General features: G+C 67.7%; 71 protein-coding genes and 1 tRNA gene (1 of these 72 cut by a window edge). 17 read left to right on the forward strand and 55 right to left on the reverse strand.

Features of this window, described 5'->3' with window-relative positions:
- The 3 genes from K6T50_RS00550 to K6T50_RS00560 all read right to left on the reverse strand — a co-directional run.
- Positions 1 to 333, reverse strand: the start of a protein-coding gene (locus tag K6T50_RS00550) for a monovalent cation/H+ antiporter subunit E (protein ID WP_225935343.1). Its footprint begins 717 nt before the window's first position; the window shows 333 of its 1,050 coding nt (coding positions 1-333); its start codon is at positions 331 to 333; its stop codon lies off the left edge, out of view.
- Positions 334 to 556: 223 nt separating this feature from the next.
- Entirely contained in the window at positions 557 to 1,753 is a 1,197-nt protein-coding gene (gene coaBC / locus K6T50_RS00555; RefSeq protein WP_222607515.1) for a bifunctional phosphopantothenoylcysteine decarboxylase/phosphopantothenate--cysteine ligase CoaBC, read from the reverse strand.
- Between the two features lie 363 nt (positions 1,754 to 2,116).
- Positions 2,117 to 2,953, reverse strand: coding sequence for an NAD(P)-binding protein (locus K6T50_RS00560; RefSeq protein ID WP_425601392.1), 837 nt, complete (start codon positions 2,951 to 2,953; stop codon positions 2,117 to 2,119).
- 115 nt (positions 2,954 to 3,068) lie between these two features.
- Here K6T50_RS00560 and K6T50_RS00565 point away from each other — a divergent pair, with 115 nt between their 5' ends.
- Positions 3,069 to 3,356, forward strand: coding sequence for a GYD domain-containing protein (locus K6T50_RS00565; protein WP_222607516.1), 288 nt, complete (start codon positions 3,069 to 3,071; stop codon positions 3,354 to 3,356).
- A gap of 42 nt (positions 3,357 to 3,398) precedes the next feature.
- Here K6T50_RS00565 and K6T50_RS00570 read toward each other — a convergent pair whose 3' ends face one another.
- From K6T50_RS00570 to K6T50_RS00625, 12 genes are all read right to left on the reverse strand, one after another.
- A complete protein-coding gene (locus K6T50_RS00570) occupies positions 3,399 to 5,342 on the reverse strand; it encodes an ABC transporter ATP-binding protein (protein ID WP_222607517.1) in 1,944 nt (647 codons plus the stop codon).
- A 46-nt stretch (positions 5,343 to 5,388) separates the two neighbouring features.
- A complete protein-coding gene (locus K6T50_RS00575) occupies positions 5,389 to 6,306 on the reverse strand; it encodes an AEC family transporter (RefSeq protein ID WP_222607518.1) in 918 nt (305 codons plus the stop codon).
- 82 nt (positions 6,307 to 6,388) lie between these two features.
- A complete protein-coding gene (locus K6T50_RS00580) occupies positions 6,389 to 7,321 on the reverse strand; it encodes an ABC transporter ATP-binding protein (protein WP_222607519.1) in 933 nt (310 codons plus the stop codon).
- Entirely contained in the window at positions 7,318 to 8,373 is a 1,056-nt protein-coding gene (locus K6T50_RS00585) for a FecCD family ABC transporter permease (protein ID WP_222608774.1), read from the reverse strand. The genes K6T50_RS00580 and K6T50_RS00585 overlap by 4 nt, the downstream gene beginning before the upstream one ends.
- Before the next feature lie 188 nt (positions 8,374 to 8,561).
- Positions 8,562 to 9,797, reverse strand: coding sequence for an ABC transporter substrate-binding protein (locus K6T50_RS00590; protein WP_222607520.1), 1,236 nt, complete (start codon positions 9,795 to 9,797; stop codon positions 8,562 to 8,564).
- Between the two features lie 92 nt (positions 9,798 to 9,889).
- Positions 9,890 to 11,101, reverse strand: coding sequence for an ABC transporter substrate-binding protein (locus K6T50_RS00595; RefSeq protein WP_222607521.1), 1,212 nt, complete (start codon positions 11,099 to 11,101; stop codon positions 9,890 to 9,892).
- Positions 11,102 to 11,201: 100 nt separating this feature from the next.
- On the reverse strand, positions 11,202 to 12,029 hold the full coding sequence (locus tag K6T50_RS00600; protein WP_222607522.1) for a DUF7260 family protein: 828 nt from the start codon (positions 12,027 to 12,029) through the stop codon (positions 11,202 to 11,204).
- On the reverse strand, positions 12,026 to 13,012 hold the full coding sequence (locus K6T50_RS00605) for a DUF7551 domain-containing protein (protein ID WP_222607523.1): 987 nt from the start codon (positions 13,010 to 13,012) through the stop codon (positions 12,026 to 12,028). Before K6T50_RS00605 ends, K6T50_RS00600 begins: the two co-directional genes overlap by 4 nt.
- 56 nt (positions 13,013 to 13,068) lie before the next feature.
- Positions 13,069 to 14,379, reverse strand: coding sequence for an ABC transporter substrate-binding protein (locus tag K6T50_RS00610; protein WP_222607524.1), 1,311 nt, complete (start codon positions 14,377 to 14,379; stop codon positions 13,069 to 13,071).
- Between the two features lie 2 nt (positions 14,380 to 14,381).
- A complete protein-coding gene (locus K6T50_RS00615) occupies positions 14,382 to 15,626 on the reverse strand; it encodes an ABC transporter substrate-binding protein (RefSeq protein WP_222607525.1) in 1,245 nt (414 codons plus the stop codon).
- Between the two features lie 97 nt (positions 15,627 to 15,723).
- A complete protein-coding gene (locus K6T50_RS00620) occupies positions 15,724 to 16,752 on the reverse strand; it encodes an FAD-dependent monooxygenase (RefSeq protein WP_222607526.1) in 1,029 nt (342 codons plus the stop codon).
- A 161-nt stretch (positions 16,753 to 16,913) separates the two neighbouring features.
- Positions 16,914 to 18,047 carry a zinc-ribbon domain-containing protein gene (locus K6T50_RS00625; protein WP_222608775.1) on the reverse strand — a complete coding sequence of 378 codons (1,134 nt, stop codon included), beginning with the start codon at positions 18,045 to 18,047 and terminating at the stop codon, positions 16,914 to 16,916.
- A 188-nt stretch (positions 18,048 to 18,235) separates the two neighbouring features.
- Here K6T50_RS00625 and K6T50_RS00630 point away from each other — a divergent pair, with 188 nt between their 5' ends.
- Together K6T50_RS00630 and trkA are read left to right on the forward strand one after the other, a co-directional pair.
- The gene (locus K6T50_RS00630) at positions 18,236 to 18,778 is read left to right on the forward strand and encodes an SRPBCC family protein (RefSeq protein WP_222607527.1); all 543 of its coding nucleotides are present in this window, start codon (positions 18,236 to 18,238) and stop codon (positions 18,776 to 18,778) included.
- A 95-nt stretch (positions 18,779 to 18,873) separates the two neighbouring features.
- Complete coding sequence (gene trkA / locus K6T50_RS00635; RefSeq protein ID WP_222607528.1) at positions 18,874 to 20,211, forward strand: Trk system potassium transporter TrkA; 1,338 nt, start codon at positions 18,874 to 18,876, stop codon at positions 20,209 to 20,211.
- A 13-nt stretch (positions 20,212 to 20,224) separates the two neighbouring features.
- Here the strand turns inward: trkA and K6T50_RS00640 are convergent, their stop codons facing one another.
- Positions 20,225 to 21,319, reverse strand: a complete 1,095-nt coding sequence (locus tag K6T50_RS00640; protein WP_222607529.1) for an iron transporter — start codon at positions 21,317 to 21,319, stop codon at positions 20,225 to 20,227.
- A gap of 229 nt (positions 21,320 to 21,548) precedes the next feature.
- Between K6T50_RS00640 and K6T50_RS00645 the strand changes: the two genes are divergently transcribed.
- Complete coding sequence (locus K6T50_RS00645; protein WP_222607530.1) at positions 21,549 to 21,836, forward strand: hypothetical protein; 288 nt, start codon at positions 21,549 to 21,551, stop codon at positions 21,834 to 21,836.
- Between the two features lie 48 nt (positions 21,837 to 21,884).
- On the opposite strand, the gene K6T50_RS00650 is transcribed toward K6T50_RS00645, so the two are convergent.
- From K6T50_RS00650 to hisD, 6 genes are all read right to left on the reverse strand, one after another.
- On the reverse strand, positions 21,885 to 23,213 hold the full coding sequence (locus tag K6T50_RS00650; RefSeq protein ID WP_222607531.1) for a DUF7405 family protein: 1,329 nt from the start codon (positions 23,211 to 23,213) through the stop codon (positions 21,885 to 21,887).
- Positions 23,214 to 23,350: 137 nt separating this feature from the next.
- Entirely contained in the window at positions 23,351 to 23,797 is a 447-nt protein-coding gene (locus K6T50_RS00655) for a hypothetical protein (protein WP_222607532.1), read from the reverse strand.
- Between the two features lie 118 nt (positions 23,798 to 23,915).
- Positions 23,916 to 24,506 (reverse strand): mechanosensitive ion channel domain-containing protein, encoded by a 591-nt coding sequence (locus tag K6T50_RS00660; RefSeq protein ID WP_222607533.1) that lies wholly within the window; start codon positions 24,504 to 24,506, stop codon positions 23,916 to 23,918.
- Positions 24,507 to 24,863: 357 nt separating this feature from the next.
- Positions 24,864 to 25,106, reverse strand: a complete 243-nt coding sequence (locus K6T50_RS00665; RefSeq protein ID WP_222607534.1) for a DUF5816 domain-containing protein — start codon at positions 25,104 to 25,106, stop codon at positions 24,864 to 24,866.
- A 58-nt stretch (positions 25,107 to 25,164) separates the two neighbouring features.
- A complete protein-coding gene (locus tag K6T50_RS00670) occupies positions 25,165 to 25,533 on the reverse strand; it encodes a HesB/IscA family protein (protein ID WP_222607535.1) in 369 nt (122 codons plus the stop codon).
- Between the two features lie 108 nt (positions 25,534 to 25,641).
- The gene (gene hisD / locus K6T50_RS00675; protein ID WP_222607536.1) at positions 25,642 to 26,928 is read right to left on the reverse strand and encodes a histidinol dehydrogenase; all 1,287 of its coding nucleotides are present in this window, start codon (positions 26,926 to 26,928) and stop codon (positions 25,642 to 25,644) included.
- A gap of 72 nt (positions 26,929 to 27,000) precedes the next feature.
- Here hisD and K6T50_RS00680 point away from each other — a divergent pair, with 72 nt between their 5' ends.
- Entirely contained in the window at positions 27,001 to 27,603 is a 603-nt protein-coding gene (locus K6T50_RS00680) for an NUDIX hydrolase (protein WP_222607537.1), read from the forward strand.
- 19 nt (positions 27,604 to 27,622) lie between these two features.
- On the opposite strand, the gene K6T50_RS00685 is transcribed toward K6T50_RS00680, so the two are convergent.
- On the reverse strand, positions 27,623 to 28,447 hold the full coding sequence (locus tag K6T50_RS00685; protein ID WP_222607538.1) for a protein sorting system archaetidylserine synthase: 825 nt from the start codon (positions 28,445 to 28,447) through the stop codon (positions 27,623 to 27,625).
- Positions 28,448 to 28,541: 94 nt separating this feature from the next.
- On the opposite strand from K6T50_RS00685, the gene K6T50_RS00690 reads away from it, so the two are divergent.
- Positions 28,542 to 28,961 carry a cupredoxin domain-containing protein gene (locus K6T50_RS00690; RefSeq protein WP_222607539.1) on the forward strand — a complete coding sequence of 140 codons (420 nt, stop codon included), beginning with the start codon at positions 28,542 to 28,544 and terminating at the stop codon, positions 28,959 to 28,961.
- Positions 28,962 to 29,039: 78 nt separating this feature from the next.
- Positions 29,040 to 29,216 carry a hypothetical protein gene (locus tag K6T50_RS00695; RefSeq protein WP_222607540.1) on the forward strand — a complete coding sequence of 59 codons (177 nt, stop codon included), beginning with the start codon at positions 29,040 to 29,042 and terminating at the stop codon, positions 29,214 to 29,216.
- Positions 29,217 to 29,274: 58 nt separating this feature from the next.
- Here K6T50_RS00695 and K6T50_RS00700 read toward each other — a convergent pair whose 3' ends face one another.
- The 4 genes from K6T50_RS00700 to K6T50_RS00715 are packed head-to-tail and all read right to left on the reverse strand — an operon-like array spanning position 29,275 to position 32,053.
- Positions 29,275 to 29,916: a 30S ribosomal protein S3ae gene (locus K6T50_RS00700; RefSeq protein ID WP_222607541.1), complete on the reverse strand. Its 642-nt coding sequence runs from the start codon at positions 29,914 to 29,916 to the stop codon at positions 29,275 to 29,277.
- Positions 29,913 to 30,311 (reverse strand): KEOPS complex subunit Pcc1, encoded by a 399-nt coding sequence (locus K6T50_RS00705; protein WP_222607542.1) that lies wholly within the window; start codon positions 30,309 to 30,311, stop codon positions 29,913 to 29,915. The genes K6T50_RS00700 and K6T50_RS00705 overlap by 4 nt, the downstream gene beginning before the upstream one ends.
- The gene (locus tag K6T50_RS00710; RefSeq protein WP_222607543.1) at positions 30,308 to 31,546 is read right to left on the reverse strand and encodes an exonuclease RecJ; all 1,239 of its coding nucleotides are present in this window, start codon (positions 31,544 to 31,546) and stop codon (positions 30,308 to 30,310) included. The genes K6T50_RS00705 and K6T50_RS00710 overlap by 4 nt, the downstream gene beginning before the upstream one ends.
- A gap of 33 nt (positions 31,547 to 31,579) precedes the next feature.
- Positions 31,580 to 32,053 (reverse strand): 30S ribosomal protein S15, encoded by a 474-nt coding sequence (locus tag K6T50_RS00715; protein ID WP_222607544.1) that lies wholly within the window; start codon positions 32,051 to 32,053, stop codon positions 31,580 to 31,582.
- Between the two features lie 277 nt (positions 32,054 to 32,330).
- On the opposite strand from K6T50_RS00715, the gene K6T50_RS00720 reads away from it, so the two are divergent.
- The 8 genes from K6T50_RS00720 to K6T50_RS00750 all read left to right on the forward strand — a co-directional run bounded on the left by K6T50_RS00720 (position 32,331) and on the right by K6T50_RS00750 (position 35,032).
- A tRNA-Ala gene (locus K6T50_RS00720) sits at positions 32,331 to 32,402 on the forward strand.
- Between the two features lie 278 nt (positions 32,403 to 32,680).
- Positions 32,681 to 32,788, forward strand: coding sequence for a zinc ribbon domain-containing protein (locus tag K6T50_RS19230; RefSeq protein ID WP_222607545.1), 108 nt, complete (start codon positions 32,681 to 32,683; stop codon positions 32,786 to 32,788).
- On the forward strand, positions 32,785 to 33,225 hold the full coding sequence (locus tag K6T50_RS00730; RefSeq protein ID WP_222607546.1) for a hypothetical protein: 441 nt from the start codon (positions 32,785 to 32,787) through the stop codon (positions 33,223 to 33,225). The genes K6T50_RS19230 and K6T50_RS00730 overlap by 4 nt, the downstream gene beginning before the upstream one ends.
- On the forward strand, positions 33,222 to 33,350 hold the full coding sequence (locus K6T50_RS19095; protein ID WP_275673107.1) for a hypothetical protein: 129 nt from the start codon (positions 33,222 to 33,224) through the stop codon (positions 33,348 to 33,350). The genes K6T50_RS00730 and K6T50_RS19095 overlap by 4 nt, the downstream gene beginning before the upstream one ends.
- On the forward strand, positions 33,347 to 34,021 hold the full coding sequence (locus K6T50_RS00735) for a DNA cytosine methyltransferase (protein WP_222607547.1): 675 nt from the start codon (positions 33,347 to 33,349) through the stop codon (positions 34,019 to 34,021). Before K6T50_RS19095 ends, K6T50_RS00735 begins: the two co-directional genes overlap by 4 nt.
- Positions 34,022 to 34,223: 202 nt before the next feature.
- The gene (locus K6T50_RS00740) at positions 34,224 to 34,652 is read left to right on the forward strand and encodes a hypothetical protein (protein WP_222607548.1); all 429 of its coding nucleotides are present in this window, start codon (positions 34,224 to 34,226) and stop codon (positions 34,650 to 34,652) included.
- A complete protein-coding gene (locus tag K6T50_RS00745) occupies positions 34,645 to 34,899 on the forward strand; it encodes a hypothetical protein (protein ID WP_222607549.1) in 255 nt (84 codons plus the stop codon). Before K6T50_RS00740 ends, K6T50_RS00745 begins: the two co-directional genes overlap by 8 nt.
- Positions 34,892 to 35,032 (forward strand): hypothetical protein, encoded by a 141-nt coding sequence (locus K6T50_RS00750; RefSeq protein ID WP_222607550.1) that lies wholly within the window; start codon positions 34,892 to 34,894, stop codon positions 35,030 to 35,032. Before K6T50_RS00745 ends, K6T50_RS00750 begins: the two co-directional genes overlap by 8 nt.
- 10 nt (positions 35,033 to 35,042) lie before the next feature.
- Here K6T50_RS00750 and K6T50_RS00755 read toward each other — a convergent pair whose 3' ends face one another.
- From K6T50_RS00755 to K6T50_RS00860, 22 genes are all read right to left on the reverse strand, one after another.
- Positions 35,043 to 35,225 (reverse strand): hypothetical protein, encoded by a 183-nt coding sequence (locus K6T50_RS00755; RefSeq protein WP_222607551.1) that lies wholly within the window; start codon positions 35,223 to 35,225, stop codon positions 35,043 to 35,045.
- Positions 35,222 to 35,461, reverse strand: coding sequence for a hypothetical protein (locus K6T50_RS00760; RefSeq protein ID WP_222607552.1), 240 nt, complete (start codon positions 35,459 to 35,461; stop codon positions 35,222 to 35,224). Before K6T50_RS00760 ends, K6T50_RS00755 begins: the two co-directional genes overlap by 4 nt.
- Before the next feature lie 2 nt (positions 35,462 to 35,463).
- Complete coding sequence (locus tag K6T50_RS00765) at positions 35,464 to 36,057, reverse strand: hypothetical protein (RefSeq protein WP_222607553.1); 594 nt, start codon at positions 36,055 to 36,057, stop codon at positions 35,464 to 35,466.
- A 2-nt stretch (positions 36,058 to 36,059) separates the two neighbouring features.
- Positions 36,060 to 36,584, reverse strand: a complete 525-nt coding sequence (locus K6T50_RS00770) for a hypothetical protein (RefSeq protein ID WP_222607554.1) — start codon at positions 36,582 to 36,584, stop codon at positions 36,060 to 36,062.
- Positions 36,578 to 37,096 carry a hypothetical protein gene (locus K6T50_RS00775; RefSeq protein WP_222607555.1) on the reverse strand — a complete coding sequence of 173 codons (519 nt, stop codon included), beginning with the start codon at positions 37,094 to 37,096 and terminating at the stop codon, positions 36,578 to 36,580. Before K6T50_RS00775 ends, K6T50_RS00770 begins: the two co-directional genes overlap by 7 nt.
- Positions 37,093 to 37,551, reverse strand: a complete 459-nt coding sequence (locus tag K6T50_RS00780; RefSeq protein WP_222607556.1) for a hypothetical protein — start codon at positions 37,549 to 37,551, stop codon at positions 37,093 to 37,095. The genes K6T50_RS00775 and K6T50_RS00780 overlap by 4 nt, the downstream gene beginning before the upstream one ends.
- A complete protein-coding gene (locus K6T50_RS00785; protein WP_222607557.1) occupies positions 37,548 to 37,931 on the reverse strand; it encodes a hypothetical protein in 384 nt (127 codons plus the stop codon). The genes K6T50_RS00780 and K6T50_RS00785 overlap by 4 nt, the downstream gene beginning before the upstream one ends.
- On the reverse strand, positions 37,928 to 38,308 hold the full coding sequence (locus K6T50_RS00790; RefSeq protein ID WP_222607558.1) for a hypothetical protein: 381 nt from the start codon (positions 38,306 to 38,308) through the stop codon (positions 37,928 to 37,930). The genes K6T50_RS00785 and K6T50_RS00790 overlap by 4 nt, the downstream gene beginning before the upstream one ends.
- 102 nt (positions 38,309 to 38,410) lie before the next feature.
- Positions 38,411 to 38,692, reverse strand: coding sequence for a hypothetical protein (locus K6T50_RS00795; protein WP_222607559.1), 282 nt, complete (start codon positions 38,690 to 38,692; stop codon positions 38,411 to 38,413).
- Positions 38,693 to 38,707: 15 nt separating this feature from the next.
- Positions 38,708 to 39,427, reverse strand: coding sequence for a hypothetical protein (locus K6T50_RS00800; protein ID WP_222607560.1), 720 nt, complete (start codon positions 39,425 to 39,427; stop codon positions 38,708 to 38,710).
- 2 nt (positions 39,428 to 39,429) lie between these two features.
- Positions 39,430 to 39,954 carry a hypothetical protein gene (locus K6T50_RS00805; RefSeq protein ID WP_222607561.1) on the reverse strand — a complete coding sequence of 175 codons (525 nt, stop codon included), beginning with the start codon at positions 39,952 to 39,954 and terminating at the stop codon, positions 39,430 to 39,432.
- Positions 39,955 to 39,956: 2 nt separating this feature from the next.
- Positions 39,957 to 40,301, reverse strand: coding sequence for a hypothetical protein (locus K6T50_RS00810; RefSeq protein ID WP_222607562.1), 345 nt, complete (start codon positions 40,299 to 40,301; stop codon positions 39,957 to 39,959).
- Positions 40,302 to 40,523: 222 nt separating this feature from the next.
- On the reverse strand, positions 40,524 to 40,886 hold the full coding sequence (locus K6T50_RS00815; RefSeq protein ID WP_222607563.1) for a DUF7522 family protein: 363 nt from the start codon (positions 40,884 to 40,886) through the stop codon (positions 40,524 to 40,526).
- A gap of 85 nt (positions 40,887 to 40,971) precedes the next feature.
- Positions 40,972 to 41,142, reverse strand: a complete 171-nt coding sequence (locus K6T50_RS00820) for a hypothetical protein (protein ID WP_222607564.1) — start codon at positions 41,140 to 41,142, stop codon at positions 40,972 to 40,974.
- A 2-nt stretch (positions 41,143 to 41,144) separates the two neighbouring features.
- Positions 41,145 to 41,972 (reverse strand): hypothetical protein, encoded by an 828-nt coding sequence (locus K6T50_RS00825; RefSeq protein WP_222607565.1) that lies wholly within the window; start codon positions 41,970 to 41,972, stop codon positions 41,145 to 41,147.
- A gap of 2 nt (positions 41,973 to 41,974) precedes the next feature.
- Positions 41,975 to 42,553 carry a DUF790 family protein gene (locus tag K6T50_RS00830; RefSeq protein WP_222607566.1) on the reverse strand — a complete coding sequence of 193 codons (579 nt, stop codon included), beginning with the start codon at positions 42,551 to 42,553 and terminating at the stop codon, positions 41,975 to 41,977.
- Positions 42,553 to 43,212: a hypothetical protein gene (locus tag K6T50_RS00835; RefSeq protein ID WP_222607567.1), complete on the reverse strand. Its 660-nt coding sequence runs from the start codon at positions 43,210 to 43,212 to the stop codon at positions 42,553 to 42,555. Before K6T50_RS00835 ends, K6T50_RS00830 begins: the two co-directional genes overlap by 1 nt.
- Positions 43,206 to 43,811: a hypothetical protein gene (locus K6T50_RS00840; RefSeq protein ID WP_222607568.1), complete on the reverse strand. Its 606-nt coding sequence runs from the start codon at positions 43,809 to 43,811 to the stop codon at positions 43,206 to 43,208. Before K6T50_RS00840 ends, K6T50_RS00835 begins: the two co-directional genes overlap by 7 nt.
- On the reverse strand, positions 43,808 to 44,662 hold the full coding sequence (locus tag K6T50_RS00845) for a hypothetical protein (protein WP_222607569.1): 855 nt from the start codon (positions 44,660 to 44,662) through the stop codon (positions 43,808 to 43,810). Before K6T50_RS00845 ends, K6T50_RS00840 begins: the two co-directional genes overlap by 4 nt.
- 82 nt (positions 44,663 to 44,744) lie before the next feature.
- A complete protein-coding gene (locus K6T50_RS00850; RefSeq protein ID WP_222607570.1) occupies positions 44,745 to 44,996 on the reverse strand; it encodes a hypothetical protein in 252 nt (83 codons plus the stop codon).
- Positions 44,996 to 45,229, reverse strand: coding sequence for a hypothetical protein (locus K6T50_RS00855; RefSeq protein WP_222607571.1), 234 nt, complete (start codon positions 45,227 to 45,229; stop codon positions 44,996 to 44,998). Before K6T50_RS00855 ends, K6T50_RS00850 begins: the two co-directional genes overlap by 1 nt.
- Entirely contained in the window at positions 45,226 to 45,477 is a 252-nt protein-coding gene (locus K6T50_RS00860; RefSeq protein WP_222607572.1) for a hypothetical protein, read from the reverse strand. Before K6T50_RS00860 ends, K6T50_RS00855 begins: the two co-directional genes overlap by 4 nt.
- Before the next feature lie 132 nt (positions 45,478 to 45,609).
- Between K6T50_RS00860 and K6T50_RS00865 the strand changes: the two genes are divergently transcribed.
- Entirely contained in the window at positions 45,610 to 45,906 is a 297-nt protein-coding gene (locus tag K6T50_RS00865; protein WP_222607573.1) for a hypothetical protein, read from the forward strand.
- Here the strand turns inward: K6T50_RS00865 and K6T50_RS19235 are convergent, their stop codons facing one another.
- From K6T50_RS19235 to K6T50_RS00880, 3 genes are all read right to left on the reverse strand, one after another.
- On the reverse strand, positions 45,907 to 46,638 hold the full coding sequence (locus K6T50_RS19235; protein ID WP_225935427.1) for a S1 family peptidase: 732 nt from the start codon (positions 46,636 to 46,638) through the stop codon (positions 45,907 to 45,909). It abuts the gene before it with no gap.
- Between the two features lie 91 nt (positions 46,639 to 46,729).
- A complete protein-coding gene (locus tag K6T50_RS00875; protein WP_222607575.1) occupies positions 46,730 to 47,386 on the reverse strand; it encodes a recombinase family protein in 657 nt (218 codons plus the stop codon).
- Between the two features lie 85 nt (positions 47,387 to 47,471).
- A complete protein-coding gene (locus K6T50_RS00880) occupies positions 47,472 to 48,473 on the reverse strand; it encodes a hypothetical protein (RefSeq protein ID WP_222607576.1) in 1,002 nt (333 codons plus the stop codon).
- Positions 48,474 to 48,532: 59 nt separating this feature from the next.
- On the opposite strand from K6T50_RS00880, the gene K6T50_RS00885 reads away from it, so the two are divergent.
- Positions 48,533 to 49,348, forward strand: coding sequence for a hypothetical protein (locus K6T50_RS00885; protein WP_222607577.1), 816 nt, complete (start codon positions 48,533 to 48,535; stop codon positions 49,346 to 49,348).
- Here the strand turns inward: K6T50_RS00885 and K6T50_RS00890 are convergent.
- From K6T50_RS00890 to K6T50_RS00900, 3 genes are read right to left on the reverse strand one after another with little or no spacing between them, the layout of a single operon-like run.
- A complete protein-coding gene (locus K6T50_RS00890; RefSeq protein WP_222607578.1) occupies positions 49,323 to 50,315 on the reverse strand; it encodes a hypothetical protein in 993 nt (330 codons plus the stop codon). The two genes, K6T50_RS00885 and K6T50_RS00890, sit on opposite strands and share 26 nt — an antisense overlap.
- Positions 50,312 to 50,611, reverse strand: a complete 300-nt coding sequence (locus K6T50_RS00895) for a hypothetical protein (protein WP_222607579.1) — start codon at positions 50,609 to 50,611, stop codon at positions 50,312 to 50,314. The genes K6T50_RS00890 and K6T50_RS00895 overlap by 4 nt, the downstream gene beginning before the upstream one ends.
- Before the next feature lie 29 nt (positions 50,612 to 50,640).
- Positions 50,641 to 50,928 (reverse strand): helix-turn-helix domain-containing protein, encoded by a 288-nt coding sequence (locus K6T50_RS00900; RefSeq protein ID WP_222608776.1) that lies wholly within the window; start codon positions 50,926 to 50,928, stop codon positions 50,641 to 50,643.
- Between the last annotated feature and the right edge of the window lie 163 nt (positions 50,929 to 51,091).

The raw sequence follows: 51,091 nt of genomic DNA on the forward strand, positions 1-51,091 counted from the left end.
CGCGTCGGCGTAGTCGCCGGGGCTGAACAGGTACTCGTCGGCGCCGACGACCGCGGTCTCGACGGACACCAAGTCGCCGTTGTCGCCCCGGTCCTCCTCGACCCACAGCTCGATCCGTTCGAGCAGGTCGTTCGCCCGGTCGTACTCGTCGCCGACGGCGCCGCGGCTCGACAGCGGGAACACGAAGTGAAGCGTCGACGGCTCGCCGGACTCGACGGCCTGTCGGACGACGAACCCGACCGTGTTCCGGAGCGTGCTCGACTCCTCGACGGGGACCACGATATCGCCGGACGGCGCGGCTTCCTCGGCGGGTTCGGCGTCGCCGTCGGTCACGACGTCCCCTCCGGTTCGAGGCGACCGGCCCGGTCGGCGCGGGTGCGTCGGCGGTAGCTGGTTGGCATCACGGGCTGTTGTGCCGTCGTTGGACTGAGCGGATCAAAACCGTTGTGATCCCGCGTACGCGGGAGCGCGACCACGGGTGGCGATCTCACGGGTCCACGGCTGTCGATCGCACCCGAGTACGGGCACGGATCTCACCTGAGCACGTGAGCCGATCTCACCCGAACACGGCAGCGAGTTCGTCGGCGACACGGAGCCCGAGCCCGAGCTTCGATCCCCGGTAGGCGTCGAAGCCGTCCCCCTCCGGGCGCACGACCAGCGCCCGGGTGTCGGCCGCGCCCATCACGTTCGCGTCGTTGGCGACGACGAACGCGAGGTCGACCCGCTCCAGCGTCTCGCACGCCTTCGCCGCGAGCGCGTCGTCGTCGCCGCCGGGCTCGGCCTTGAACCCCACGAGCGGGAGGTCGGGATACTCCTCCCGAACCGTATCGAGCAGCTTCGGCGTCGGCGTCAACTCCAGCGACAGCGACTCCGCGCCCGAGCGGATCTTCCCCTCGGACGCCTCGACGGTGTAATCGGCGATGGCCGCCGCCGAGATCAGCGCGTCGGCGTCCGCACAGGCCTCGACGGCCGCGTCGGTCATCTCCGCGGCCGACTCCACGTCGACCACCTCGACGTGGGGAAGCTCCTCGACCGCGGACGCGCGAGCGGCGTCCGCGTCGTGCAGCAGCGTCACCTCGGCCCCGCGGGCGACGAGCGCGCGAGCGACCGCCCGCCCGGTTCGCCCCGACGCCCGGTTCGTGAGCACGCGCACGTCGTCGATCGCCTCGCTGGTCGCGCCCGAGGTGACGACGACCCGCTCGCCCGCCAGCGGTCGGTCGCCGGCCGCGCGCGCAGTCGCCGTGACGATCGCGTCCTCGGTCGCGATCTTCGCCTTCCCCTCCTCGATGCGCGGGTCGACGAACTCGACGCCCCACGACTCGACACGGTCGATCGCGTCCAGCACCCCGGGATGGTCGTACATCGGCTCGTGCATCGCGGGCGCGCACACGACCGGCACGTCCGCCCCCAGCGCGGTCGTCGCGCAGGTCGTGACAGGGGTGTCGTCGACGGCGGCCGCTATCTTCCCGACGGTGTTGGCGGTCGCCGGCGCGAGCAGCAACACGTCTGCCCAGCCGTCTCGCCCGCACAGCTCGACGTGCTCGACGCTCCCGGTGATCTCGGTGACGACGTCGTGCTCGGTCGCGAACTCGACGGCCCACGGGTGGACGATCCCGGTGGCGGCGTCGGTCATCACCGCGCGGACCGAGGCGCCGTGGCGGCGAAGCTCGTGGGCGAGTTCGACCACCTTCACGGCCGCGATGGAGCCGGAGACGCCGAGCGCGACGTTGGTGTCGGCGATGAGATCGCTCATTGCCGGTGGCTTGGCGGGTACGGGTGGTAAATCCTCGCGGTGTGTCGTCGTTCACGTTCGTCGGCCGCTCCGAATCCGCATGCACGACCGCGTGAACTCGGACCGAACCCACCGAAACGATGACCGAGACCGCGAAAGCCCCCGCGCTCTCGCGGTCGAGTCCTCGCTGAGCTCCTCGCTCCGTTCGCCGTGCTCACTCCGCTGCGGTGCTTGCATCGGAGTCTCTCGCGAGAGCGCGGCCCCTTTCAGTCCCACCCGACCGTTGTCGGGCGATCGTCGCTCTGGCGGCTGTTCGGCGTTGTCGCCCCGGACTCCCGCCCGTGCCGCCACGGGGAGTCGGGGCCGTCGCTGCTCGGTGATGTCTCAGTCGTCGCCCTCGGCCGTCCCGTCGCCGGTATCGCCGCCACCGCCGCCGTCGTCGTACCACTCGGGGTCGACGCGGCCGAGGTCGTCGTCGACGAGGCTCGGGTGGGTGCGCTGGCGGTCGGCGTGTTCCTCGGCGAAGTACTCCCGCATCGTCTCCTGCGATTCGGCGGCGCGGCGCTCCTGCTCGGCGGCCGTGATCTCCTCACACCCCGGCGGCACCTCGCGCCCGCGGTCGGTAAAGTACCCCTCGGGGACGACCCAGTCGTGGTAGAAGGGGACCTCCGCGTCGTGCAGCAGGGTGATCGCCGCCTCGGCCCCGTGGCCGGCGGCGACGACCGCCTGGTGATAGCGCTCCGCGATCCGGCCTGCAGCGTACACGCCATCGACGGAGGTGCGACTGAGCGCGTGCTCCTCGGCGTACCGCTTGCTCCCGGCGTCGCGCGCCTCGACGCCGAGACCGTCGAGGTAGTCGAGGTCCGACCACGACGCCGCGACGACCCGTGCGGCCGTGACCGCGGTGCCGTCGTCCACGGCGGCGGTGAACCCGTCGATCTCGCCGGTGACCCCCTCGACGTGCCCGGCCCGGATCTCGGCCCCGTTGCGCTCGGCCTGGTCGCGCAGCATGTCCGCGAACAACCGGGGGTTCACGCCCGCCGGGAAGCCGGGCACGTTCTCCAGATGGGCGTTGCGTCGGAGGATCGACTCGTCGCCGTCGACGACCAGCGTCGCGAGGTCGGCGCGCGCGAGGAACGTCGCCGCGGTGAGGCCGGCGACGCCGCCGCCCACGACGAGCGCGTCGTAATCGGCGTCAGTGTCGAGAGTCATCTCGGTCATGCCAGACGGGTCAGTTCACGCCGGCTTCAGTACCACGATCCGTCCCGCCGTGGCGGATTCCATCGGTCGTGGGAGCGTGGGAACGCCTTTCGGCGCGAGTCCCCTACCGTGCGGTATGCCTACGTACACCGTGCTCGCCGACGCCAACGAGACGCAGTTCCAGAACCCGCAGGAACTGGTGTCGATCTGGGGCGACATCCGCGAGGACATCGAACGACTCGGGGGCGAGCTCGGCGAAAGCTATGCGCTCATCGGCGAGTACGACTTCCAGCTCACGTTCGAGGTCGAAGACGAGGATGCGGCCCTCCAGATCGCGATCGCCATCGAGGGACACGGGCTCGACACCGAGACGATGCGCGCAGTCCCGATCGAGCGCATGGGCGAACTCGTCGAGGACGTCTGACCCTCGGCGTCGACGCTGCCACCACCCGGCCACCGCCGTGGCTCAGTCGTCGTCGCTCGCGGGGCCCGACCCCGCGAGCGTCTCGGCCTGCCGCTCGCGCGCCCGCTCGACGAACTCCTCGGGGAGCGACTCGATCTCGCCGGCCTGCACACCCCACAGCTTCGCGTACAGCCCGTCGGCCGCGAGCAGCTCCTCGTGGCCGCCGCGCTCGACGACTTCGCCGCCCTCCAACACGAGCACCTCGTCGGCGTCCTTCACCGTCGAGAGCCGGTGGGCGATGACGAACGTCGTCCGGTCCTCCGTGAGGCGGTCGAGGCTCCGCTGGATCAGCAGCTCGGTCTCGGTGTCGACCGCGGAGGTCGCCTCGTCGAGGACGAGCACGTCCGGGTCCTGAAGGACGACGCGGGCGATCGAGAGCCGCTGGCGCTGGCCGCCCGAGAGCTTCACGCCGCGCTCGCCGATCCGGGTGTCGTACCCCTTCGGGAGGTTCGTGATGAACTCGTGGGCCTCGGCGGCCCTCGCGGCCTCGCGAACCGCCTCGTCGTCCGCGTCGAAGCGGCCGTACCGGACGTTCTCGGCGACCGTCCCGTCGAAGAGATAGGTGTCCTGACTGACGTAGCCGACGGACTCGCGGAGGCTCCGCAGCGTCACCTCGCGCACGTCGTGGCCGTCGATCCGGACGGCGCCGTCGTCCACGTCGTACAGGCGCATGAGCAGCTTTAGCAGCGTCGACTTCCCGGCGCCGGTTGGGCCCACGAGCGCGACCGTCTCGCCGGGGTCGACCGCGAAGTCGATGTCGCGGAGGACGAGGTCGTCCTCGCCCTCGTAGCCGAAGTCGACGTGGTCGTACTCGATCTCGCCCTGCACGTCGTCGAGGGCGACGGCGTCCGGTGCCTCGGTGACCTCCGCCGGGATGTCCTGGAGCCCGAACACGCGCTCGCAGGAGGCCTTGGCGTTCTCGTACTGCGAGACGATGTTCGACACCTCCGCCAGCGGCGTGACGAACCGCTGGGTGAGAAACAGGAACGTGACGAAGGTACCGGCCCGAAGCTCGCCCGTCAGCGGCCCCGGCGCGGTGCCGGAGACGATCCACAGGCCGCCCACGACGAACGTCGCCGCGAACGCGATCCCGGCGAACAGCTCCATCCCCGGCCGGTAGACGTAGTTGAGGCGAAGCATCGCGAGCGTCTTGCGGAAGTAGTCGTAGGAGGTGTCCTCGACGCGGCCCGTCTCGTACTCCTCGGTACCCGTGGTCTTCACGAGTTGGATGCCGCCGAGGGCGTTCTCCAGCCGGGTGTTGAGGTCGGCGACGGCCTCGCGTTGGGCGGCGTACCGCGGCTCGACGGCCTTCATGAACCAGTACGTGAACAGCACCATCCCGGGGACGACGACGAGGGTGACGAGCGCCAACTGACTGTTGCGCTCGAACAGGACGATCCCGATCCCCAGCAGCATGACGCCGAGCCGGACGGAGTTCTGGAGGGCGTCGTCGAGGAAGCGTTCGAGGTTCGTCGCGTCGTTGTTGAGGACGGACATGACCTCGCCGGTCTGCTTGTCGTCGAAGAACGTCATGTCGAGGTCCTGCATCTTGGCGTAGGAGTCGGTCCGCACGTCGTGCATGACGCGGTGGGCGAAGTTGTTGGCGGAGACGCCGTACACCCACGTCAGCGCCGCGGTCACGGCGAACGAACCGACGATCAGCCACGCGGAGAACCAGAACTGCGCCACGTCCGGCGCGGTCGTCGGGAGCCACGCGGCGGGAACCAGCGGCAGCGTGTACGGCTGGTCGCCCGTGAACGCGGCGTCGATGGCGACGCCCAGCACCAGCGGCGGCAGCAGGCTCGCCCCGCGGGCGATCACGTTGGCTGTCATGCCGACGAGGAGCCACGGCCACTTGTCGAGCCCGTACTCGGTGAACAGGCGGTACAGCGGCCGGTCGACGCGGTCGCGATACACGTCGAAGGCGCTCTCCTCCTCGGTACTCATTACGAATCGAAACCCGCGGGGGCGACTTAGGCGAACCGGTGTCGCATCAGGGACCGACCAGCCACAACACGGGCAACAGTGTCGCCGCCGAGGCGACCGTCGTCGCGAACACGTTGACCGACGCGAGCCCGTCGTCGCCGCCGAGCGCGCTGGCGTACACGAACGTCGAGACGGCCGTCGGCATCGCGAACATGACGGCGCCCGCGCGGACCGTCGAGGGGTCGCCGCCGAGCCCGGAGAACACCGCGAAGGCGATCAGCGGCATCGCGATCAGCTTCGTCCCCGTCACCGCGCCGACCGTCGGGTAGTCGATCGAGACGCCCTCGAGCACGAGCGACGCTCCGACGCCCAACAGCGCGATCGGCAGCGCCAACTCGGCGACCCAGGACAGCCCCGTCGCGACCGCCGCCGGCGGCGCCCACCCGACGGCCGCCGAGGCGAGTCCGGCAGAGAGGGCGACGAGGACCGGGTTGCGCAGGAGCGAGACGGCCTCGCTCGCGAGGTCCGCATCGGCGTCGTTCACGAGCGAGAGGATCGTCACCGTCGCGGGCACGTGGACGAGCGCGCCGACGCCGAGGATCACGCTCGCCTTCCCGGCCTCGACGGCGCCCGCGCCGAACGTCGCGGCGACGAGCGGGAGCCCCAGGAACCCGAGGTTCGCGTGGTACGACTGGACGACCGCGACGCTGCGGACGGCGGCGTCCGACCGCCGACGGTGGACGAGCCAGCTCAGGCCGATGCCGACCGCCAGCGCGCCGACCACGCCCGCGACGAGTCGGACCGACAGCACCTCGCGGAGCGGCTGCGCGTACGTCGAGCTGTACACCAGCGCGGGCAACGCGAGGTAGAAGGCGGCGTCGGTGAGCGCGTCCCGGCGACGCGGCGTCAGCAGCCCGATTCTCCGGGCGGCGACGCCGGCGGCCAGCAGGGCGAGCATGAACGCGAGGTTCGAGGCGACGGACACGGGAGTCGGCGGCACTCGGCGAGGCCGACGGTTTACGGTTGCGTTCCCGGCGAAGAAGGCGGTCGGACGTCGGCGCCGCGGCTCACTCGTCGATCGCCCGCCGCGGGGTGACGCGGGGGCCGTTCGGGCCGAAGCCGACCTCGGCCTCGACGCCGAACACGTCTCGAAGGAGGTCCTCGGTGACGACCTCGTCGGGCGGCCCCCACTCGTAGGGCTCGCCGTCCTTGAGCGCGATGAGGTTGTCGGCGAACCGGGCCGCCTGCCCGAGGTCGTGGAGCACCACGCAGACGGTGACGCCGTGGTCCTCGTTCAGATCGCGGACGGCGTCGAGCACGCGGAGCTGGTGGTGGAGATCGAGGAAGGTGGTCGGCTCGTCCAACAGGAGCGCGTCCGTCTCCTGTGCGAGCACCATCGCGAGCCACGCGAGCTGCGCTTGACCGCCCGAGAGCCCGCCGACCTGCCGGTCGGCGAGGTGTTCGACGCCGACGCGCTCGATGGCGCGGTCGACCGCGTGGTAGTCCTCCTCGCGCATCCCCTCGAAGAACCCACGGTGCGGGTAGCGGCCGTGGGTCGCGAGTTCGCGCACCGTCGTCGACTCCGGGGCGACGTGTTCCTGCGACAGCAGGCCGAGCCGGCGCGCCAGCTCGGTCGTCGCGAACTCCTCCACGTCGCGCCCGCCCAACGTCACTGCGCCCCGGTCGGGGCTCAGTTCCGCGTTCATCGCCTTCAGCAGCGTCGACTTCCCGCTGCCGTTGGGGCCGATCAGCGCGGTGATCTCGCCGGCAGGAACCTCCAGCCGTTCTGCCTCGACGACGGGCTCGTCGTCGCCGTACGACAGCGCGATGTTCCTGATGGACAGCGGCGGCGAGTCCTCGGGTGGCTCCCCGGCCGTCGCGCTCGCGTCCGTGCTACCTGCGCCGACCGAGTCGCCGGCGGCGTCGGCGGCAGCCGCGGTATCAGTGCCGGCGGTGTCGGCGTCGGCGCCGTCGCCGGTCGGCGCGTCGTCAGTGCTCATAGGTCCCCCAGCCCGTCCTGCTTGCGCATCAGGTACAGGAAGTACGGTCCGCCGATGAGTCCCGTGACGATGCCGACCGGAAGCTGTGCGGGCGAGAGCGCGAGCCGGGCGCCAACGTCCGCGAGGGTGACGAGCGCGGGGCCCGCGAACACGCAGGCGACGACGAGGCGCTTGTAGTCCGAGCCGACGAGCTGTCGGACCATGTGCGGGACGATGAGCCCGACGAACCCGACGATGCCGGCGATGGCGATGGCCGTCCCGGCCGCGAGCACGGCGACCGCCGAAAGCGCGAATCGAACCCGCTCGACGGACATCCCGAGCGAGCGGGCCGTCCGTTCGCCCAGCAGTAGGACGTTCAGCTGTCTGGCGCCGACGAGGGTGAGCGGCACCGCGATGAACGTCCACGGGAGCGCCATCCGCACCTGCTCCCAGTCCACGCCCGTCAGCGACCCGGTCGTCCAGGCGATGGCCGACTGGACGACGCCGAGGTCGTCCGCGAAGAAGAACAGCGCCGTCTGGAGCGAGCCGAACACCGTCGAGACGATGACGCCCGCGAGCACGAGCCTGACGGGATTGGTTCCGCCCTTCCACGCGATCGCGTACACCAGCAGGAACGCCACCGCGCCCCCGCCGGCGGCGATCAGGGGGAGGACCGCCGTGAGCCCGCTGAACACGATGAGCGTCAGCAGGATCGCCAGTCCGGCCCCCGAGGAGACGCCGAGGATGAACGGGGACGCGAGCTCGTTGCGCGTCACCGCCTGAAACACCGCGCCCGAGACCGCCAGGTTGGCGCCGACGATGACGCCGACGATCACCCGCGGCATCCGGATCTGCCAGACGATCAGCGTCTCCTTCGGAAGGTCGACGGCGGCCGTCGAGAACCCGAGCGCGCTCGCGACCGCGTTGCCGAACCCCTCGCCCAGGAACAGCCGCAACAACACCTGCGGGTTCGTCCACACGATCGGGTCGAACACCGCACCCCACGCCGTCGTGACCGACATCGTGAACGCGCCGAAGCTCACCTGGACGAGCCCGGAGATCACGACGACCATCGTGCTCGCGGTGATCACCGTCAACAGCGACGAATCGACCCACGAGAACGGGCTGTCGACCTCCGGAACTGCCTCACCAACCTCACTCGCCACTCCGATCCCTCCGTCGGAACATGTCTTTTAGGTCGACCTAACTGTTCAAAAGGGTGTCGAACCGTCCGGCTACTCGGCCGTGGGCGTTTCGGCCATCACACGTCGCCGGCGACGATGTCGCGCACGCGCTGGCGGTCGAACAGCCGCCGGTCCTCGGGCACCTCGGGGAACGACTCGGGGTCGAACTCGCCGAACTCCTCGGGGTACAGTTGTTGGGCCTTCATCTCCGTCTGGAGCAGGTTGACGATCGGCCCCTGTTCGCCGTACGCGCCGGGGTAGACGCGTCCGTTCTGTACGGCGGTTAGCTGACTGCCCACGCCGTCCTCCTCCATCGGCCGGACGTACTGGTCACGGAACGCCTCCGCGGAGAAGCCGTCGGCGTCCGGTCCGGTGGTGCCGATCCCCCAGTGGACGATGATGATCTCCGGGTCGACCTCCAACAGTTGCTCGTAGTCGGCCTCCCCCGCCGCCTCCATGTCGGTCGAGAAGGCGCTCTTCACGTCGAGGTCGCGGTACGGCTTCATCTCGTACCCCTCGTCCTGCGTGTGCAGGGGGTAGAACACGCCCTTCTCCGGGTTCGAGCCGCCGTTGATCAGGCCGATCTCCGGGCGCTCCTCCTCGGGCGGCAGCCGCGACTGCACCTCCGCGAGCAGCTCGTCGTGCAGGTCGACGAACGCCTCGTATCGCTCCCGTTCCCGGAACGCCTCGGCGAGGCGCTCGAAGGCGCCGTAGAGGCTGTAGAGCTTGTAGTCGTGGAACTCCCGGCGGCGGCGACAGTTGTTCCCGAAGAACGGCGCGACGTTCTCGCGGATCTCCTCGGTGTCGGACTCGTCCCAGTCGTCGTCCCACCCCGTGTCGTGGAGGTAGTTGGGGTCCATGAGGATCACCTCGGGGTCGAGCTCGTAGAAGACCTCCTTGCTCCACCCCCCGCCGCTCCAGTTCGCCAGCGCCGTCAGCTCCTCCTGCGGGGGAACGTCCAGCCCGAACGGCTCGTAGAAGAACCCCGGGATCATGTTGCCCGCGGTGAGGAACCCCTCGCGCCGGCCGAGCGCGAACGCCATGTCCGCCCAGCCGCCGTTGTAGCACAGCCACGTCTCGGGTACGCCCTCGAACTCGACCTCGCCGACCGGGACGATCGACGCCGTGTACGACTCGCCCGACACCGTGGACTGCTCGGTCTCCGATGCGCCGTCGCCGCCGGCCGTCGTCTCCGACTCGCCCCCGTCGGCCGTGGTCTCGACCGCGCCGCCGCTGCCGCCCGTGCAACCCGCGAGGCCGGCGCCGAGCGCGGCGCCGACCGTACCGATGAACTGCCGTCTGTGTCGTGTCACAGTTTTAGGCTAGCCTAAAAAATTGAAAAGGGTGTCGGTTCGTCCGTCGAGATCGGTAAGGAAACCGAACGTTGCGTCGGTGTACGGCCGGTTCAGGCCTCGCCAGTGATCGCGGCCGACAGCTCGGCCCGCGAGAACAGCTCGCCGGAGAACCGGTCGGGGAAATACAGCGTCGCGAAGCGTTCGAGGTTGAACAGGTGCTGGAGCGGGCCCTGGTAGATGGGGCCGCCGCGGAACACGCGCCCCTCCTGCACGGCGGTCAACTCGGAGGCGACGGAGTGGTCCTTCATGAACGAGACGACGGTGTCACGGAATTCCTCCTCGGTCTCGCCCTCGTGGCCGCGGACGAGGATCGAGTCGGGGTCGACCTCCAGCATCGTCTCGAAGTCGATCTGGCCGCGGTCGTTCGTCGAGAGCCCCTCGACTCCGGTCCCCGCCAGCGCGTCCGACAGGCCCAGGTCGTGGAACTGCTTCTTGTTCGTCCCCTGCCCGGAGAGCCGGTACGGCGAGAACGCCTCCGGCTCGTCGCCGGCACCGAAGCACAGCAGCGCGTTCGGGCGCTGGTCAGGAGCCGGCAGCGACGCCTGCACGTCCGCGACCAACTGGTCGTGGACCGCCTTGACGGTTTCGTAGCGGTCGACGCGGTCGAACACCTGCGCGACCTTCTCGAACGCTCCGTACAGGGTGTAATAGCGGTAGTCGTGCCAACTATCAGTTCGGCGGAAGATCGTGTTGCCGACGAACGGACCCACGTCCTCGACGACGGTGTCGATGTCCGACCGGTCCAGTTTGAAGAAGCCGTTGTTGATCAGCCACTGCGGGTCGATCAGGTGGACGTCGCTGTCGAGTTCGTAGAACAGCTCGCGGTCGATGGCGTAGGAGTCGCCGAGCAACTGCGTCGGCTCGCTCGCGACGGTCACGCCGTCGAGGTCGTCGTAGTGGTCGGTGTGGAAGCGTGCGGTGTTGCCGACGGCGAGCAGGTCCTCGCCCTTGCCGAGCGCGACGCCCATGTCCGCGTAGCCGGACTCGTAGACCGAGAACGTCTCCGGAACCGCCTCGAACGTCACGTCGCCGACGGGCGCCATCGACACGGTGTAGCTGGTGTCCTCGGGCGTGCTCGTCTCCGTCTCGGAGTCCGACCCCGACGAGGCGGTCGGCGTCGACGCGTCGCCGGTCGTCTCGGCGCCCTCCGAGCCGCTTCCGCCGGAACACCCGGCGAGGAAGCCGCCCGCGGCGACAGCGCCGCCGTACATCACGTAATCCCTGCGCGACATGGAGCCGTCGTCTCCGTGCTGGTCGTCCATACTCCCACGAGCGGCAACCTGACTGAAGATGCTTTCGGTCTACCTAAAACACGGCTTCAGTCTGCCGGAGCGCTCCGGAATCACACACGTCTGGGCGACATCACACGCGTCTCGTGATCTGATCGCGGAGGGTCTCCCGGGCGTCCGCACACCGCTCCAGGAGGTCGGTCCCGGCGGCGAGAACGGGGTACGTCGCGTCCAGCGACTCGTAGAGGTAGCGGACGGCCTCGCGGTGGTCGATGTCGAACGCGTCGGTCCCGCCCGCGGGCTGCTGGAGCAGGCCCTGGCGCGCGTCCAGCGCCTCCCCGCACCGGTCGCGGACGCGGCCGAGCTCCTCGTGGCGCGCGCGGAGGGCGTCGAAGCCCAGCGTCAGCGGGTCCGGGTCGCACGCGGTCTCGACCGTGCGCTCTGCGTCGGCGAACAGGTCCGCGGCGGCGTCGAGGCTCTCCGCCTCCCTCGCCAACACGGACTCCATCGCGCCGAGTTCGTCCCGCCGCGTCGCCGCCAGCGTTCGAAGGTGTGCGCTCGTCTCCGGGGTGAACCGGCACCCCGGCTCCGTGAGGAGTCGTGCGACGCCCGCGTCGAACTCCGCCTCGATGGTCTCCGCCAGCGTCTCCGTCGGCCCCGACGTCTCCACGTCGGCGAGGCTGTGGGGACGGATCAGCGTCGCGAACCGCTCGCGAACCGTCCCGATGCGCGATCCGGCGTCGCCGACGGCGGGCGCCCGACACGCAACGGCGCCCGACGCGCTCGAAGCGCCGGCCGCGACGCCGCCCGCCGCACCGTCGTCGTCGACACCCTCGACCGGGATCCGGGCGATCTCGCGGCGGAACTCCTCGTACGCCTCGCGCTTGGCGGCGACGGCGTCCCGCTCGTCGGCCACCCGGTCCCGGGCGGCCGACAGCGTCGCCGCGGCGTCGTCGGTCATCGCTCCCCCTCGATCGTCGTCAGCCCGGTGGCCTCGTCCGCCGGGTTCGTCGTGACCGTGAGGCGCCACGCGCCGGAGGGCTCGCGCGTCGCGTCGGTGACCGCCACCGCCGAGACCGACGCCCGACCGAACAGCGCGACCACCACCGGGAGGGTGACGATGCGGTCGGGGTCGCCGTCGGTTCCATCGTTCCCCTGCTCGTCGCCGTCGTCGTCACCGGCGTCGACGAGAGGGTCCCCGCCGTCGACGAGGGCGTAGCCGTCGAGTTCGACGCGCCACGTGCGGCTCTCTCCGTCGAGGTCGACTGCCGCGGGCGAGACGGCGTACGACCGCAGCATCCCCGCCGTCCGCAGGCGCGCCAAGGCCGCCTCGAGGGGGTCGCCGTCGAGCGGCGCCACGGACAGTCGCTCGCCGGCGTCGCGGAGCACGGCGAGCGTCTCCTCGTCGTCGAGGTGCCCGGCGAGGCCGTCGGCGACGCTCGCCAGCAAGCGGAGACACAGTTCATCGGGCCCGTCGACCGACTCCGCCGCCGCGAAGTACGTGTCCATGATGGTGTCCTGAACCGCCGTGTGCGGGGAGTCGGCGACGGCCTCGAACACGACGCCGACGACGGCGTGACACAGGTCGATCGCCGAGTCGGACGCGTATCCGTCGAACGCGTGGCGCTCGGTTGCTCCCCTGCCGTCGAAGCCTTCGTCGGTCGCGTCGTGGGGGGAACCGTCCGACTCGACCGTCGGCGCGTCGGCGCGTTCGACGGCGACGAGGTCGTAGAACGGGACCTGCGGGTCGTACCGGCGCAACGCGGCGCGGTACTGCTCGCCGCAGCGCGCCGCCGCCCGCGCGGTCGCGCGGGTGTCGAACGCGAGCCCCGCCACGGGGACCGGGCGCTCGCCGGTGCGGGCACACCGGAGTCGGTAGGCGCCCGTCGGGTCCGCGAGCGATTCGATGTGGCGTCTGAGGTCGCCGAGGGTGGTTCCGATCATGGTGGGGTGGGAACTGGAACGGAGGGGTCGGCGTCGGGACCCGTCCGCGGTCCCGACTACTCGACCTCGCCGCGGATCGCCGCGGCGACGCGCTCGCGGTCGAACAGCCGCTCCTCCTCCGGGATCTCCGGGTACGGGCCGTTCTCGTAGGTCGGCCACTCGCCGAACGCATCGGGGTAGAGCTGTTTCGCGCTCATCTCCAGCTGGAAGAGGTTGAGGATCGGCCCCTGGTAGCGCGCGCCCTGCGGGTGGACGCGTCCATTCGCGATCGCGGTGATCTCGCCGCCGACGGGGTGGGATTCGAGCGTCGAGCGGACCTCGGCCATGTCGGTCGTCGGGAGCATCCCGCCGAGGTAGAGGATCACCTCGGGGTCGGCCTCGAGCAGTTGTTCGTAGTCCACGATATCCCCCGATGACACGGACCCGTCGAAGGCGTCGCGCGGCGCAAGCGGCCGGGTGTGGGCGGTGAGGAACCCGGGGTTGTCGAGCGTGTACGCGTAGATCGTCTCCAGGTCGGCCGAGGAGAACAGCACCGTTCGCGGGCGCTCGGACTCTGGCGGGAGGCCGACCTCGATGGTCGCGAGCAGGTCGTCGCGGACGGCGGCCAACTCCTCGTAGCGGGCGCGTTCGCGGAACGCCTCGGCGACCAACTCGAACTGCTCCCACAGCCCGTAGTACTCGTAGCCGTCGGCCCACTGGCCGGTCGGTTCCTGATGGCGGTCGCTGAGGGAGTTCCCGAACCACGGGCCGACGTTCTCCGCGATCTCGTCGATGTCCTCGCGGTCCCAGCTCTCCAACTGCGTCATCCACGCGGGGTCCGCGAGGTGCACGTCGCTGTCGAGTTCGTACACGACCTCCTTGTCCGGGTCCCACGAGGAGTACAGCCCCGACCAGTCGAGCGAGACGCCGGGAAGGCGCTCGACGAACTGGTTCCACAGCGAGTCGTAGTAGTCGGGCGCGTGCATCGCGGTCACGCCGTCCCCGCGGCCGAGCGCGAACGCCATGTCCGCGTGGTGGGTCAGGCGCGTGAACACCGTCTCCGGCGGCGACTCGAACGTCACCTCCCCGACCGGCGACATCGAGACGCTGTAGGAGCCGTCGGCGGCGGCCGCCTCCGTCGTCGACTCCGTCGCGTTGGCCGTCGGGGTCGCCGCGGCGGCGTCCTCTGTCACGGTCGCGGTCGCGCCGGCGTCGCCGTCGCCGTTGCCCGCACAGCCGGCGAGCAGGCCGGCGGCCGCGAGCGCGCCGCTCAGCTGTACGTAGTCGCGCCGTGTCGGCCACCCGCTCCTGGTCGACTCGTCGGTGTCAGCGCCGGTGCTGTCGACCGTGCGGTCGGTGCTGTCAGTGGTGTCGCTCGTGTCGGTCATGGTTAGAACTCCCCGTTGACGATGTCGGCGACGCGCTCGTGGTCGAACAGCCGCTCCTCCTCGGGTGTTTCCCCGACGCCGCGCCACTCGCCGAACTGCTCGGGGTAGAACTGCTTCGCGGCCACCTCCGTCTGGAAGAGGTTGATGATCGGCCCCTGGTAGGAGGTGCCGCCGCGGTAGATCCGGTCGTTTCGGACCGCGGAGAGTTGCGTCCCGACCGGGTCCTCGCGCATCCGGTCCATCCGCGCCTCGAACTCCTGGTCGGAGACGTGCGAGAAGCCGTACTGGAACACCAGCACGTCGGGGTCGACCTCCAACAGTTGTTCGTAGTCCCACTCGGCGTAGCTCCCGTCGATCTCGTCGTCGAACGCGCCGCGCATCCCGAGGTCACGGTACTGCTTGTGTCCGTTGCCGTCGTGGACCGGGTACGCGTAGAAGGACCCGCCCTCGAAGTCGGAGTTCACCGACAGCAGGCCGACGCTCGGGCGGTCGTCCTCCGGCGGGAGGTCCGCCCGGATCGTCGCGAGCGTCTCCTCGTGGACCGCCCTCATCGCCTCGAAACGTTCGCGCTCGTCGAACACGTCCGCGATCTTCTCGAACGCCTCGTACAGCGAGTAGTACGGGTAGTCGTGCCAGTCGTCGCCGCGGCGGCGGATGGAGTTGCCGACGATGGGGCCGACGTTGTCCACGACCTCCGCGAAGTCGTCGTCGGTCCAGTTGTCGTCCAGCAACTGCAGGAAGTTCGGGTCGAACAGGTGAACGTCGCAGTCCAGCTCGTAGAACGCCTCCTTGTCGATGGTACCCTCGCCCATGAGCTGCGGAACGTCGGAGAAGTCGACATCGACGCCCGGGAGCGCGTCGAAGAACCTCATCGGCCAGTTCTCGGTGAAGACCAGGCCGCGGAGGCCGTCGAGCTGGCCGAGCGCGATCGCCATGTCGCCGTAGGTGCTGAAGTACGACATCCAGCGCTCGGGCGTCGAGTCGAATGTGACCTCGCCCATCGGCTCCATCGTCACGGTGTAGGGAGCGTCCTCGCCGGTGGCCGTCGGTGTCTCGCCGTCGTCGCCGGCGGTTCCCGTTTCCGTCGGGTCGCCGGCCGGTCCCGTCTCGGTCGAATCGCCGCCGGTCCCGCCGGTCCCGCCGGTACAGCCGGCGAACAGGCCGCCCGCGGCGACCGCGCCGCCGTACTTCACGTACTCCCGCCGGGTCGGTCCGTCGCCGTCTCGGTCTGCGGTCTCTCTCGGCATGTGATTTAGGCCAGCCTAAAAGTTGAAAACGGTATCGGTTCGCGGGGGCGACAGCCGGGCGTCGGCGTTCGGAGGCGGATTCGCTCGCTACGAGCCCCTACTCGTCGGTCTCGGCTGAAGCGTCGGTCGCAGTGGCGACCGCCGCCCCGTCGTGGTCACGTCCGTCGAGGTACGCACGGATCGTCCCGTCGTCGAGCTCGTCAAGCAGGTCCGCGGCGTCGTGGGCGTCGACGACGGCTTCGGGGTCGAGATGGCCCGCAAGCGTGCGGTGGCCGCTCGCGGCCCGGGCTTCGATCTCCTCGTCGGGTAGATACGGCGAACGCCCCTCGTCGAGGTACGCCTCGCGGACGCGTCGGAAGCGCTCGGAGTCGACATCGACGGGCGCGTGCTCGGCGTGGTGTTCATCGAACCACTCGACCCAGCGCTCGCGCTCGGCCCACTCGCCTGTCAACTCCGCCTCACGTCGGACCCAGTCGACGCCCTCGGCGGCCTCCGGCCACCAGCCGTCGGCGATCCGCACGTCGGCGAGTACGCGCCGCGCGACCATCGCGCCCCGGCCCGCCGCGGCGATCGCCTGGGCGTCGGTCTCCGGTGACGGCGACGCGACGTACAGTCCCTCGACGGGCGTCGCGCCCTCGTCGTCGGCGTAGTCGCGAGCGAAGTGTCGGTGCGTCTCGCCGTCGTGGTCGTGGGTCTCGAACATCGCGTCCTCGTCGTCGAGGCCGCGGAGGAACTCGCCGTCGTAGCGGGCGGCCGCGACGACGCGGGTCGCCGTGATCGGGTCGCCCTCCTGCGGCGTCACGCGGAAGCCGTTGGCGTCGTCTTTGTCGCCGTCGTTGTCGTCTTTGTCGCCGTCGTCGTCGCCGCCGATCCACTCGACCGACTCGACCATGTCGTCGACGAGCGTCCCGCCGGCGGCCTCGATGTGGTCGTGTGCCAGCGCGTAGAACGTCTCCACGTCGATGCCGGCGGGGAAGCCGAGGTAGTTCTCGAGGTGCGCGCACCGGCCGATCGAGGAGCGGCCACGGTCGTACACGACCGTGTCAAGTCCGCTTCGGGCGAGGAAGACGGCGGTCGAGGCGCCGGCGGGACCGCCGCCGGCGACGGCCACGTCGTGGTCGGCCATCGTTACTCCGCCCCCGCGACGACGGCGCCGCCGGATCTCGCGTACTCCCTGTGCGTCGGTCGGTCCCCGTGTCGCCCGTCGTTCGTCATGTGATTTAGGCTCGCCTAATTGAGTAAATCGGTTTCGGTTCGCCTAAAGAAACCGTTCCGCCCGAACGGGGATCAGCGAGGGGATCCGCACACCGGGCAGATCGGGGCGGTGTCGGGAACGTCGGTTCCGCAGTGGGGACAACGGGTCTCGTTCGGCCGTCGGATCGCCGTCACCGCGGCCTCGCTCGTCGCGCGGACGCCCTCGACCGTCCCGACGGCTGCGTCGTCCCCGCACGCGTCGTCCTCGGGAGCGTCGTCCCCGAACACGCCTTCCGGTTCCGGACCGGGGTCGGCGTCGGACTCTTGGACGAGTCCCGCGTCCACGTCGGCGGCCGACGCCAGCGCGAACCGGACGCGGTCGGCCACGAACCTCGTGGCGTCGCCGTCGGCTTCCTCGACGCGTGCGGCCGCTCGGAGGTCGTCCGCGACGCCGGGGACGGTCCCGATGGCGGCTCCGGCGCCGTCCTCGATACCCCCCGCGCCGTCCTCGGTTTCCTCGGGGTCGTCCGCACGGGTGAGGAGCCCGAGCGCCTCGGCGGCGCGTCCGCGGACGTACGGGCTTTCGTCATCAAGCCGCGCGACCAGCGCCGGGCGCGCGTCCGTCAGCCGTTCGGGATCGACACAGCCGACGACGACGAGCGCGGCGAGCAGGTGATAGCGGACCGTCTCCGCGTCGTCGTCGAGGTGTTCGGCGAGGTCGGCGACGCGGTGGCGGAGCCGGTCGGGGTCCCCGAGCGCGACGTGCTCCAGCGCCTTCGCCAGCTTCTCGCGCACCTCCCGATCGTCGAACGCGAGCCCGATCCTGAGGTCTGCGAGCAGCTCCGGCGACGCGACCGCCGCCGGGTCGGCGACGGCGGCGTAGCCGAGCGCCTCCGCCGCGCGGGCCCGAACGTAGTAGAACTCGTCCTCGTCGGCCAGTCGCTCGGCCAACGCCTCGCGGACCGGGACCACGCGCTCGGGGCAACGCTCGGCGACGGCGACGAACACCTTCGCCGTCGAGAGCCGGACCGCACGGTCGGGGTCGGTCAGGTACGGGACGACCGCGTCGGCGACGCGGCCGACCGCCGCGGGGTCGTCCTCGGCGGCCGAACGGAGCGCCCGCAGGAGGTCCTTGCGCTCGCGGGCGTCGCCCTCGCGTCGGTCGGCGAGGCGGGCGCGTACGGCGTCCGTGTCGTCTCGGTCGAGCAGCGTCGTGATATCCGTCATCGTCGGTCGGTCCGGCCGGGCGTCCGCCGGGTCGACCGCCGGTTTCGCCCCGCGGTACAAAACCGCACCGCCGCCGGCGCCGATCCGCCGTTCCGTCCGGGGACGGTCTGGCATTCGATGCGGACGGTCTGGCTCCCGCCTCGTGGCGGAGGCCGAACCCTTACCTCCGGTCCGGCGTATCCGATGCCATGGACGAGCTCGTCGTCTCGACGGACGTGTACGTCGCACCCGAGGAGGCGTACGAGTTCCTCCTCGAGTTCCCGCGCTACGAGCGCTACACGGAGTACCTCGACAAAGTATCGCGCACCCACGGCGACGGCGGGCCGGGGTCGCGCTACGCGCTCCGGTTCTCGTGGTGGAAGCTCACCTACACCGCGCGCTCGGAGGTGACGGAGGTGACACCGCCGACGCGGATCGACTGGCGCGTGCTCAAGGACATCGACGCCAGCGGCGCGTGGCTCATCGAGCCGTTCGACGAGCTGCCGGCGGACGCGCCCGCCGACGCGACCGAGGGCTGTCGGGTGACGCTCTCGATCCGCTTCGACGCCGACAGCGCCGACTCCTCGTCGGTGTCGCTCCCGCCGCTGGTCTCCTTCGGGTGGGTGCTCGACAAGGTGAAGGGGCTCGTCGCCGAGGAGGCCGAGCGCGTCGTTCGCCGGGCAGTCGCGGATCTGGAGGGGCGCGAGCGCCAGGTCAGTCTCACGGTTCGAACGGACTCCGAGGCGCTGTGACCCGCCGATAGCGGGGGAAAGCGCGGTCTACGCGAGTCCGGAACGCTCATCCCCCTCGGTCGAACAGGTGGGCGTATGACTGGGGTGGCTCCGGCGTGCGCGTGCTGATCATCGGCGCCGGGCAGGTCGGCGAGAGCATCGCCGCGGACCTCGACGACAGCCACGAGGTGGTGATCGTCGAGCGCGACGCGGAGCGGTGCGACGAGCTGACCTACTCGCTGGACGTGTTGACGATCAACGGGGACGGCACCGCCGTCTCGACGCTGGAGGAGGCCGGGGTCGCCGACGCCGACATGGTCGTCGCCTCGACCGACGACGACGAGACGAACATCGTCGCCTGCTCGACGGCGAAGGCCGTCAGCGACTCGTTTACCGTCGCCCGGATCAAGAACACCGAGTACCTCCGTACCTGGGAGCGTTCGCGCACGGCGTTCGGCATCGATCACATGGTGTGTACGAACCTGCTCACCGCCGAGTCGATCGTCCGGGTGATCGGGCTGCCCGCGGCACACCAGGTCGACCTCTTCGCGGACGAGACGGTGCAGATGGCGGAGTTCGACGTGAGCGAGGGGAGCCCGCTGGCGGGCCAGACCGTCAGCGAGGCCGACCGGTTCGACTCGCTCACCTTCGCGTCGCTCATCCGCGACGACGAGGTCGTCATACCCGGGGGGGAAACCCGGATCGCCGCCGGCGACCGCGCAGTCGTCATCGGCTCGCCGGGCAGCGTGCGCGGGTTCGCCGCCGACGTGGCGCCCGACGAGCACGTCGGGACGAACGAGGAGGTGGTCGTCGTGGGCGGCTCGGAGATCGGCTACCACGCCGCCCGCCTGCTCGCCGATCGTGGGTTCTCCCCCCGGCTGATCGAGCAAGACGAGGAGCGCGCCCGCGAGCTCGCGGAGGACCTCCCCGACACCGTGGTGATGCAGTCGGACGCCACCGACGTGGGCTTCCTCGAACGCGAGCGCGTCGGCGAGGCCGACGTGCTCGTGGCGGCGCTGGACTCCGACGAGAAGAACCTCCTGTCGTGTCTGTTGGCGAGCCGCCTCGGCGTCGAGCGGACGGTCGCGGTCGTCGACCGGACCGTCTACGTCGACCTGTTCGAGACGGTCGGCATCGACGTGGGCGTCAGCCCGCGTGCGGTCGTCGCCGAGGAGATCTCCCGGTTCACGCGGGAGGGGAGCGCCGAGAACGTCGCGCTCATCGAGGACGACCGCGCGGAGGTACTGGAGGTCGAGGTGACCGAGGAGTCGCTGCTCGCGAACCGCCCGATCAGCGAGTCGATCCACGACTTCCCCGACTGCCTGGTGATCGGCGCGATCACCCGCGACGGCGAGCTTGTCACCCCCCGGGGCGACACCGTGATCGAGCCCGGCGACCACGTCGTCGTCTTCTTCGAGGAGAGCGCCGTCGACGAGGTCACGAGCAAGATCTGAGGCGGCCTGGCGACTACTCGACGGTGATCGTCCGCTCGGGCATCCCGCCCCGGAGCGCGCCGAAGGCCGTCTCGTACCCCTCGTGGCGGGCGACCTGCGGCCAGACAGTCGGCGTCAGGGTCAGTTCGTCCCCGGACTCGACGCTCGCGCCGTCGAGGGCGGCGCCGTAGTGGTAGGAGAGGTCCGGATCGAGCGTGCGGGTGAGCTCTCCGGAGAACACCGTCTCGCCGCCGCGCGCGTGAGTCGCCTCCAGCCCCATCGCGGGGATCAGCATCCGGTTGTACGGGGTCCGCGCCGACACCGCGAGGTACGGGCCTTCCGCGTCGATCCCCTCGGGCGGCTCCTCCAGCACCGTCGCGACGAGGACCGCGTCGTTGCTGTTCGCCTCGCCGACGACCTCTCCGGGGAGGTCGTCGGTCGCCGGCGCGGTCGCGTCGGGAACCATCTCCATCTGCATCGGATCGACGGCGTCGCGCTCGCCCGCGTTCTCGAGCGTCCGAAACATGATCTCGTCGCGCGCTTCCTGGCTGTACTCCATCTCGACGGGGATGTCCGCCGGCGACTCGAAGCGGCCGGCGTACGCGCCCGTCCGGCGGGTTCGCACGGCGCCGACGGAGACGTTCACGGTGTAGGTGCCGTCGCCGTCGAGCGGGAAGTTGCCGCCGTAGTGAAAGCCCATCGGCTGGGAGAGCATCGGGTAGATGACCTCCTGCGTGACGAGCGAGCCGTCCTTCGTCACCTCGATCGAGAGCCCCGTCTCGGGGAGCACCTGCCCCGTCTCGGGGTCCCAGACGCTCGCCATCAGGTGCACGTCGTCGTCGGACTCGATGTCGGTGCGGTCGACCTCCGTGCCGTTGACGTTCCAGAACCGGTGAGCGTACGAGTAGAACACGCCGACCTGGTACTCGCCGCCCTTCCCCATCCCGCCCATCTCCATTCCCTCGACGTGGCTGGGGAGGTACACGCCGTCCGGGCGGTCCTCGACGATCGGCGGCGCCCGCGAGGCGCTCCCCGTGGCGAGTTCGAACCCGAGACACCCCGAGACGCCGCCGATGCCGGCGGCCGCGCCGCCCGCTGCCGCGCTCCTGAGGAACGTACGTCTGTCCATACGGACACTCGGTGACGCCTACGAAAGGGGATTCTGGTACGCCCGTCGAACGGCCGCACGTCGGACGACGCCACTGCCGATCGGCGGCTCCGTCGAACGGGTGCCCCGTCGATCGGTGACCCCGACAGTGACAGGGAGCCTCGATCGAACCGGCGACCGACAGTGTCGCTACGCCGACCGGGATCCCTGGTCGAAACCGTGTTATGCGCGCCGACCGTCACCTCGACTGATGAGACGGAGATCCGCCGTCGCCGCGCTCGCGGCGGCGCTCGCGTTCGCGTCGCTTTCGCGGGGCGTACTCGCCCATCCGGGCCATCCGGCGGCGACCCCGAGCGGACCGCTCGCGGGGGCCTCCCCGACCGGGATCGGTATCGGACTGGCGGGGGTGCTGTTGGCCTCGGGGGTGTTACTGCTCGCTCACGAGGGCGTCCTCACCGAGCGTACACGAAGCGCGGGCGTCGGCGTCGGTGCCGTCCTGACGGTTCTCGGGGCGTTCGTCGCGTTCGTCCACTTCTAACCGAACCCGGTCCGGGATCCGAATCGGATCAGATCGGACCGGAGCGGGTCATCCCCCGTCGCCGGCGGGGGTCGGCAGCGCGCGCAGCGACCGCGGCGGGACGAGGAAGTAGCCGCGGTGGCGCAGGAAGATGTACTCGAGGATGCCGTTGTTGACGCGCTGGCGGACGGCCGGGGTCGCCTCGGTCGCGTCGACGCCGTTCATCGACCGCCTGACGGTCTCGAACTGGTCGATGGAGCGCTGGAGCGACGGGAAGTGCAGGCTCGCGATGTCGTCGTCGGCCGACTCGAAGTGCCGGCGAAGCAGGATCGGGTTCCCGTCGGCGTCGCGGTTGTCACGGGCGGCCTTCTGCGCGTGGCCGACGCGGCCGTACTCCTCGGCGTCCTCGACCACCGAGTCGAGGAAGCGGTCGATCCCCGACTCGTCGCCGAGGTTCGTTCCGACGCCCTCGACGAGGTTCTCGACGGCGTGGCCCGGCGAGAACATCTCCATCACCTGTTGCTCGAAGTCCTGCTCGCCGTACCAGTCGTCGAGTCGCTGGCGCCAGTTGCCGACTGACTTGGTGGTCCCCTCGGCGAACGGACCCTCGCCGATCGCGACGTAGTTCTCCGTCGCCTGGTTGCCCCGGAACCCCGCGACGAACCCCATGAACAGCGGCGCGTTCTCCGGAACCGGGTTCGGGTCGGGAACGCCGGAGAGTTCGTCGGCCTTCTCGTGGGGCATCCCCGGGTCGAAGAAGCCGGTCCGGCGGTCGTCCAGGTCGAGCGCGTCCGTCAGCGCTGACGGGAACGTCACGCCGTTGGCCTCCTCGCGCTCGCCGAGGAGCGCCTCCTCGGCGGCCAACAGCCCGTCCGCGCGGTCCGACGCCAGGTGGACGAGCACGTCCTGGGTGTCGAACTCCGGGGTCTCGAAGTCCGCGAGCGGCGTCGGCTCCGGGAGCGACACGTCGTCGGGCACCGCTAGGTCGCCCTCGAAGCGATCGAAGTACGACGGCGAGTACGCCGCCGAGTGGAGCAGCCCCTCGTGGCTCCAGGCGTACGCCTCGTCGAGCGCGTCGAGCGCGCCGCGGACGGCCTCCCGCTCCTCCGCTCCGGGGGAGCCCTCATCCGGCAGCGAGAGGTACAACAGCGTCTGGTGACGAGGGAGCTGCCAGTTGCCGGCGTCGTCGGTTCGCACGTAGTCGTTCCAGGCGTACTGCCGCTCCGGGTGGGCGTCGGCGCCGTCGCCGGCGGGGATCGGCTCGGCGCCGTCGAGCCGGTCGACGCACGCGGCCAGGCCGGCGGCGCCGCCGACGGCGACGGCCGCCTTCAGCGCCTCGCGTCGGGAGAGCCCGTCGAGCGACGGGGAGTCGGATGCGTCGGCGTCCGCGTCGGTCATACCCGTCCTAGCGCGTTCCCGGAGAAGGGGATTGTGGTGTGGGCGTCGAACGAGCGCGGCGGGAGCGTGACGCGCGGGGATTTCCGTCCGCGACTCTCGTCAGCCGGCTCTCGTCCACCGACCCCACCCGCAGACGTTCACTCCCGCCGTCCGGCGACCGTCGAGACGCCGAGCCCGGCGAACGCGCCGACGAGCGCCCACAGCCCGGAGGCGACGATCCCGAGGACAGTCACGGCCCACATGCCGAGGCCGAAGCTCCCGACGGCGAAGTCCGCCGAGCTGACGAGCACGAGCGGCGACGGGATCGCCCGTCCCCGGACGAGCGCGCCCAGCACCGTCCCGGCGTACCGACCGATCGCTCCGGAAGCCAGCGACACGGCTGCGACGGCTCGAATCGACGCGGGAGGTGACAGGTCGCCTCGTTGGACCGCGAGCGCGACGAACGCAAACGGGAGCAGGGCGTGGAGATATCCGCCGAGGTTCCCGGTCAGGACGGTGAGCGCGATCCCCCTGGCCGGGGACCTCACGACGGCGAGTTCGAGCAGTTCGGTCGCGACGGCGGCGACGCCGGCGGCGACGAACACGGTCGCGAGGAGTACTGACGACGGCGGTCGCGGTCTGGAGGGGTTCGCCGGGGTGCCGATCGATCCTGCAGTCAGGCTCCGTCTGAGGTCCGCACCCTCAACCGACCGGGATCCGACCTCAATCGCCCGCGGGCGCCGGCGTCTCCTGATCCGTCCCGGCGTCGTCGATCTTCGTCCACTTCTTCTCGATCTCGGCGTTCCCGCGGACGACGGTGTCGTCGTCGACCACGAGGCGGGTCTTGCGGAGTTCGATCGACTTCACGACGCCGACCGTGCCGCCGATGTCGACGGTGTCGCCGGGGTTGAAGTCCTCGTCGCGAAGGAGGTAGACGCCGGCGACGGCGTCGGCGATCATCCCCGAGGTGGCGTAGGAGATGCCGAGCGCGACGAACCCCGCGGCCGTGCCCAGCGAGGTGGCGATGCCGTCGAGGCCGACGATGGAGAGAAACGAGAGGCCGACGCCGAACCACAGGAACACCGCCACGATGGTGGCGATGAACTGCCGGTAGACCGGCGAGTCGCCGGCGATGGTCCGCTTCAGTGCCTCCCGAAGGACCGTCATGAACACCTTCATCGCGAGCCCGGCGATGAGCAGGAAGACGACCCCGGCGATGACGCTCGGCAGGGCGTCGGCGACGTCGGTCAGGAACCGTTCGATCGCCTCCCGGACCAGTCCCGTCCCCGACTGAGCGATGGGACGTTCGAGCATGGCCTCGACTGCGACCGGCTCCCACTTATCTCCCGTGTTCGGTCACGTTGTGTCCGCCCCACGCATCCCACATCGCTTCGGGTAGGCGGTTCGATCGCTTCGGGGACGCTGTTTTTGTGGGCGGCTCGCCCGCAAGCTCGCCGCCGTGGTGCCGTCGTCTCGCTCGACGACGCTCGCATCGGGGACGCTATTCTTCTGGGCGGCTCGGGCCACGCGACCTCCCTCCGGTCGGTCGCGCACACCTCGCCGCCGACCGGCCGTCGTCTCGCTCGCTACGCTCGCTCGACGACGCTATTCTTCTGGGCGGTGCGGCACAGGACCGCTCCGCCGTTAGCCGAGGCGGTCGCTCCCGCCTCGCTACTCGTGCGCGGCGTCCCACTCATCCGGCTTGCGCATGTTCCCACACTCGTTGCACTCGATGCGGCCCATCGAGTCCATCGCGTTGTTCACGGTCTCGCAGTTCCCGCAGAAGTACCCCCACCTCGTCTCGCCCGCCTCGTCCGCGTACACGTGGAAGAACGGCGCTTTCGACCCGCGCTCGCCGCCCGCGCGGTCGACGAACAGCTCGCCGGCGGCCGTCTCGACGACTTCGAGATTCATACCCGAGGGAGGCGACGCTCGCTGTTAAACCGTCTGGGTCGACCCCGAACGCGACGGCTTACGTCCGGAACGACTCGCCGCAGCCGCACTCGGCCTCGACGTTCGGATTCTCGACGTGGAAGCCCGCCGCCTGCAGGCCGGACTCGTAATCGAGCGTCGAGCCGCCGATGTAGTTCATCGAGGACGGGTCGACGAACACGCGCAGGCCGTGGTGCTCGGTCACGCGGTCGTCCTCCTCCGGCTCGTTGTCGAAGCGCATGCCGTACGAGAGGCCCGCGCAGCCGCCCTGCTGGACGAACAGGCGAAGCCCGCCGACATCGGTGTCCATCCCCTCACCCTCCATGAGGGAGATGGCCTCCTCGGCGGCCTTCGGCGTCACCGTGACGGGGACATCGGGCTCGCCGCCTCCGGACGCGTCAGTGCTCATGGTGGGTTGATCCCGGCACAGGGGTATAACCTTGACGCAGGGTAGCAGGGACGCGGGCGTCGCAAGGGCGTTCGCCCGCCGCCCGCGTCGTCGACCATCGCGGGTCGGTCACTCGTCGCCGGCGTCCTCGAACCGGACACGCACGCTCTCGGCGTGCGCCTCCAGCCCCTCGGCCTCCGCGAGCGTCGTCACCGTCCCAGAGAGGTCGCGCAGGCCGTCCGCCGAGAGCCGCTGGACGGTCGACGACCGGAGGAACGTGTCCGTCGAGAGCCCGCCGAACGCCTTCGCGCCGCCGTTCGTCGGGAGCACGTGGTTCGTCCCGGAGGCGTAGTCGCCGGCGGCGACCGGGGTGAACCGGCCGAGGAACGCCGAGCCGACGTTCGAGATCCGGTCGAGCAGCGCCTCGTCGTCCTCGGCCTGGATCGAGAGGTGCTCGGCGGCGTACTCCTCGGCGAACAGCACCGCCTCGGGCATCGAGCGCGCGACGAGCACGCCCGAGGCGTCGTTGTCGAGGGCCGCCCGGATCGTCTCGGCCCGCTCCCGCTCGGGCGCGCGCGCCTCGATCTCCTCACAGACCGCTTCCGCGAGGCCGGCCGAGTCCGTCACCGTCACGACGGAGGCGTTCGGGTCGTGTTCCGCCTGCGCGATCAGGTCGCTCGCGACGGCCGCCGGGTCGGCGGTGTCGTCAGCGAGCACCAGCACCTCCGAGGGACCCGCGAGGAAGTCGATCTCCACGTCGCCGCGGACCTCCGCCTTGGCGGCGGTCACCCACTTGTTACCCGGCCCGACGACCTTCCGGACGCGCGTCACGGTCTCGGTGCCGTACGCGAGCGCGGCGACGCCCTGTGCGCCCCCGACGGAGTAGACGGCGTCGGCGCCGGCCTCGTGGATCGCCGCCAGCGTCGCGGGGTTGATGTCCTCGGCGGGCGGCGTCACGACGGCGACGTGCTCGACGCCCGCGACCTTCGCGGGGACGACGCCCATGATCGCCGACGAGGGGTACGCCGCGGTGCCGCCGGGGACGTACACGCCCACGCGGTCGAGGGGACGGAAGCGCTTCCCGAGCATCCGGCCGTCCTCGAACTCGCGAGTCCAGTCCTCGGGGAGCTGTGCCTCGTGGAACTCGCGGACGTTCGCGATCGACTCGCGGATCGCCGCGAGCACCTCGTCGTCGACGGCGTCGACGGCGCGCTCGGCCTCGTCGGTGATGTCGATGTTCGCCACCTCGGCGCCGTCGAACTCCCGGGAGAACTCCCGGACCGCGGCGTCGCCCTCGTCGCGAACGCGCTCGACGATGTCGCGTACGTCGCCCCGAACCGCGTCGACGCCGGCGTCGCGCTCGAAGAACGCCCGCCGCTCGTCCGGCGAGAGGTCGGCGACCTGTCTCGGCTCCATACGCGTCCCCTCACGTCCCGGGGGTAAACCGTTCCCGGAACGCGTATCGGGGTGGCCTCGCGTGGGGGACGTATGAGCGACGACCCCGCCGCGAACGCCGCGGGCGCCGGCGCCGGACGTGACGACCCCGCGGACGGTCACCCGGACGGCAGACCCGCACGCGACCCGCGCCGGGAGCACGACGACCTGATCGTGAACCGGGTCGAGTCGACGCGCCCGCCCGGAGAACTTCGTCGCCTCCGCGCCGACAACGAGGCGATCCGCGAGGGCTGGGTCGCCGCCGGCGTCGTGTTGGACCCCGCCGATCGCGTGCTCGTCGTCGACCTCGCCGACCGCGGCTGGGCGCTTCCCGGCGGCACGGCGCTGCCCGACGAGCCGCTGGCGGCGACGGTCGAGCGCGAGGTCCGCGAGGAGTCCGGCGTCGTCGCCGACGCGGTGCGGCCGCACGCGGTCCACGACGAGACGATCGCGGCCGCCGACGGGTCGGTCCCGGAGACGCCGTTTCGGGTCGTTCACTTCGAACTCCGCGCGAGAAAGCCGGCCGTCGCCGACGACCTCGCGGCGTTGGGCGACGACGACGAGACCGTTCGGGCGGTGGAGTGGCGTGAGAGGCTCCCCGAGGAGATCTACGGCGGCGACTGGACGAAGCGAGTGTACGAGCGGATCGTCGGATAGCTCGTCGCCGCAGATCGGCTCAGGCACCCAACTCGTGATCGTCGGTTCCGGGTGCCGCGTCCCCCGGATCGGCCGGATCATCCGTGGATCCGCCCGGCTCCTCCGTCGATTCCCCCGGATCGCACGCCTCTTCGTCCGGATCCTCGGCCGACTCGCTCACGTCGCGCCAGTAGAAGTGCGGTCCGAGTACAAGGTAGCCGAGCGCGAGGAACAGCAGCGCGAACGCGAACGCCTCCCCGGCCATCCCGGTGAGGAGGATCGCACACGCCTGCACGGCGCCCATCACGAGCGCGTCCTGCGGGTGGAGGTCGGGGTACCGGATCGGCGTCACCATCAGCGGCGCGGAGAGGGCCGCGAGCCCGAGCACCACCGCCGGCGAGTCAAGCCCAGCCAGCACCGACGCCGCGATCACGGTCGCGGCGAGCGTCGTCTGGACGCCGTGGGTCGTCTTCGCGCCCTCGTCCTCGACAGTGTACACGGCCAGCCGGATCACCGCGAGCGCGACGTACGCGGCGGGAACGAGCAGCCCGGCGGCGTAGACCGCCGGCGCCGAATCGAGTGAGTACGGGCCGGTCACCGTCGCGGCGACGATGAGCGCGGGGGCGACGCCGAAGGAGGCCACGTCCGCCAGCGAGTCGAGGTGCGGCCCCACCGCGGTGCCGCCGTAGCGACGCGCGAGCACGCCGTCGAGTCCGTCGGCGACGGCCGCCAGGAGGACCAGCCGTGCCGCGAGCGTCGGGTCGACCGCCGCGGCGACGGCGGCGAGCGTCCCGAGGGCGGCGTTCCCGGCGGTCACGGCGTCCGCCAGCCCCAGCCGGGAGAGGAAGCGCGGCCGGTCGGTCATTGTCGGGGCGACGGCACCGCCGACCGTATGGCTTTCCATCCGATTCGACGCCCGGACCAATCCGCATAAAGCGGTCCGTCCCCACGATCCGAGCATGGACCGACGCCGCTTTCTCGCGACCGCGGGCGCCGCCGCGTCGCTCCCGCTGGCGGGCTGTGCGGCCGTGCTTCCCGGGTCCGAGGGCGACGGCTACGACGTCGGCATGACCGCGGAGGCGTTCCGCCCGTACGAGATCACGGTGTCCGTCGGCGAGACGGTGGTCTGGGAGAACACCTCGACGCGCGCGCACTCGATCACCGCCTACGAGGAACAGATCCCGGAGGACGCCGAGTACTTCGCCACCGGCGGGTTCGACTCCGAGGCGGCCGCGCGCGAGGCCTGGGACGGCAACGATGGGGCGATCTCCGCGAACGAGCGCTTCGAGCACACCTTCGAGGTCCCCGGCGACTACACGTACTTCTGCATCCCGCACGAACAGGCGGGAATGGTCGGCGTCGTCCGCGTCGAGGAGTGACGCCCCGAGCGTCACCGCGGCTCCCCGACCGATCCGGCACAAGACGTTTACTCGATCGTGTCAACTAGTGCCATACCGATGTCGATGCGAATCGTCGACCGGGTCGCCGCCGTCCTCGCGCCCGAGCGTGCGGACGTGTACCGGTGCGGCAGCTGCGGCGAGCGGGTGACGGCGTCCGTGGGCGCGGTCGTCGACGAGTGCCCCGAGTGCGGGTCGGCGGACGTGGCGCTCATCACCCGTCGCGTGACGCTGTGACCCGGTCGCGCCGCTCCCGGTCGCGGGTCGGTCGCAAAAATCGTCGGCGGTCGGACGCCTACTCGTCGACGGCGACGTCGTCGTCGTCCACGTCGACGGCGGCCTCCTCCTCGGCGGCGATCTCCTCGGGACGCGCCTCCAGCGAGAGCTTCTGGACCTCGACGCGGCGAAGCGGGTACACCGTCTTCGCCTCGCCGTAGATCGCCGACGAGAGGCGTCCCTCGACGACGGAGTCGATGAGCTCCGAGAACGAGCGGTCCTCGGCGGCCTGCTCGACCAGGTCGATCATGATCTGGCGGATGGCCTGCTCCTGGGAGCGGTCGGCCTTCTTGGTCGTGAACGCCACCGGGCTGACGCGGACGCGGTAGTCGTCGGTCGTGCGCACGGTGATGTGCAGGTCGACCTTCGAGGCGCCGCGGCGCACCATCGAGCGGAGGTAATCCCGCGTGAGCTCGTGCTGGACGAACTCCGTGTAGGCGGCGTCCGAGCCGACGTCCGTGATCTTGAACGTCAGCTTGACGTTGTCCTGTCCCTGGTCGCCCGTGATCTCGCCGAGCGTGGTCTCGACCGTGCGGCCGACGACCTGCTCGGGCTCCTCGGCCATCGTGTCGCCGAGCTCGGCTCGGTCGAACTGCTCGGGCGCGAGGACGGTGTACCAGCGCTTCCCCTGTCGTTGTCGTGAGACTGATCGTTCGCTCATGTGTCGTGTGTGTCTGTGTCTGCGGTGTCGCGTATGTCGTCTGCGTCGCGGAACTCGTCCGCGGCGTTCGCGTCGCGGAGTCCGTCCGCGTCGTTCGTGTGGGTCGATTCGCCGTCCGTCCCCCTCCCCGTCGCGACCACGTCGTCGGCCACGTCGAGGTTCACGAGGTAGTCGTCCACCGAGGCGAGGAAGCCGCCGGTCGTCCCCCGCGAGACGCGGGTCGTGACCGTCGCTCCGTCCGCCTCCGTCCGAATGTCGTCCGTGTTGTCCGGCGAGATGGCCGCCGCGATCGTCGCCGCGGCATCGGCGTCGGCGTGCGTCGTCTCGACGGTCGCGGTGCGCGCGAGGTCGTCGTGGGAGTCGCCGTCGTCCGCGGACCGGTCGCGACCGGTCATCGCAGGGCCTCCCTGAACGCGCCGATGAACGCCTGTACGTCGCCGCCGGCGAAGCGTGCCTCGCCGAGGCGGTCGTCGCCGAACACGTCGACCGAGTCGCCGTCGCGGTTCGTCTCCTCGGCGCGGTCCGTATCGCCGGCGCTCGCGTCGTCCGGATCCGCGTCCGTCGTCGCCTCGACGCCGGCTTGAAGCGCGGCGATCGTGTCGGCCGCGCCGTCGCCGGCGGCGGCCGCGGCGTCGTCGGAGACCACGAGCGCGACCGGCTCGGGCGAGGCGTACTCGCGGACGAGTCGCGCGGCGGTCGCCAGCGCCGGCGCGTCCGCGGGCGACGCCTCCACGCGGACGACGAACGCGCCGTCGTATCGGCCCGTCGTCGGGTCCGCGAGCGCCGCGTGGACGCGACCGGCGTGGTCGCGCCACGTCGACAGCGCCGCGTCGGTCACGTCCGCGCCCAGCGCCAGCGCCACGCCGAGGCCCGGGCGCTCGCGAGCGAGCGCGTCGAACACGTCGGCGTGACCGCCGAGCGTCTCGAACGGCCCGGTCGACGTCGCGTACGGGCGCAGCGCCCGCTCGACGGCCGACACAGCCCTATCAGGCGCGTCGGCGGTCGCATCGAGCGCGACCGCAGAGGCGAGTCGTCGATGGGCGTCCTCGTCGATCTCGGCGGCTCCATCGGAGCCCGTGTCGATGCCGAGGTCGGCGAGCAGCTCGCGAGCGGCGTCCGGATCGCCGGAGTACGGCGTCCAGATCCGCGTCGAGTGTGCGAGCCCGTCGGCGAGATCCGCCGTGGGGACCGCGACGCCCGGGCGTCGGTCGACGACGCCCCGGCGTTCGGCCTCCTCCAGCAGGCTCCCGCTGGCGCCCTCGCCCGGGACGGTTCCGGCGGCGACGACGCCGGCCAGCCCGACGATCGGGTCCGGCTCGACGCCGACCGCGTCGGCGACGTCGGCCGCGACGGCCGACACCGGACGCGAACCCGACGGGATGCCCGTCGCGTTCGGCGGGGTCCAGCCCAGCGCGAGCGCGCTCCCGTCGCCGTCGGGGATCGCCTCGTCGCGCGTGGCGCGGACCTGGAACGCCGTGTCGCGCGCGTCGAGCGCGCGGGCGAGCACCCCCGCCGCGGCGAGCGCGTCGCCGGTCGGCCGGGGGTAGATCCGGACGAACTCGGCCGTTGACAGCGCCGAGGCTACCCGTTCGGGGTCGGCGTCGGTCGGCGCGTCGGCGGCGGTGGACACGTGTTTGCCTCGTGTGTGGGGTCGGAGTCGTCGTTACGCGTCGTCCTCGAGGAGGTCGACAGCGACGTCGTAGCTGTAGGTGAACTCCTCGTCGAGTTCGTCGCCGCGGTAGTAGTCGACCAGGCGACGGATCTTCGACTCGGTGTTCTGGAGCGCGCGCTTGTTCTGTGCGTCCTGCTGGTTCTCCTCCATGTGCTCACGCAGGCGGACCGCGCGGGACATGAGGTTCCGGAGGTCCTCGGGGAGGTCGTTGCCGGCGTCGTGCTCCTCGAGGATCTCGGTCACCTTCTTGCCGGTCGCGAGCTTCACGTTCGGGACGGGCGTGCCCTTCACGCCTTCGTCGCGCAGCTTCAGGCCGATGACGCTCGGGTCGTGACCCTGTTCGGCCAGCTCGACGACGCGTTCCTCGACGTCTTCGGCGTCCACGTCGCTCCACTCCGGGGGTTCGTCTGCCGCGGGGTTGTCCGAACCGGACGACCCTCGACGGCGGGTGTGCATTCGTGCCATTGTCTGAGATTGGAACGTCGGCCGCAGAAGCGAGCCACCGTCGGCTGTCGCTCCCGAACGCGCCGTCGGGCGCGAGCGGGCAGTCCGACGGGGGCACATCCGCAATCCCAAGCCCACCGCGGGCGAGTCAGAGTTGCGGCCGTGCTGTTCCCATCGAGGTCCTCTCGGTCGCGGGCCTAATGGCTTTCCATCCGCGGATCGACCGTGGTGATCCGTAGCGAGGACGCGCGCAGTCGAAGCCCTTAACTACCGAACCGCGATACGAAGTAGTGCAGGCGGGCTCGTAGATCAGTGGTAGATCGTTCCCTTGGCAGGGGAAAGGCCGTGGGTTCAAATCCCACCGAGTCCACTCGAAATTTACCTTCCGGAGCGGGAGCACTACTCCCCGATTCCAACCTTCTCAGGCCGTCTACCCGCTAGTTTGCTCTGAGAATCATAATTCTCGTGAGCGAATAGCCCCCTGTTTCGAACGCGGGTCGACGCCGTCCGGCGATCGTCACAAGGGAGGTGTGCCGGCATGAGCACAGAGATCCGCGGCTCTGAGGCTCATATCTGCGAGTTTTGCGGGCTGCCGATTCTCGATCGGGAGCAGATCTGCCCGGCACTCGAAGACGGGAGGTGCTCGCCGTGAGATTCTGTCCGATCTGCGGCGCTCAGCTCCAAGTCCGCACCCCTTACGGATCCGGGATCGCCCGCCGCGTCTGTCCCGAGTGCGACGGAGGTGACGGACGGTGAGCGCGCCGCGTACGCCGCCATCGACCGACGAGCACGCCCCCGGCGTCCCGCTCGACTTCGAGACGCTCGCGGGGACCGACGCGACCAGTTGGGACCGCGCGGACCCGCAAGGCGCGCTCATCGAGTCCGTGAGCCGGTACAGCTACCGCGTGACGCTTCCCGATGGTGAAGAGTCGCACCTCGTCGCTGTCGCGGTCGAGGACGGCCAACACGTCGGCTTGTGCGACTGCAAGGCGTTCGAGTACCACGACCCACCGTGTGCGCACCTCTGTACCGTCCGCAAGGCCGCGTTCATCGGTGAGCGTGACACGCGGGGAGAGCAGGTGCGTATCCCTCGCGTCGACCTCAACGCTCACACGACCGAGGAGCGCGCGGCTACGGACGGCGGATGGGTTGACCGTGCTCGTCGCGCGGACCACATGGGAGGTCGCCGATGACCTGCCTCACCGCCGAGGCCGCGGCAACCATCGGCATGTTCGCGATGCTGGTGGCCGGCCTGTTCGTCATCGGCGTGCTCGCGTGGGACGACGCCCGACGCACCGAGCGTGGGGGTCGCCAATGAAGCGGTGCCTCGACCTGTTCGCCGGTCTCGGTGGCTTCAGCGCCGCCTTCGAGGACGCCGACGGTTGGCAAGTCACGACTGTCGACATCGCGGAGCGGTTCGACCCGGACGTTCAGGCTGACGTGATGGACCTACGACCGGCGGACCTTCCGAACGCTGACGTTGTTCTTGCCAGTCCACCGTGTACGCAGTTCTCGATCGCCGCGAGCCGGTACGAACGCTTCCGTGACGGTGAACCGCAGACAGAGGACGCCCGCGAGGCCGTCGCTCTCGTCTACCACACGATCGGGCTGATCAAGTCGCTGTCACCCGACTACTGGTTCCTCGAAAACCCGCAGGGGTACCTCCGGCAAGTGCTGGGACGGCCGACCGGCCGCGTCACCTACTGCCAGTACGGAACCGCGTGGATGAAACCGACCGACCTCTGGGGCGACCATCCACCGGGTATGGTCTATCGTTCGTGCTCCTACGGCGACGACTGCCACGCCTACAACACCGACCAGGCACACGGCGGGAAAGGGAACGCCCGCGACGAGTGGCGGGATGACATGGGCGACATAGTCCGGGATCCGGCCGAACGCGCGAAGGTTCCCTACCAGCTCTCGGAGTCGATCCTCCGCGCCGTCGAGGGGCGGAGCAAGCAGCGATCGCTCTCGGGGGTGAACGTATGATCTCGGTGTTCGCGGCCGTCTCGGCCCGACAGCGACAGCGGTTCCGCCGTCCATCGCGTACGCGCAGGCCCGCCCCCGCACGCGAGTCCGCCCCGAGCGGGTGTGTGGGGGGGTCGACTACGCATTGGGGATCGTCGCCCCGTCTGCGTATTCACGACGTAGTCGCGGCCCCCCGCCGCGACTACAATTCGGGGTGGTCGGCGTGAGTAACCGCCTCGACCGCAACCCGAACCGGGTGAGCTTCGACCCGCAAGGTGCGGACATTCCCGCGTTCGACGAGATCGCCGAAGAGCGCGGCATGAGCCGCGCCGAACTCCTTCGCGAGAAGGTGAAGGAGACCGTCGGCCAGCGCGAGGACGAGACCGGGCTTCCCGAGGACGAGACCCTGCGGAGAGCGTACCTGACGCTGCTCGACGCCGCGGGCGAGAACCACCGCATCCAGACCGAGGCGGCCGAGTCAACGCTCGCGCAAGAACTCACCCGCCCCAGCGGCACGATCCGCTCGGTCCTGAAGGACTTGGAGACCCGCGGCTACGTCGCGCCACGGTGGGGTGTCCTCACCGTTCGGCGCCGCGACGCGCTCGTACCGGTGTCCTCGACGACCACGGGGGTGGCACCCGCCGATGACTGATGACGAAAAGCGACCCGAGAAGATGGCTCCCGCAGCGATTGAGGCGGCGCTTTCGTCCGCGAGGGGGCGGCTGATCTGTCCGAATCTACAGCCGGGCGATCCGATTTACCCGCACCTCCGTCGAAATCGGACCTACTCAGACGATGTGTTCCACGGCCTCGATTCCCGCTGGGACAGTCTGAAAGAGCAGTTCGAACCTGATCAACAGGAAAGCCAGCAGTCCCTCGGAGTGTTCGCCGATGACTGAGGGATCCGAGAGCGGTATTCAGCAGTCTCGGATCCGGTGTCTCGGTTGTGGAAACGTCGCGGACGAGCTGAAAGAACACCGCCGTCACATGGCCCGCGCGGGCCACGTCGACCAGGGCGAGACCTATCTGTAGGCCCCGCCCGCTACTGCTTTTCGCCGTTCGTCGCCGTCTCGCCCGGACCGAACCGGTCGAGTACCGGGCCGATCCGATTCGTGATGCGCTCGGACCACGTCGCCGGCGAGGTGAGCAGCGCCAGCACGAGCAGCGCGTTCGGTACGTCGGTGTTCGTTGCCCATTCGACCGTGACCGTCGCCAGTTCGTTCATGTGTTTGCTGAGAGTGCGTCGAGTCGGTCATGTGCCTGTTCGGCCCCGCGGCGGGCCTCGGCGGCCTCGTAGCCGGCGGCGGCGGCCTCGCGAGCCGCCTCGTCGGCCGTCTCCGCCACGTCGTCTACGTCCTCCTCTGTCGCCGCGTTCCGGACCACGTACCAGCCCAGCCCGGCGACGCTCGTTTCCACGATCGCGAGCATCCCGATGACCGCGCCGGCCTCGAACGCTACCACGGTCAGTCCCCCGCGATCGACGCCCCCGAGTCGGCGAGCCACGCGATCGCGATGAGCACGAGGATCAACCCCGCGCCCTTCGCGTAGGTGTCGAACGAGGTACCGCCGCCGGGCGTGGGGTCGGGCGAGCCGTCGAACAGCCCCGACCCACCGCCGCCACCGCCGTCGTCGCTGGAACCGGTGTCGGGCTGTTCCGCGGGCGTCGACGAGACGACCGTCGACGCCTCCAGCGCGTCCGTCCGCTTGCCCGACTTCTCCATCTCGACGTACGCGCTCACCTCTGCACGCCCCGACTGCGGAGCCTCGACGGTGAACGTGTACGTCTCGTCCTTCGTGCCGATGGTCGTCCGCAGGTGGCACACCGGCCCCTTGGTCAGTTCCTCGCCGTTCGGGCCGGTGAGCACCACTTTCAGCTTGTAGCCGTCGTAGGCGGACCCGTGGCACCGGTCGTTGTCCCACGGGTTGATGAACCCCGCTCCGTTCGAGACCTTCACGTCCACCTCGTAGGGCTCGCCCGGGTCCACCTGATCCGGGACGCTCACCCGCCGCAAGATGATGTTCCCGCTCTTCGTCGTCGGCTGATTGGTCTGCGCCATCGTCAGTTGCCCCCGAGGACGACGGCGCCGACGAGCAGCGCGAGACCCGCGGCGACCGCGCGCTTGTCGATCCCGCCGTCGCTCGACGAGGACTCGTTGCCCGGCGACTCCGGCGAGCCGGATCCGCCGTCGACGTACTCCTCGCTCTCGGAGTCGACCGTCCCCGACGGGACCGAGCCGCCGCCCGATGTCGCGTTGAGGGCCTCGTCGGTGAGGTCCTGCTGTGCGTCGTCGACAGCCGGATCGTCGCTGTTGTTGTCGGAGACGATCGTCACGCCACCCGTGTCCGGGTCGCCGTCGCTGTCAATCACGTTGCCCGACGAGCGCGAGGAGTCGTACTCCTGGCCGGCGCCGTCGGCCTGTCCGAGATCCAGGGTGTCGGCGTCCTGGTCCTGCTCGATGTCGTCAAGCGACGCGTCCGAGCCCGAGTCTGTGCTACTGCCGCCGTCGTCTGCCCAGGGGTCGTCGCCGGCGTCGAGGCTCCCGCCTCCGCCGGTTCCCGAGCCGTTGTCGATGAGTGCTACCATGTCGTGTCTTCCGTCGTCTGGTGGTTGTGAGTCGGTGCAGTTTGGAGCGCGTAGACGGCTGCCGCGACGGCCACGGTCGCGAGGGCCGCCGATGGCATGGGGCCGAGCAGATGAAAGCCGGTGTCGAGCGGCGACGGAACGGGCCACGCGTGCTCGATGATGTCGTCGAGGCCAACGAGGATCGCGCCGGTCGCGACGAGCTGCACGCGGCGGGGGTAGAGTCGGCCCCACGCCGATCCTGGCCGCCACATCCACGCCAGCGCCGCGAGCGGGCCGACGTGCGCGAGCGTCGCGCCGATGGGCGGGCGCCACGGCCACACAACGACGAACGCGAACAAGCCGACGAGGACGCCTGTTGCCTCCGTCAGCGGCTCGCTGTGCCGGTGGTCGTCCCACACAGTCGCGAGGACGACGACCGCTGCGAGCAGACCGTAGGTCGCATGGTGTGGGATGAGCGTCGAGCCGTCGGGGACGGCTTCGACGGGGAAGGCGGTTAGGAACTCCCCTATCATGTTTTCATGATAAACGCGAGAGCGAGGTACGGCGGCCGGTTCTCGTGCGCAGAGTCGCCGCCTGCCTGGTCGATGTTGAGGTTGTGCGAGTGGTCGCCCGCCGGCTCGGTGGTGCGGGTTGTCTGACTCCGCGCTTGGATACTGCCATTGCCCTCCCCGTCGAAGGTGACGCCGGTGTAGTCGTGCGAGTGTTCACCGTCGGTCGTCGTGCTACCATTGTGGGAGTGGCTCGGCATCTCGTCTTCGGAGAGTTGGACCGAGGCAGCCCCGCCGGTGTCATCGACCGCGTAGCTGTCGCCTGCCCCGACAACGAACCGGTCTGTAAGGTCGGGCGTCCCGTCAGACCCGTCACACAGGGTCCACCCGTCGGGAACGTCGGTCGTGGAACCCGACCACATCGTGATGACGCCCGATGGAACCGTGGCGCCGCCGCCCATGCTGACGAAGCCAGTCATGCGCTCTCACCCGTGATATGGAGCGTGTCACCGTCCGAACTCGCCTTCGCCGCAAGCGCGTCCGTGTTGGACACACGCTTGGTCACGCCGTTGCCCTTCGCCAGCGGGATCGTCTCCGAGCCCTCCGGGCCGATATAGATCGGTCCGGCGTTGTCGGGGTCGGCCAAGACCAGCACCTCACAGCCTTCTTTCACCTCGTGGCTCGGGAGCACTTCGCCGCTCGTGCTCGGCGTGAGCTTGTCGGTGAACACCGCGTCGGCGTTCCCGAGGCGGTCGTTCGTCCGGGCCTGCTCGGCTTGGTTCGCCGGCGGCTGCTTGTCGCCGGCCTCGTCCTGCACCTTACGGATCTCCTCGACATCGGTGTTCGTGTCGAGCGTCACTCTGACCCTCCCTGATTCACCTTCTCGTACCCAACCGGCTGCACCGTGTACCGGCGTGGCGTGTTCTCCGAGAGGTTCTCACACCTGACCTTGAGCTGCTCCTCGAACTCGTAGGCCGGCAGGAACGTGATCGCCAGGTCGTCGATGTCGGTCGGCGGGATTGGTGCCGGACCATACACTTGCCGACCGTCGAACCACACGGTGTAACTGCTCTCTGTGTACTTCGACGCCGCGACGATCGGGACGACGAACCCCGGCGTTGTTTGCTGGCGCGGAGCGTAGGTGAACGTAGCCCGTTCACCGCCGTCGAGTTCGACCGTGAGCGGCTCGTTGACCGGCTTGTCGAACTCCGAGGGAGCGGGCACTACGTCAGGCATCGCCCTCCTCGTCGTCGAACAGTTCCCGTCTCCGTTCGGTGAGTTCCTGGGCCGGGATAGGCTCTTTCTGTACGTCGGTATCGGTCTGGTTGGTACCCGTCATCACTGTGAGTTGTAGGCCGCGTAGGCGGCAGCCAGCAGCGCGAGGATCTGGAGGACCTGCAAGAGGAGTTGGAGATCATCTTGCGTCCATCCGGACTGCTCGATGCGCCCGACGAGCGGGCCGCTGCTGTTGCCGGCCCCCGACGGGGCCTCGGTGTTGCTCGCCGACGTGGTCGCGGTCGAGCCGCCGAGGGCGGGCTCGGCGCGACTGTGCCGGGTGCCGGTGCTCTCCGTGGACGCTCCCGCCCACGGGTCGCCTGTGGTCGTCGAAGAAACCTGCATGGGGGAGCCTCCGGGCTACCGGCCGCCCATGTCGTCGTTGATGGCCGAGAGGAGTCCCGGCGCGGACGATGCCCCCTTCGTCGCGGTCGTGTGGAACAGGGCGTTGGTTGCCTCCGTTCCGTCGGTGTCCTCGCGGAACTGGACGGTGTACGGAGCGTCGATCTTGACGCTCAGTACCATGTCCGTCGCGAGGAACCGCTCCAGCCACGAGCCGCGGAAGTGGAACTCGATCGGGTCCTCCTGCTGGTCCTGGCGGTTCGCCCGGCCGGCGTTCAGCGTCTTCAGCTCCTCGGCCTGCGAGGTCTTCCCGCCCGGGGAGACCTTCTCGACGGTGAGCGTGGCCGCGTCGCCGACGATGTAGTAGACGTGCAGGGTGTTGTCCGTGCCGTCGTCCGTGTAGTCGATCGTGTCGTTGTCGTAGTCGATCGAGTCCGGCGAGGCGCGGCTGCCGCCCTCGTAGAGTACGACACTCTGGGTGTTCGGCGAGTCGACGAGGTCGTGCGAGAGGCTGAACGTCTCCGTGTTGTCCGCCGTGCCGTCGGTGGTGAAGCTCTCGTAGGCCGGGATCGAGACCATGAGGTCGGCACCGTCCCGGAGCGCGAGCACGGTCTCAGCCTGAAGCGAGAGGATCTCGCTGTCGGTGCCGGTCTGGTTGACCGCGGTCTCGAAGTCGTCGAGCGGTGACAGCGGGCGCGGTTCCCGCTTCATCGCGTCGAGGGTGTCTGCGACCGACATGGTCACTCGCGAGACATCTCCTTGACGGCGTTCTCGTCGAAGTACCATTCCGACTGGTCCCAGTCGATCGCCGCGGTGGAGATGATCGAGACCGTGAACGAGTCCACGTCGCGCACGTCGATGAACTCGCGCAGCCCCTCGCGGTCGGCCGCCTCGGGGTACTTCAGCGGGATCAGCGCGTTGTGATTGCGCTCGCTGTTGCGCTGCTCACTGATCGTGTTCGAGTTGAAGAAGCTGATCTGCTTCTTCGGGACGGCGACACGGTGGTAGTCGTCGCCGTTCGACATCTGGAACTCGAACACGACCAGCGTGTTCGTCGGGAGGTCGTCGCCGTTGGTGTCGTTGAGGTCGAAGTAGACCGGCAGGCCCGTGTTCCCGCGGATCGTCCGGTTCTCGAAGCGCAGGAACTTGCCGCGGTCAGGCGACACCTCCATGATGGGCGTGGGCTTCAGCGTGACCGTCGGGGAGTTCTGGTAGGTCGTGACCTGATCAGAACTCATGCCCTTACTGACGAAGATGTCCGCCATCGTCAGTTACCCCCCGGGAGAGCCCCGGAAACGGCATTCTGAAGCGCGCTACCGAGGCCGAAGCGCTCGGCGACACCGTGGCCGATGCCGACCGCGCCCCCGACCTGCATGTGACGCTTCATCCGGCCCGACACCGGGGCGTACTCGGCGCCGACGATGACCGAGCCCCCACCGACGGCCTGATCGATGCCGGAGCCGGCGCCGATCTGATAGCCGACGCCCGGGACGGTCCGGCCGGCGACGGTCGCGGCGATCGTCTCCGCGAGGAGCAGGCCACTCAGCGCCGAGCCGGCGTCCTTCGCGAACTGTTCATCTGCGAACTTATCGAATCCGTCTGCTACTTCCATCTGCGCTCAGGCAGAGAAGCAGCCCGTTCAAAGGCTACCAGCCAAGAATCTAGCGGATCTCAGCGGGTCCCGCTGGGATCAAGCGGAATCCACTGACGCGAACTCGTCAGGATCTCCTGAAGGGTTTCAGCGAAGGAGTCCATCGTTAGATACAGAGACTCTATTTAATAGGCCGCTACTGTTCATTTCCCAATTGCAATACTAACTCTATCACCCGTAGAATTACTTGAGTTCAGTTACCTCCGATACCTGTTGTAAAAGTTGGTTCACAGGAAAGTCGCCATCATAATCAAAGGTGGCTAATACAGCTTCATAGCGGTCAGAAGGAAAGATGAACACGACAACGTTTTCGTAGAACAACGTTTGTAATCTGCACTCCTGCTCCCCAATGAGCGATTTAAAATCATCACTTCCGACGAGCTGGCCCATTAGTAGTTTATACGCTTCGTCGAGTTCTACGTCTGTATAGAGGTCCTCAACATCATCCCGCATATATCTGATCTCAAAATCCAAGCTTTCCAAGTCAGCAATAACGCGGGGCGTAGCTCCCTCAAAGTCCTGAATGGCTTCTGAAACTGTCGACACAGGTTGAATCGATAATCCAAGTGTAAAAGCTGAGTGATATGAAGCACGTAGCTAACGGCTGTTTCAGCCCAGTACAGGGTGAAGGCTACCAGTCCGTTCGCGGCCTCGTGTCCTCGTCGAACTGTGCGAGGAGGTACGCCACGACTTCGACGTTATCTGGTTCCCAACCGCGGCGGTCCTCTAACTCATCCCTGACCTCGCGGAATCGACGTGCCTTCCCACCGTAGAGGGTGACCGAGACGGTTGGCTCCGCCATGCTTAGATCCCCACGTCGATCCGCTTACCCGAGGCGCCGACGTGGTCGCACTTCGGGTTGTAGTCGTTCGACTCCTTGCGGACGAGTTTCCCCGTCTCGTCGGAGTAGATCCATTCGGAGTTGACCGTCTTCGGCTCGCCGCTCTCGTCGGGTTCGGTCCACTTGCGGACCGAGACGGCCTCGCCGTCGGCGCCGAGGAGGTCCTCGTTGGTGATGGTCACGGGCTGGCCGCCGGTGGCGTGCAGGTCTTTCGGGTAGGGGAGCACGTCGTCGAGGCTACCGAGGCTGTTGGTGTCCTCGAACCCACCGAGGAAGCGGGCGTTGCAGTTGCCGATCACGTCCTTGTCCACCTGCGCCGGCCGCTGGGAGAGCCACGCCGACGAGGTCGCCGCGCCGCCCTCAGACCGGCCGTCGGTCGCGAGTTCCCGGGTGGTGTCCGGGTAGCCGTGGCGCTGTGGCGCGAGCCCGTGCGCCTCGTCGATCAAGATGAGCACGTCGTCATCGGACTGGCGACACCCGAGGATCACGTTCGGGGCGACCGTCTCGCGCCAGTCGTCCTTCGCGACGCCGCGGCCGACGACGAGCGCCTCGTTGGCCTCGATGAGTTGCCGCCACTCGGACGGGCCGAAGGCTTCCGACTCGGTCCCCGTCGCCGTCCACTGCTTCGCGTAGCCCGGCCCGTGTTCCTTCGAGCACAGCCCGCGGAACTCGTCGGACGTGTCGAGCACGACGACGCGGTCGAACCGGTCCCCGCGGATGTTGCGCTCGATGAGCGCTTGCCCGAGGTAGCCCTTCCCCCACCCGGCCGCGGCGCCGATGAACAGATGCACGGCTACTCGTCCACCTCGTCGGAGAGCGCCTCGATCGCCTCGGTGTGCGCCTCGAACTCGCCGGCGAGCAGCTCCTCGAACACCCGGCCCGGGGAGTAGCCGATCACGTACTCCCCGAACTCCTGCACCGAGACGCCGAAGCGCGACTGCACGTCGGCCGCGATCACGTCGGCGTCGGTGTACTCGCTGGTGTCGAGATCCGGGTTGTCGCGCCACTCGTCGATGATGCGCTCGCGCTCGGCCTCCCACTCGTCGGCGCCGACGCCGGCGAACGCTTCTGCCGCGTCAGCGTCGAGCGCGTCCGGGGCGACGTGCTCGGTCCACGTCTCCCACGGGTTTCCCGACACCCGGGCGCCAACAGCGGCGCACAGTTCGGTGATGCGCTCCTCCTCGTCGGGTTCGGCTGCGAGCCCCACCTCCTCGGGGTCGACGCCGAGGGCGTCGGCGTGTTCCCGGAGCGCGGCCCGCTGGTCGCGTTCGACGGCGGCGAAGGCACCGGCGAGCGCGCGGATCTGCTCGGACTCGGCGGGGTTCTTCGCGGCCTCCATCGCCTCCCTGACCTTGCCCATGTTCCCGAACATCAGGCCGCACCCCCGAGTTCGGCGTTTTCGAGACCCTGAGACACCCGCCCGACGAGTTCGCCCGCGGCGTCGGTCTCCTGCATGAGCACGGCGAACGCGACGAACGCGGAGCCGGTGACGAGCGCCTGCCCGGGCGTCATGTCGTCGCCGATGCCCGAGCTGTCGAACACGTCGCCGGCGGCCTCCGACAGGTCGATCGGCCCGGCCGTCGCGAGGTCGCGAACGTCATCCTCGGTCATGTCGGGATCGTCGTCGGAGAGTTCCGCGCTCACCTCGAGGAGGAAGATCGCGAGGAAGTCGACGTACACGTCGCCCCAGGCGTACCCGGGTGCGTCGCTGGTACCGTCGTCGCTACCAGCTTCGCCGGGGTCGGTACCCCCGTCGCTACCCCCTTCGGAGGCCCCCTCTGACCCCCCTTCGTCGTTGGTAGCGTTCGCTTCGCCGTCGTTCGATTCGGGTTGGTCGTCGCGGGCCTCGGCCATCTGCTCGGCCAGCGAGGGGGGTACGTCGGCCTTTTCGTCGTCCGCGAGGGCCGGCGGATCCCCCTCTTCAGGGTCGGTAGCCCCCTCGCTCCCCCCTTGGTCGGGGTCGGTGTCCGTGTCGGTGAGGGCGTCTGTGGTCGGTGCGTCCGGGTCGTCGGCGTCGGTGTCGTCTACCATGCGGGCTCGGGGGAGGTGCTCGGCTCGTCATCCTGCGATTCGTCGGCCTGGTTCTCCACGTCGATCACGTCCTCTTCGGGTTGGTCGTCGTCGGTGTTCCCGGCGGCCGCGAGCACCGCGAGGGCGATCGCGAGGGTCGCCGCGACGAACGCGAGGGCGGTACCAGCCCCATCACCCCCCTCGCTTCCCCCTTCAGAGTCCCCCTCGGGGGTGGTGTCGCCCCCCTCGTCGTCGGTAGCGGTCGCTTCGCCGTCCTCGGGTTCGCCCCCTGCGACCCCCTCGACGATCGCGTTTTGCTGCTCCTCGTCGGTGCTACCAGCCTCGGCGGGGTCGGTAGCCCCCTCGCTCCCCCCTTCGGAGGCCCCCTCTTCGCCCCCTTCGTCGGCTTCGCCGTCCCCCGATTCGGTGGTATCCTCGTCGGTACCACCCTCGGCGGGGTCGGTGTTCTCATCGCTACCCCCCAGCACCGCCCCCTTGAGGGCCTGCCAGTCGTGGGCCTCGTCGTTGGTCGAGTTGATGTGACCCATCACCTGATTCTGTGTCTTCTCCTCGTCCTCGCCGAACTCGCACCCCTCTACGGGGCATCCTTGTCCTGTCATGTGTCGATTAGTTCGATGTGGCCCTCGTGGTCGTGGGCGCCCTCGGCGACCGTCTGGAGGTCGTCGGTCAGCTCCTCCAGCCGGTCGAACTGCATGGCGTCCTGTCCGTGCTCGTCGCGGATCGCGTTGATCGAGGCGGCCGCCTGCTCGGCGTGGGCCTTCGCCTCCTCGATGTCCGCTAACTCCCGCTCGAAGCGGGCGATCGCTGCCTTGTAGCCGCCCCAGGTCCGCGCGAGCGCCCCGGCCGCGTCGCCGGTTATCTCGCCGGAATCCTCCGGTTCCCCGAGGATGCTCGAAACCTCGTCCTCCTCGTAACCGCAGGCGTTCTGGAGGTACTCGCAGGCGTCAGGGTCGCCGTGCTCGCAGTGGTCGCGGGCGTGGTCGCACCCCTCGGCCTGTTCGCGAGCGGCCGCCTGTCGCTCCCGCTCGGCGTCTCGTTGGTCGCCGTCGTCGCGGGCGCCGCCGCCCTCCTGCCCGGCCTCCTCCATCACTTGCCGGTGTTCGTCGACTGTGAGCGTCCCGTCGACGTAGCTCGTCCAGTCCGATACCCCGTACTTCTCCGCCAGCGCCTTGATCGACCGCGCCCACGGCACCGAGGCTCGAGGGTCGCTGAAGTCGATCCGGTCGCGTTCGCCCTCCGTGAGGTCGGCTTGGCCGGTGGTGTCTTCGCGAGCGGCGCGGCCCTCGTCGGCCTGCGCGCGAGCCTGGTCGAGCAGCCACTCGGGCGTGTCGCTGGTGAAGTGGACCGTCTTGAACCGGCGATCGTCGTCCACCGAGCAGATGTGCTCGGGGAACTCGTCGCGGTAGGCGTCGGCGGCGGGCTTCTCGCCGAACTCGACGGCCTCGCTCACCCCTTGACCCCCGTCCGTCTACAGATCGGGCAGTCGTCGGAGCCCGGAAAGTACCGGATCCGGTGGATGGGGCAGTAGTCGCTCATACGCCCCTCCCGATGGTGACGACGAGCGCGCGGGCGCCGGCGTCGTACCGACTGCGATCGGGTGCGAACACGGCGCGGCTCGCGAGGTCGTGGTCGAGATCCGCGTAGTCCGCCACATCGAGCGTGAAGTAGGCTGCTGGCGCGTCGTCGAGGTCCTTTATCAGTGCTTGGAGCATGTTGAGGGCGCTTTGCTCCCCCTCGGTCTCGGGCTGGAGCACCAGCCGAGACGGGTCCTCTTGGACCTGCATCAGTAGCGCGCGAGGTACTCCTCGGCCCCTTTGAGCGCCAGCACGGCGATGATGAGATACGCCCCGTAGCGGCCGATCCGGTCGTCGCGCTCGTAGCGCCGCCGGGTGTTGGTCGCCGAATCGGCGGCGACGTAGGTGTTGAACTCCTCGGCGCTGTCGAACTGCTGGATGTCGGCGTTCTCCGGGGCCTCCTCCTGCACGTCCTCGAACTCCTCGGGCGTGAGGGGGGTCATTCGAGGTCGCCCTCGTCGGTCGCCTCGTTCAGCGCCTCCCATGCACCCTGCGGGGCCTCGTCGCGCTCCTCGGCCGTGTCGGGGTGGTCGCCCGCGCCGACGTAGGTGTGTGCGCCGTCGGTCTCGTCGCCGTTCTCGGTCAGCTCGAAGACGTGCGGGTACGTCTCGCCGGTCGCGTCCTCAACGTCGACGACGCGGTAGGTGGTCTGCCGTCCGTTCTCCGTTCGGTGTAGGGTAGAAACGCCCATACGGCTCGTGAAGGTCGCTCTTGGGCGTTAACAGCGTCTTGCGACAGTAGGAGAACGCCCCGGTTTGGACGGTACGCCCGCGTACCGGACGACCGGGAGGTTATCATCCCGGGGTCGTTATTTCCGCCCGCGATGAGCGAGACCCAATCGGTTAGTGATGAAGGAGCTGGGCGGACGGCGCACACCGACCGCACGGCTGAGGCGGCGACGGAAACCGGGATGACCTGGTACGAGCAAGACGTGAGCGCGCAGGACTACAACGGAAGCGTGCGCACTGTGTGGCCCCAACCGTGGGCGCGGGCCGCGGGCGTCGGGCACAAGACCGAGGTCACGGCGGTGGTGCACGTGCCGACCGGGGCGATGGTGTCTTTGCCGCCGGGGCTGTCGCTGGATGAGTTCTTATCTGTAGTTAATAATTCAGAACCGTGATCAGAAGAGATCAGTAAGGTCGGGCTCGAAATCGTTTAGCCTAATCCGCAAATGTTTGAGAAACCACACTCGATTTAGATTTTCACCTCCCGGAACGCTCACATCGTGTTGCCCGGAATGTACCCCAATAACATGAAACGCGATATTGTCATTCCGGTCTGTTTTTCGTACAAGAACTGGGCTCCCGCTCGTTCCTTCGTGCAACTGTGAGTCTATCAGGAAATATGGCTGTTTGTCATAATCCACATCTAAGGCACTAGATATCAGCGCATTCCGTAGTATTGGGGAGTATGAACCGGCGTTTACCACAGGATATCCGGCAACGATAGCTGAATCACCGGGTACAGCGACATTTTTCGCCTCATATGCTTTACTCAGGCGGGAGGTTCCAAATGACGTATTTCCTGTTTCACGCAAGGAAATTTCGAGCGGCAATGCGGCAATGTCGACATCGTAATGGTATGGTTCAATCCAATTTCGGTCCCCGCTTTCGTCATAAAGGGGTATCCTCATTGTACGCGATTCTCGATGATCTTTCTTGTCTCGCAATCGAATAGCTATCTCTTCGGGGCGGAATCTAACTCCTCCACGATCTGATTCGAACAAGCAGTGACGAGCTGTTATAAGATACAGTTCGCGATTTGTACGGAAAAAGAAGCCAGTAGAGTGGCTCTCACTGCGATTATAGGTAGGGTATCTGATCGGTGTTGTGGTTCTAAGAAGCCGTTCCATGATACGCACATTTCACGGGTAGATATTAGGTGTTAAACTGTTTGGAGAGTGGGATTTGAAATATGATGAACATGCGTCAGAATGTCAAATATCAGAGGCCGTAGAGTTCCGCTCGGTCGTTGACTGCCCGTCGGATGGTTTTTCGACCGGCACCGAGTTCTTGTGCCGCTGCTCGCTGACTCATTTCCTCGGCCGCGACCTGCTCCAACACGGTCACGACGCGGTGGTAATTGGCACCCTCGACGAGTCGACCGTCGTCCTTCTCGAACCCAAGCGGCGCCGGTCCGTGGCGATACTCCTCGGAGTCTTGGCGGGCGGCAATCCCCTCTCGGATATTCTGGCGCTTGATCCGCGCCTCCAGCTCCCCGAACACGCCGAGCATCTGAAAGAGCGCGCGCTGGTACGGATCCTCCTCGTCGGGCTTCATCACGAGCGACTCGGAGACGATGTGCAGCTCGACGCCAGCCTCGCGGAGTCGGTCGGCAGTCCGTTCGAGGTCGGAGATCGAACGGGCGACGCGGGAGACCTCGTGTGCAACGACCGCGTCGATCTCGCCGGCCTCGGCGTCGGACATGAGCCGCTGGTAGGCGTCGCGGGCCGTGTTGGTGCCACTCGACTTGTCGCGGTACACTTCGATGTCAGCTAACGATGCCCCGAGGGAGTCCTCGGCGTACTGCTGGGTCGAGGTGAGTTGGCGATCGAGGTTCTGCTTCGCGGTGGAAACGCGGGTGTAACAGGCGACGGTCATGCCCACCGCTACGCTGTCTTAATGTCTAGTCTTTACGCCCAGTCTGGGCAGGTACTACAGTTCGTGTCCCGACTATGTATCTGATTTATTGAGAACCTTCACGACTACTGTCGCGTATATCAGCGATCTCATCCGGATAGGTGTCTGGAATCTCGATCGATTCGTACTCCTCAATCAGATCCCGCTCTTCGTTATAGAATCTCTCCGTTAAACTCGTCATCAATTTGCTCGCATTGTATTGATATTCGACGAGATTCTGACTTAGATTTATACGTCCGCCCTCAACCTTGGAGTAGTATTTATCCGCACCATGCTTGTACCCATCAGGTTGCGACTCATTGATTTCTGATGTTATTGTATCCACTTCGTCAAGATCGATGAGGAAATCACTCACCCGAACGTTCGAATCGTCATGGTTGAGTTTGAGCGAAACTGAGGGAATTCGCTCATGTTGAGTAAAGATCCTAAGTCCTCTGACTATCGGGTGCTCATTCATGAAGTCACTGAACTCATGGGAAATTTTCTCATCCCAGATTAGATCGGCTTTCGTCGTCTCCAGAACTTGGTCAAAAGAGTATACGCTAGATAAATAGTTATGAATCACAGCATATGCCAGGCCCATGTCCTTTGACTTTGGCAATTTAATTACCACCTCTCCTCCAATCTTGCTTTCTAGTTGGTCTAATTCTGCTCCCAACGCGCTAGCTAGATAGTTTGGTAATTCTTTAGTTACATAGTCATAGTGTTTCCAGTTTACTTTCAGTACTCGATAAGCCGTCAGGAGTTCATCAAGTGCTTCATATATTGGATGTACCTCACTTCCCAAGCGTTCGAGTGCCCCAGTAGCGACCGAATATGTTTCACTATCTTCCTCAGAGCCGATGATTTCTACTTGGATATGGTCTCCATCATAGGTTACCACGAAATCTTGTGAATTTCCGCAAGAGCATACATACTCGGCCTCAAAGGCATTGTTTGTCTCTGATAGTTCAAGTTGGATTCTATTGTAATTTAGATCATCGCCACAGTATACACATGAACGATCTTGGAGAGCATAATATGCCAGTCTGAGGACATCAGAGTCCATATTCTTCTAATAGTAACCAAGGGATAAATGATGCAGGGCCAAGAAGAACGGTATATTCCATGCGGTCCAGAAAAATTGAACTTTTCGAGAATATCGCCCTCCTCATAGCGGTTCCTGCGCTCCTAGCACTCATCCACTTCACGACCCCATCCCCCCTCCAACAGCAGCTCGTCTTCGACCACGCCTCCCTCGACCTCATCACGTTCCTCACAGCCTCTTACGTCCACGCCTCGAACGCGCATCTCTACGGCAACATCGTCGGCTACCTGCTCGGCGCGCTGTACGCCTTCGCGCTCGCGCTATTCGTCGGCCGCCTCACCTGGTTCCGACGGGCGTTCGCTGCAAACCTCCTATTCGTCCCGATCCTCGTCCACGCTGCGGACTACGTGATCTGGTCGACACAGTACCCAGAGGCCGAGATCGTCTCGCGGGGATTCTCCGGCGTCGCGGCGGCGTTCACGGGCACGCTGTTGGTCGCGCTGTACGTCTACGTCGACGAGCGCCACGGGTCGAGCGCAGCGTACGCGGTCGCTGTCTCGCTGTTCCTCCTGCTCATGCAGCTCATCGACCTTCGCTATGCGGGCGGGTTCCGGCTCGAAGTCGCCGGGGTGGTGGCTGCCGGGATTACGCTTGTCGGGGGGTCGGTCGTGTGGGAGCGCCTCGGGGATCTCGAGGTTGGGCGTGAGGAGTTAGTGAGCGGGGGGCTGGTCGTTTTGGTCGCGGTGGTGCTCGGGTATATCGTGTTCATGTTGTTCCCAACGCCGTCATCGATAGTGAATGGGAGCGGGATTACGAACGTGTACGCTCACGCTTCGGGTTTGTTGGCGGGTTTAACAATTTCTCTGTTCCTTATTCAGTTAAAGAAACTCCAATAAATAACACACTGAGTACTCCAGTAAATATTGTTAGTATATACAGTTCACCTGGGGTATTGTTGGTCAAGACATCTAATATGGGCACTAATAAGCTGAATGAAATTAGGATTGCTCCAATTCGAGCATTTCTATTGGATTTCAGTCCGCTAATTAATAGAGAACCGAACTTTATAGCTATGGCTAGAATATAGATTATCAGATTTTCAATGTATGCAAGAATAACTTCCCCAAAATTCTCATATTCTGGTAGAATAACTATGATCATTATCATCACTCCAATCAAGAATGCCGCAAAGAGTGACACAATTATCGCCAATATTGCGATGATTTGGCTCACCGTCTGCAGTATACCAATCGCGATGAATCCAGCAGAAACGAGGGTAGCTACCAGTGATACACCCAAAGTTACTCGAAGAGCAGACTCTAGTGAGTTTGTCCTGTCCGTTAGAAGTGTGAACCGCTCTCTTGGCGAATGTTTCTCTGTATAAGACTTCTCGCTGTCCCGGATCGACTCACTTAGAATTTCGGTCGTGCGAGATTTTACTCGGTGATACTTCTTTTCAAGCAGCTTCTCACTAGGATCTGCATATTGGGAATATATCAAATAGTTCCTTTCTGAATGAGCCTTTTTTCGAGCAATATAGTATACCGCCGTACTGAGTACTACTGCAGTAATTGCAACGGATACCGCTATAAGAGCCCGCTGTCCGGAGGTAGTAGTGATTATTTCATTGAATATCGATTCTACACTCTGTTGGCTTTCACCAGCAGTCGAGAGGAATCTGATTAGTGCGATTGTGAGAGGAACAACAAACAACTGTATTCTCAGTATCGCTAACGCATCAGATGCTAAGCTATCGAACATCTGAACTCGAAGAACCGCTGCCTGCCTTACCGTATCTGACTCTATTCCTTCTGTGTCGATCTGTTTCTCGACAGTATCTTCTTGAGAGTTCCAACTCATCATCCAAACCCTGCGTACCACCCGGGCCGCACCTTATCGGGCGGCCGCGGCGACGGACTCGGCCGCCGAAGATCGGCGTCTATCTCCCCATCGAGATACAGCCGACCCCAGTCCGTGATCACCCACTTGTCGTCCACATGAGCACGAGGGACCCGGTCAACGAATCCCGCGTGAGCGAGCACACGACACCGCTCGGCGACGCGTCCCCGGTTCCGGTTGAGATCGAACGCGATCATCCACGCTGTCCCGTCACCCTCGCCGGCGAGTCGTTCAAGGATACGCTCATCTACGAGCTGCATCCACGCCGACGACTTTCGGTCAGGTACCATCACGCGGCTGCGGTACCGTTTTCTTCACCCGAGTCGCTCAGTTCCTCAGCATCAAGGTCACCGTCGAGATAGCGGTTCCCTTCCTCGGTGATGACGTATACTCCGTTCCCGAGGTGAGTCAGAAGCCCGTGATCCGCGAGCGTCGAAAGACGCCGAGAGACGTGCTGCGGAGAGACTCGGATGTAATCAGATTCAGATAGCTCTGTAGGGGATCCGGACCCCTCATTCCGGATTATTTCGAGGAGTCGATCATCCCAGAGAGTCATCCACGTAGCAGATCGCCGCATCTGAATCCACATCCGTGGCGTCGTCACCTTATTCCGGTGTATAATCCAATTGGGTGAAAAGACCACCGGGTAGTTCAGTCATAACCTATATGTGATGAGACCTCATTTGCGGAGTTGCGAGACCCGAAGCGCGATCCAGTTGGTAGGTATGAGATAATCTCGG

The organism is Halobaculum magnesiiphilum (assembly GCF_019823105.1).
GTDB lineage: Archaea > Halobacteriota > Halobacteria > Halobacteriales > Haloferacaceae > Halobaculum > Halobaculum magnesiiphilum.

What these genes read in the sequence shown, in the direction of transcription:
- coaBC (WP_222607515.1), bottom strand. Translation starts at nt 1,753, where the DNA reads ATGAGCGATCTCATCGCCGACACCAACGTCGCGCTCGGCGTCTCCGGC.
- K6T50_RS00560 (WP_425601392.1), bottom strand. Translation starts at nt 2,953, where the DNA reads ATGACCGAGATGACTCTCGACACTGACGCCGATTACGACGCGCTCGTC.
- K6T50_RS00565 (WP_222607516.1), top strand. Translation starts at nt 3,069, where the DNA reads ATGCCTACGTACACCGTGCTCGCCGACGCCAACGAGACGCAGTTCCAG.
- K6T50_RS00570 (WP_222607517.1), bottom strand. Translation starts at nt 5,342, where the DNA reads ATGAGTACCGAGGAGGAGAGCGCCTTCGACGTGTATCGCGACCGCGTC.
- K6T50_RS00580 (WP_222607519.1), bottom strand. Translation starts at nt 7,321, where the DNA reads ATGAGCACTGACGACGCGCCGACCGGCGACGGCGCCGACGCCGACACC.
- K6T50_RS00585 (WP_222608774.1), bottom strand. Translation starts at nt 8,373, where the DNA reads ATGGTCGTCGTGATCTCCGGGCTCGTCCAGGTGAGCTTCGGCGCGTTC.
- K6T50_RS00595 (WP_222607521.1), bottom strand. Translation starts at nt 11,101, where the DNA reads ATGGACGACCAGCACGGAGACGACGGCTCCATGTCGCGCAGGGATTAC.
- K6T50_RS00600 (WP_222607522.1), bottom strand. Translation starts at nt 12,029, where the DNA reads ATGACCGACGACGCCGCGGCGACGCTGTCGGCCGCCCGGGACCGGGTG.
- K6T50_RS00605 (WP_222607523.1), bottom strand. Translation starts at nt 13,012, where the DNA reads ATGATCGGAACCACCCTCGGCGACCTCAGACGCCACATCGAATCGCTC.
- K6T50_RS00610 (WP_222607524.1), bottom strand. Translation starts at nt 14,379, where the DNA reads ATGACCGACACGAGCGACACCACTGACAGCACCGACCGCACGGTCGAC.
- K6T50_RS00615 (WP_222607525.1), bottom strand. Translation starts at nt 15,626, where the DNA reads ATGCCGAGAGAGACCGCAGACCGAGACGGCGACGGACCGACCCGGCGG.
- K6T50_RS00620 (WP_222607526.1), bottom strand. Translation starts at nt 16,752, where the DNA reads ATGGCCGACCACGACGTGGCCGTCGCCGGCGGCGGTCCCGCCGGCGCC.
- K6T50_RS00625 (WP_222608775.1), bottom strand. Translation starts at nt 18,047, where the DNA reads ATGACGGATATCACGACGCTGCTCGACCGAGACGACACGGACGCCGTA.
- K6T50_RS00630 (WP_222607527.1), top strand. Translation starts at nt 18,236, where the DNA reads ATGGACGAGCTCGTCGTCTCGACGGACGTGTACGTCGCACCCGAGGAG.
- K6T50_RS00640 (WP_222607529.1), bottom strand. Translation starts at nt 21,319, where the DNA reads ATGGACAGACGTACGTTCCTCAGGAGCGCGGCAGCGGGCGGCGCGGCC.
- K6T50_RS00645 (WP_222607530.1), top strand. Translation starts at nt 21,549, where the DNA reads ATGAGACGGAGATCCGCCGTCGCCGCGCTCGCGGCGGCGCTCGCGTTC.
- K6T50_RS00650 (WP_222607531.1), bottom strand. Translation starts at nt 23,213, where the DNA reads ATGACCGACGCGGACGCCGACGCATCCGACTCCCCGTCGCTCGACGGG.
- K6T50_RS00660 (WP_222607533.1), bottom strand. Translation starts at nt 24,506, where the DNA reads ATGCTCGAACGTCCCATCGCTCAGTCGGGGACGGGACTGGTCCGGGAG.
- K6T50_RS00665 (WP_222607534.1), bottom strand. Translation starts at nt 25,106, where the DNA reads ATGAATCTCGAAGTCGTCGAGACGGCCGCCGGCGAGCTGTTCGTCGAC.
- K6T50_RS00670 (WP_222607535.1), bottom strand. Translation starts at nt 25,533, where the DNA reads ATGAGCACTGACGCGTCCGGAGGCGGCGAGCCCGATGTCCCCGTCACG.
- hisD (WP_222607536.1), bottom strand. Translation starts at nt 26,928, where the DNA reads ATGGAGCCGAGACAGGTCGCCGACCTCTCGCCGGACGAGCGGCGGGCG.
- K6T50_RS00680 (WP_222607537.1), top strand. Translation starts at nt 27,001, where the DNA reads ATGAGCGACGACCCCGCCGCGAACGCCGCGGGCGCCGGCGCCGGACGT.
- K6T50_RS00685 (WP_222607538.1), bottom strand. Translation starts at nt 28,447, where the DNA reads ATGACCGACCGGCCGCGCTTCCTCTCCCGGCTGGGGCTGGCGGACGCC.
- K6T50_RS00690 (WP_222607539.1), top strand. Translation starts at nt 28,542, where the DNA reads ATGGACCGACGCCGCTTTCTCGCGACCGCGGGCGCCGCCGCGTCGCTC.
- K6T50_RS00695 (WP_222607540.1), top strand. Translation starts at nt 29,040, where the DNA reads ATGTCGATGCGAATCGTCGACCGGGTCGCCGCCGTCCTCGCGCCCGAG.
- K6T50_RS00700 (WP_222607541.1), bottom strand. Translation starts at nt 29,916, where the DNA reads ATGAGCGAACGATCAGTCTCACGACAACGACAGGGGAAGCGCTGGTAC.
- K6T50_RS00705 (WP_222607542.1), bottom strand. Translation starts at nt 30,311, where the DNA reads ATGACCGGTCGCGACCGGTCCGCGGACGACGGCGACTCCCACGACGAC.
- K6T50_RS00715 (WP_222607544.1), bottom strand. Translation starts at nt 32,053, where the DNA reads ATGGCACGAATGCACACCCGCCGTCGAGGGTCGTCCGGTTCGGACAAC.
- K6T50_RS19095 (WP_275673107.1), top strand. Translation starts at nt 33,222, where the DNA reads ATGACCTGCCTCACCGCCGAGGCCGCGGCAACCATCGGCATGTTCGCG.
- K6T50_RS00735 (WP_222607547.1), top strand. Translation starts at nt 33,347, where the DNA reads ATGAAGCGGTGCCTCGACCTGTTCGCCGGTCTCGGTGGCTTCAGCGCC.
- K6T50_RS00745 (WP_222607549.1), top strand. Translation starts at nt 34,645, where the DNA reads ATGACTGATGACGAAAAGCGACCCGAGAAGATGGCTCCCGCAGCGATT.
- K6T50_RS00750 (WP_222607550.1), top strand. Translation starts at nt 34,892, where the DNA reads ATGACTGAGGGATCCGAGAGCGGTATTCAGCAGTCTCGGATCCGGTGT.
- K6T50_RS00755 (WP_222607551.1), bottom strand. Translation starts at nt 35,225, where the DNA reads ATGAACGAACTGGCGACGGTCACGGTCGAATGGGCAACGAACACCGAC.
- K6T50_RS00765 (WP_222607553.1), bottom strand. Translation starts at nt 36,057, where the DNA reads ATGGCGCAGACCAATCAGCCGACGACGAAGAGCGGGAACATCATCTTG.
- K6T50_RS00770 (WP_222607554.1), bottom strand. Translation starts at nt 36,584, where the DNA reads ATGGTAGCACTCATCGACAACGGCTCGGGAACCGGCGGAGGCGGGAGC.
- K6T50_RS00775 (WP_222607555.1), bottom strand. Translation starts at nt 37,096, where the DNA reads ATGATAGGGGAGTTCCTAACCGCCTTCCCCGTCGAAGCCGTCCCCGAC.
- K6T50_RS00780 (WP_222607556.1), bottom strand. Translation starts at nt 37,551, where the DNA reads ATGACTGGCTTCGTCAGCATGGGCGGCGGCGCCACGGTTCCATCGGGC.
- K6T50_RS00790 (WP_222607558.1), bottom strand. Translation starts at nt 38,308, where the DNA reads ATGCCTGACGTAGTGCCCGCTCCCTCGGAGTTCGACAAGCCGGTCAAC.
- K6T50_RS00795 (WP_222607559.1), bottom strand. Translation starts at nt 38,692, where the DNA reads ATGCAGGTTTCTTCGACGACCACAGGCGACCCGTGGGCGGGAGCGTCC.
- K6T50_RS00800 (WP_222607560.1), bottom strand. Translation starts at nt 39,427, where the DNA reads ATGTCGGTCGCAGACACCCTCGACGCGATGAAGCGGGAACCGCGCCCG.
- K6T50_RS00805 (WP_222607561.1), bottom strand. Translation starts at nt 39,954, where the DNA reads ATGGCGGACATCTTCGTCAGTAAGGGCATGAGTTCTGATCAGGTCACG.
- K6T50_RS00810 (WP_222607562.1), bottom strand. Translation starts at nt 40,301, where the DNA reads ATGGAAGTAGCAGACGGATTCGATAAGTTCGCAGATGAACAGTTCGCG.
- K6T50_RS00820 (WP_222607564.1), bottom strand. Translation starts at nt 41,142, where the DNA reads ATGGCGGAGCCAACCGTCTCGGTCACCCTCTACGGTGGGAAGGCACGT.
- K6T50_RS00830 (WP_222607566.1), bottom strand. Translation starts at nt 42,553, where the DNA reads ATGTTCGGGAACATGGGCAAGGTCAGGGAGGCGATGGAGGCCGCGAAG.
- K6T50_RS00835 (WP_222607567.1), bottom strand. Translation starts at nt 43,212, where the DNA reads ATGGTAGACGACACCGACGCCGACGACCCGGACGCACCGACCACAGAC.
- K6T50_RS00840 (WP_222607568.1), bottom strand. Translation starts at nt 43,811, where the DNA reads ATGACAGGACAAGGATGCCCCGTAGAGGGGTGCGAGTTCGGCGAGGAC.
- K6T50_RS00850 (WP_222607570.1), bottom strand. Translation starts at nt 44,996, where the DNA reads ATGCAGGTCCAAGAGGACCCGTCTCGGCTGGTGCTCCAGCCCGAGACC.
- K6T50_RS00855 (WP_222607571.1), bottom strand. Translation starts at nt 45,229, where the DNA reads ATGACCCCCCTCACGCCCGAGGAGTTCGAGGACGTGCAGGAGGAGGCC.
- K6T50_RS00860 (WP_222607572.1), bottom strand. Translation starts at nt 45,477, where the DNA reads ATGGGCGTTTCTACCCTACACCGAACGGAGAACGGACGGCAGACCACC.
- K6T50_RS00865 (WP_222607573.1), top strand. Translation starts at nt 45,610, where the DNA reads ATGAGCGAGACCCAATCGGTTAGTGATGAAGGAGCTGGGCGGACGGCG.
- K6T50_RS19235 (WP_225935427.1), bottom strand. Translation starts at nt 46,638, where the DNA reads ATGGAACGGCTTCTTAGAACCACAACACCGATCAGATACCCTACCTAT.
- K6T50_RS00875 (WP_222607575.1), bottom strand. Translation starts at nt 47,386, where the DNA reads ATGACCGTCGCCTGTTACACCCGCGTTTCCACCGCGAAGCAGAACCTC.
- K6T50_RS00880 (WP_222607576.1), bottom strand. Translation starts at nt 48,473, where the DNA reads ATGGACTCTGATGTCCTCAGACTGGCATATTATGCTCTCCAAGATCGT.
- K6T50_RS00885 (WP_222607577.1), top strand. Translation starts at nt 48,533, where the DNA reads ATGCGGTCCAGAAAAATTGAACTTTTCGAGAATATCGCCCTCCTCATA.
- K6T50_RS00890 (WP_222607578.1), bottom strand. Translation starts at nt 50,315, where the DNA reads ATGATGAGTTGGAACTCTCAAGAAGATACTGTCGAGAAACAGATCGAC.
- K6T50_RS00895 (WP_222607579.1), bottom strand. Translation starts at nt 50,611, where the DNA reads ATGCAGCTCGTAGATGAGCGTATCCTTGAACGACTCGCCGGCGAGGGT.
- K6T50_RS00900 (WP_222608776.1), bottom strand. Translation starts at nt 50,928, where the DNA reads ATGCGGCGATCTGCTACGTGGATGACTCTCTGGGATGATCGACTCCTC.